Origin of the sequence: uncultured Brachyspira sp. (assembly GCF_944388875.1) — a bacterium.
Lineage (GTDB): Bacteria > Spirochaetota > Brachyspiria > Brachyspirales > Brachyspiraceae > Brachyspira.
This window is the reverse complement of record NZ_CALXKQ010000021.1, coordinates 1-45683: the sequence shown is the minus strand read 5'-3', so window position 1 is coordinate 45683 and position 45683 is coordinate 1. Positions and strand designations below refer to the sequence as shown.

At 26.2% G+C, this 45683-nt stretch carries 40 protein-coding genes; 25 read left to right on the top strand and 15 right to left on the bottom strand.

Annotation, left to right across the window (positions count from 1 at the left end):
• From Q0J69_RS11135 to dnaJ, 7 genes are all read left to right on the top strand, one after another.
• Positions 1-228: ankyrin repeat domain-containing protein (locus Q0J69_RS11135; RefSeq protein WP_297207495.1), on the top strand; the 228-nt coding region annotated here is incomplete at its 5' end.
• Positions 229-287: 59 nt separating this feature from the next.
• On the top strand, positions 288-1238 hold the full coding sequence (locus Q0J69_RS11130; protein ID WP_297207493.1) for an Rpn family recombination-promoting nuclease/putative transposase: 951 nt from the start codon (positions 288-290) through the stop codon (positions 1236-1238).
• A 26-nt stretch (positions 1239-1264) separates the two neighbouring features.
• Positions 1265-2074 carry an ankyrin repeat domain-containing protein gene (locus Q0J69_RS11125; RefSeq protein WP_297207491.1) on the top strand — a complete coding sequence of 270 codons (810 nt, stop codon included), beginning with the start codon at positions 1265-1267 and terminating at the stop codon, positions 2072-2074.
• Between the two features lie 10 nt (positions 2075-2084).
• The gene (locus Q0J69_RS11120; RefSeq protein ID WP_297207489.1) at positions 2085-2891 is read left to right on the top strand and encodes an ankyrin repeat domain-containing protein; all 807 of its coding nucleotides are present in this window, start codon (positions 2085-2087) and stop codon (positions 2889-2891) included.
• Between the two features lie 140 nt (positions 2892-3031).
• On the top strand, positions 3032-3721 hold the full coding sequence (locus tag Q0J69_RS11115; RefSeq protein ID WP_297207487.1) for a YoaK family protein: 690 nt from the start codon (positions 3032-3034) through the stop codon (positions 3719-3721).
• A gap of 28 nt (positions 3722-3749) precedes the next feature.
• Positions 3750-4040 carry a DnaJ domain-containing protein gene (locus tag Q0J69_RS11110; protein WP_297207485.1) on the top strand — a complete coding sequence of 97 codons (291 nt, stop codon included), beginning with the start codon at positions 3750-3752 and terminating at the stop codon, positions 4038-4040.
• Positions 4041-4079: 39 nt separating this feature from the next.
• Positions 4080-5213 carry a molecular chaperone DnaJ gene (gene dnaJ, locus Q0J69_RS11105; RefSeq protein ID WP_297207482.1) on the top strand — a complete coding sequence of 378 codons (1134 nt, stop codon included), beginning with the start codon at positions 4080-4082 and terminating at the stop codon, positions 5211-5213.
• A 4-nt stretch (positions 5214-5217) separates the two neighbouring features.
• On the opposite strand, the gene Q0J69_RS11100 is transcribed toward dnaJ, so the two are convergent.
• A complete protein-coding gene (locus tag Q0J69_RS11100) occupies positions 5218-6306 on the bottom strand; it encodes a glycosyltransferase (protein WP_297207480.1) in 1089 nt (362 codons plus the stop codon).
• Between the two features lie 94 nt (positions 6307-6400).
• Here Q0J69_RS11100 and Q0J69_RS11095 point away from each other — a divergent pair, with 94 nt between their 5' ends.
• Complete coding sequence (locus tag Q0J69_RS11095; protein WP_297207478.1) at positions 6401-9148, top strand: tetratricopeptide repeat protein; 2748 nt, start codon at positions 6401-6403, stop codon at positions 9146-9148.
• Positions 9149-9254: 106 nt separating this feature from the next.
• Here Q0J69_RS11095 and Q0J69_RS11090 read toward each other — a convergent pair whose 3' ends face one another.
• The 3 genes from Q0J69_RS11090 to Q0J69_RS11080 all read right to left on the bottom strand — a co-directional run bounded on the left by Q0J69_RS11090 (position 9255) and on the right by Q0J69_RS11080 (position 11404).
• Positions 9255-10064, bottom strand: coding sequence for a pyridoxamine kinase (locus tag Q0J69_RS11090; protein WP_297207476.1), 810 nt, complete (start codon positions 10062-10064; stop codon positions 9255-9257).
• A gap of 11 nt (positions 10065-10075) precedes the next feature.
• The gene (locus Q0J69_RS11085; RefSeq protein ID WP_297207473.1) at positions 10076-10300 is read right to left on the bottom strand and encodes a hypothetical protein; all 225 of its coding nucleotides are present in this window, start codon (positions 10298-10300) and stop codon (positions 10076-10078) included.
• Positions 10301-10408: 108 nt separating this feature from the next.
• On the bottom strand, positions 10409-11404 hold the full coding sequence (locus tag Q0J69_RS11080) for a hypothetical protein (RefSeq protein WP_297207471.1): 996 nt from the start codon (positions 11402-11404) through the stop codon (positions 10409-10411).
• 425 nt (positions 11405-11829) lie between these two features.
• Between Q0J69_RS11080 and Q0J69_RS11075 the strand changes: the two genes are divergently transcribed.
• The 5 genes from Q0J69_RS11075 to Q0J69_RS11055 all read left to right on the top strand — a co-directional run bounded on the left by Q0J69_RS11075 (position 11830) and on the right by Q0J69_RS11055 (position 17543).
• The gene (locus Q0J69_RS11075; RefSeq protein ID WP_297207469.1) at positions 11830-14469 is read left to right on the top strand and encodes a calcium-translocating P-type ATPase, PMCA-type; all 2640 of its coding nucleotides are present in this window, start codon (positions 11830-11832) and stop codon (positions 14467-14469) included.
• Positions 14470-14567: 98 nt separating this feature from the next.
• Positions 14568-15971, top strand: coding sequence for a tetratricopeptide repeat protein (locus Q0J69_RS11070; protein ID WP_297207466.1), 1404 nt, complete (start codon positions 14568-14570; stop codon positions 15969-15971).
• A gap of 85 nt (positions 15972-16056) precedes the next feature.
• On the top strand, positions 16057-16641 hold the full coding sequence (locus Q0J69_RS11065) for an RlmE family RNA methyltransferase (protein WP_297207464.1): 585 nt from the start codon (positions 16057-16059) through the stop codon (positions 16639-16641).
• A 14-nt stretch (positions 16642-16655) separates the two neighbouring features.
• Positions 16656-17084, top strand: coding sequence for a SoxR reducing system RseC family protein (locus Q0J69_RS11060; protein ID WP_297207462.1), 429 nt, complete (start codon positions 16656-16658; stop codon positions 17082-17084).
• A gap of 9 nt (positions 17085-17093) precedes the next feature.
• Positions 17094-17543: a hypothetical protein gene (locus Q0J69_RS11055; RefSeq protein ID WP_297207459.1), complete on the top strand. Its 450-nt coding sequence runs from the start codon at positions 17094-17096 to the stop codon at positions 17541-17543.
• Between the two features lie 150 nt (positions 17544-17693).
• On the opposite strand, the gene Q0J69_RS11050 is transcribed toward Q0J69_RS11055, so the two are convergent.
• A complete protein-coding gene (locus Q0J69_RS11050; RefSeq protein ID WP_297207456.1) occupies positions 17694-19991 on the bottom strand; it encodes a DUF3536 domain-containing protein in 2298 nt (765 codons plus the stop codon).
• 179 nt (positions 19992-20170) lie between these two features.
• Here Q0J69_RS11050 and Q0J69_RS11045 point away from each other — a divergent pair, with 179 nt between their 5' ends.
• A complete protein-coding gene (locus Q0J69_RS11045; protein WP_297207453.1) occupies positions 20171-21682 on the top strand; it encodes a DUF4836 domain-containing protein in 1512 nt (503 codons plus the stop codon).
• Positions 21679-22401, top strand: a complete 723-nt coding sequence (locus Q0J69_RS11040) for a TlyA family RNA methyltransferase (protein WP_297207450.1) — start codon at positions 21679-21681, stop codon at positions 22399-22401. The genes Q0J69_RS11045 and Q0J69_RS11040 overlap by 4 nt, the downstream gene beginning before the upstream one ends.
• On the opposite strand, the gene Q0J69_RS11035 is transcribed toward Q0J69_RS11040, so the two are convergent.
• The 7 genes from Q0J69_RS11035 to Q0J69_RS11005 form a co-directional block, all read right to left on the bottom strand.
• Entirely contained in the window at positions 22384-23352 is a 969-nt protein-coding gene (locus Q0J69_RS11035) for a cyclic nucleotide-binding domain-containing protein (RefSeq protein WP_297207447.1), read from the bottom strand. The two genes, Q0J69_RS11040 and Q0J69_RS11035, sit on opposite strands and share 18 nt — an antisense overlap.
• A 257-nt stretch (positions 23353-23609) precedes the next feature.
• Positions 23610-24767 (bottom strand): cyclic nucleotide-binding domain-containing protein, encoded by a 1158-nt coding sequence (locus tag Q0J69_RS11030; RefSeq protein ID WP_297207443.1) that lies wholly within the window; start codon positions 24765-24767, stop codon positions 23610-23612.
• Between the two features lie 90 nt (positions 24768-24857).
• Positions 24858-25997 (bottom strand): cyclic nucleotide-binding domain-containing protein, encoded by a 1140-nt coding sequence (locus Q0J69_RS11025; RefSeq protein ID WP_297207440.1) that lies wholly within the window; start codon positions 25995-25997, stop codon positions 24858-24860.
• A gap of 336 nt (positions 25998-26333) precedes the next feature.
• The gene (locus tag Q0J69_RS11020; protein WP_297207438.1) at positions 26334-27521 is read right to left on the bottom strand and encodes a cyclic nucleotide-binding domain-containing protein; all 1188 of its coding nucleotides are present in this window, start codon (positions 27519-27521) and stop codon (positions 26334-26336) included.
• A 10-nt stretch (positions 27522-27531) separates the two neighbouring features.
• Positions 27532-28239, bottom strand: coding sequence for a hypothetical protein (locus Q0J69_RS11015; RefSeq protein ID WP_297207436.1), 708 nt, complete (start codon positions 28237-28239; stop codon positions 27532-27534).
• Positions 28240-28302: 63 nt separating this feature from the next.
• Positions 28303-30120, bottom strand: a complete 1818-nt coding sequence (locus tag Q0J69_RS11010) for a family 10 glycosylhydrolase (RefSeq protein WP_297207433.1) — start codon at positions 30118-30120, stop codon at positions 28303-28305.
• Between the two features lie 167 nt (positions 30121-30287).
• The gene (locus Q0J69_RS11005) at positions 30288-30605 is read right to left on the bottom strand and encodes a thioredoxin family protein (protein WP_297207430.1); all 318 of its coding nucleotides are present in this window, start codon (positions 30603-30605) and stop codon (positions 30288-30290) included.
• Between the two features lie 187 nt (positions 30606-30792).
• On the opposite strand from Q0J69_RS11005, the gene Q0J69_RS11000 reads away from it, so the two are divergent.
• The 6 genes from Q0J69_RS11000 (at position 30793) to Q0J69_RS10975 (ending at position 34762) form a co-directional block, all read left to right on the top strand.
• The gene (locus Q0J69_RS11000; RefSeq protein ID WP_297207427.1) at positions 30793-30990 is read left to right on the top strand and encodes a hypothetical protein; all 198 of its coding nucleotides are present in this window, start codon (positions 30793-30795) and stop codon (positions 30988-30990) included.
• Between the two features lie 243 nt (positions 30991-31233).
• Positions 31234-32451 carry an N-6 DNA methylase gene (locus Q0J69_RS10995; RefSeq protein WP_297207425.1) on the top strand — a complete coding sequence of 406 codons (1218 nt, stop codon included), beginning with the start codon at positions 31234-31236 and terminating at the stop codon, positions 32449-32451.
• 100 nt (positions 32452-32551) lie between these two features.
• On the top strand, positions 32552-32785 hold the full coding sequence (locus tag Q0J69_RS10990; RefSeq protein ID WP_297207423.1) for a BspA family leucine-rich repeat surface protein: 234 nt from the start codon (positions 32552-32554) through the stop codon (positions 32783-32785).
• A 99-nt stretch (positions 32786-32884) separates the two neighbouring features.
• Positions 32885-33037, top strand: a complete 153-nt coding sequence (locus tag Q0J69_RS10985; protein ID WP_297207421.1) for a hypothetical protein — start codon at positions 32885-32887, stop codon at positions 33035-33037.
• 41 nt (positions 33038-33078) lie between these two features.
• A complete protein-coding gene (locus Q0J69_RS10980; protein WP_297207419.1) occupies positions 33079-34128 on the top strand; it encodes an AAA family ATPase in 1050 nt (349 codons plus the stop codon).
• Positions 34121-34762, top strand: a complete 642-nt coding sequence (locus Q0J69_RS10975; RefSeq protein ID WP_297207417.1) for a DUF3226 domain-containing protein — start codon at positions 34121-34123, stop codon at positions 34760-34762. The genes Q0J69_RS10980 and Q0J69_RS10975 overlap by 8 nt, the downstream gene beginning before the upstream one ends.
• Before the next feature lie 24 nt (positions 34763-34786).
• On the opposite strand, the gene Q0J69_RS10970 is transcribed toward Q0J69_RS10975, so the two are convergent.
• Both Q0J69_RS10970 and Q0J69_RS10965 read right to left on the bottom strand, forming a co-directional pair.
• The gene (locus tag Q0J69_RS10970; protein WP_297207415.1) at positions 34787-35686 is read right to left on the bottom strand and encodes a patatin-like phospholipase family protein; all 900 of its coding nucleotides are present in this window, start codon (positions 35684-35686) and stop codon (positions 34787-34789) included.
• Between the two features lie 13 nt (positions 35687-35699).
• Positions 35700-37196: a hypothetical protein gene (locus Q0J69_RS10965; RefSeq protein WP_297207413.1), complete on the bottom strand. Its 1497-nt coding sequence runs from the start codon at positions 37194-37196 to the stop codon at positions 35700-35702.
• Between the two features lie 377 nt (positions 37197-37573).
• Here Q0J69_RS10965 and Q0J69_RS10960 point away from each other — a divergent pair, with 377 nt between their 5' ends.
• Together Q0J69_RS10960 and Q0J69_RS10955 are read left to right on the top strand one after the other, a co-directional pair.
• Complete coding sequence (locus tag Q0J69_RS10960) at positions 37574-39826, top strand: methyl-accepting chemotaxis protein (RefSeq protein WP_297207411.1); 2253 nt, start codon at positions 37574-37576, stop codon at positions 39824-39826.
• A gap of 228 nt (positions 39827-40054) precedes the next feature.
• Positions 40055-42313 (top strand): methyl-accepting chemotaxis protein, encoded by a 2259-nt coding sequence (locus Q0J69_RS10955; RefSeq protein WP_297207410.1) that lies wholly within the window; start codon positions 40055-40057, stop codon positions 42311-42313.
• A gap of 7 nt (positions 42314-42320) precedes the next feature.
• Here the strand turns inward: Q0J69_RS10955 and Q0J69_RS10950 are convergent, their stop codons facing one another.
• Entirely contained in the window at positions 42321-42881 is a 561-nt protein-coding gene (locus Q0J69_RS10950; protein ID WP_297207409.1) for a DUF4416 family protein, read from the bottom strand.
• Positions 42882-42990: 109 nt separating this feature from the next.
• On the opposite strand from Q0J69_RS10950, the gene deoD reads away from it, so the two are divergent.
• On the top strand, positions 42991-43689 hold the full coding sequence (gene deoD / locus Q0J69_RS10945) for a purine-nucleoside phosphorylase (protein ID WP_297207408.1): 699 nt from the start codon (positions 42991-42993) through the stop codon (positions 43687-43689).
• Between the two features lie 744 nt (positions 43690-44433).
• Positions 44434-45474, top strand: a complete 1041-nt coding sequence (aroF, locus tag Q0J69_RS10940) for a 3-deoxy-7-phosphoheptulonate synthase (RefSeq protein ID WP_297207406.1) — start codon at positions 44434-44436, stop codon at positions 45472-45474.
• The last annotated feature ends 209 nt before the right edge of the window (positions 45475-45683 follow it).

Here is a 45683-nt window from a genome sequence, read left to right as displayed (position 1 = left end):
AAATATTTGCTGGATAAATGTGCTGACATAAATGCTAAAGATAATGATGGTAAAACAGCTTTGATGTTGGCTTCATCTAATGGGGATTTGGAAGTAGTAAAACTTTTGATAGATAAAGGAGCTGATGTAAATGCTAAAGATGATTATAATAGAACAGCTTTGATGTTGGCTTCATATAATGGACATTTAGAAGCAGCAGAATTTTTAAAAGCTAATGGTGATAAATAAAAATATATTTAAAATTTTTGTTCTTTGACAATTTACTTTAATACTAGTATAATATTCTTATGAAAGATTTGAAAAAATTAAAAAAAATATTAGATGAACATGTAACTATTAATAATTTAAATAGAATCAATGATCTATTTTTAAGGTATTTATTTTCCTATTCTGGAAATGAAAATATTGCTTTAAATTTTATTAATTCTGTATTTAAAGATTTGGATTTTGAAACTTTTACAAAAATAGAAATACTTAATCCGTTTAATATTTCAGAAAATTACGATGAAAAAGAATCCATTGCACCGAAGGTGGACAGTCGTCTTGATATAAAAGCTACAACAGAAACAGGTATCGTTGTTTTAATAGAAATTCAGGCTAGAGGAAATGAAGATTTTATAAAAAGAGCTTTATATTATTGGGCATATAATTACAGCAGCAGTTTGAACAGAGGTTCTGAATATGAAGAACTAAAAGCTGTTGTTAGTATTAATATTACTAATTTTATTTTATCTGAAGAAGATAAAATTCATACATGTTATTTTTTGAAGGAATTAAATAATAATAAAATTTTAACTGATCATTGTCAGATACATTTTATAGAGCTGCCCAAGTTTAATTTGGAAAATATTTCACAAATTGAAAATTTTGATAAATTAAATAAGGAATTTGTTTCTTGGATAAAATTTTTTAAAGGAGAAGATATGTCTGTTTTAATAAAGGAAAATACAATATTTGAAGAAGTGGAAAAAAAATGTAGCACTTTTGTTAATAATAGTCCTGTAATGGATAAGTATAAAAAAAGAGAGGTAGATGCTTATTTTTTTGAAAAAAGTATTAAATTGGATTTAAAAAAAGCTGAAAAAAAGGGTATAGAAAAAGGTATAGAGAAAGGTATTGAAAAAGGTATCAAAAAAGAAAAATATGTTTTGGCTAAAAATATGAAAAATGAAAATCTTGATATAAATTTAATAAGCAAAATAACTGGTTTAAGTACTGAAGAAATTTTAAAATTGTGATTTTATAATTAGTTATTATTTAGAATATGGAATTATTAGAAGCAGTTAAAAATAATGATTTTGAAAGAGTAAAGTCTTTAATATCATTAGGATATGAGATTAATACAGAAGATGATTATTATAAAACGCCTCTGATGTATGCTTCAGAAAATGGACATTTAGATATAGTAAAATATTTAATAGATAATGGAGCTGATATCAATATAAGGGATTACTATTATAAAACAGCTTTGACTTATGCCTCAAAAAACGGTAATTTTGATATAGTAAAACTGCTTATAGATAAGGGTGCAGAATTAAAATATGACAGATATGCTTTGATGTATTCTTTAGAGAATGGATATTTAGAAATAGTTAAGTATTTATTAGAAAAAGGATATGATGTTTCAAATGACAGACATGCTTTAAGTTCGGCTGCTAAAAATGGTTATTTAGAAATAGTTAAACTGCTCATAGATAAAGGTGCAGAGTTTAAAAATGACAGGCATGCTTTGATGTATGCTTCGGAGAATGGTTATTTGGATATAGTGAAATATTTAATAGAGTTAGGAACTGATGTAAATATGAGAGATTATTCCTACAGAACTGCTTTGCTTTATGCTTCAGGAAGCGGACATTTAGATATAGTAAAGTATTTAATTGATAAAGGAGCTGAAATCAATATAATAGGCGATAAATATGGAATAACAAGTTTGAGTAATGCTGCTAAAAACGGACATTTTGATATAGTGAAATATTTAATAGATAATGGAGCTGATGTAAAAAATGACAGGCATGCTTTAAAAAATGGTTATTTAGAAATAGTTAAATTGTTAAAAGAAAATAGTGCTAAGTAAAAAATTAAAAATGAATATAGAATTATTTGAAGCATCTAAAACTGGGGATTTAGAAAAGATAAAAAAATTGATAGATATAGGATATAATATCAATGATGAAGATAAAGACGGATATACTGCTTTAATTTTATCTTCTTTTAATGGTCATATTGATACTGTTAAATATTTAATAGAAAAAGGAGCTTATATAAATAAAGAAGACAGAGATGGAAGAACTGCTTTGGATTACGGACATTTAGGGGTATTAAAGTTTTTAATAGAAAATGGAGCTTATATTAAAGATAATTATGCTTTGGTTTATTCTTCTTTGAATGGACATTTAGAAGCGGTTAAATATTTAATAGAAAATGGTGCTGATATAAAAGACAGTTATGTTTTGAGTTATGCTTCATTAGGAGGTCATTTAGATATAGTTAAATATTTAATAGATAGAGGAGCTGATGTTATAAATAGTTATGCTTTGATTTCAGCTTCGCAGAATGGAAGTTTAGATATAATAAAATTATTGGTAGAAAAAGGTGCTGACATTAACAGAGAAGATAAAGATAATAGAACAGCTTTAATATATGCTTCTGCAAATGGAAATCTAGATGCAGTTAAATATTTAATAGATAAAGGAGCTGATATTAATAAAGAAAATGCAGATGGAAGAACTGCTTTAATGTATGCTTCTGCAAACGGATATTTATTAGTTGTAAAATATTTAATTGATGAAGGATGCAATATTTATAAGGAGGATATTATTGGCAAAACAGCTTTAAATTATGCTTTAGAAAATTGCAGAACCGAAATAGCTGATCTATTAAAAAATAATTAGTATTAATTTTCTGTTTTTTTGAGAATTTATAGTGATGTTAGTACAATTAAATATTAAAAAATTACAGAAATATAAATTTATATTTCTAAAAATATTATTTTGTGTTATAATATTTGACAATAAAAAATTAAGGTTTTAAAGTGAAGAATAGTTTTATAGCTTTTATAAAAAGAAAAAATGAATCTATACACACAACAGAAACTATATATGTGGCTTCCATGCTTACTTTGGTAGGGGGCTTTGTTGATGCTTATACTTATATTACTAGAGATGGAATATTTGCTTATGCTCAGACTGGAAATATGATATTTTTTGCTATGCATTTGGCAAAGAAAGAATTTGCACTTACAATGCATTATTTGATACCTATTTCAGTTTTTATTATTGGCATTTGGACTGCTTTATATATAAAAAAGATTTTAAACAAAAAGAAATTAATGGAATTAGAATATGTTATTATATTGATGTCTGCTATTATACTTTTTATAGTTGGATTTTTGCATAAAGGTATTTCAAATATTATAGTTGTAAGTGTTATATCATTTATGTCAGCAACTTTGATGATAACTTTTAATAAGGTTGAGGGACTTACTTATGTTACGAATATGTGTACTGGTAATTTGAAATCAGCTTCAGATAATTTATTTAAATTTTTATTTAATAAGGATAAAACAGGTTTAAAAAATGGAATAATATATTTAACTATTCTTTTTTCATTTACTTTTGGAGCTTTTTTGGGGAGTTTTTTTACTAATATGTTTGGCATTAAATCTATATGGATTGCTTCAGGATTATTATTTGTTGTTGAGAGTTTAATGTTTTTTGATTGATTGTTATTATAAATTAAGAAGGATGTTTATGTATAAAGATTATTATAAAATACTTAATGTTAATATATTTTCTAATATTGACAGCATAAAAAAATCTTATAGAGAATTGGCAATGAAGTATCATCCTGATAGGAACTCTGGAGATATATTATCAGAAAAAAAATTTAAAGATATAACAGAGGCTTATGAAATATTATCAGATGAAAAAAAACGTATGGAATATAATTTAAAATATTTGGTTAATAGTAAATATCTAATTGGAGGTTTGGCTATAGCTGGACTGGGGTTAGGTTTAATACTTAGTAAAAGTAAAAAATAAAAAATAATTATAGAGTAAATTTATATGAGGATATAATAAATGGCAGAAAAAAGAGATTATTACGAAGTACTAGGAGTGGCAAAGACTGCTACTAGCGATGAAATAAAAAAAGCATATAGAAAATTGGCTATGCAGTACCATCCTGATAGAAATCCTAATAATAAAGAAGCAGAGGAGAAATTCAAAGAGGCTACGGAAGCCTATGAAATATTGTCTGATGAGAAAAAACGTGCTCAATATGATCAATTTGGGTTTCAGGGTGTTCATAGTGATTTTGCTGATGCTTATGGAAGAGGAGGTTTTGACTTTTCTTCAATGTTTGGCGGAAGTGGTGGTGGTTTTGGAGATTTGGATGATATATTTAGTTCATTTTTCGGAGGCGGTTTCTCAGGCAGAGGATCTAGATCTCAGAGAAGGGGAAATGATTTAAGGCATGATGTAACACTTTCATTAGAGGATGCTGTATTCGGGAAAAAAATGGAAATCAAGTTGGATAAAAAAGATATTTGTGATGTTTGTCATGGTACTGGTGCAGAACCTGGAACTAAAACTCAGACTTGTCCTACTTGCGGAGGAAGCGGTGAAGTTAGAATGGCTCAAGGCTTTTTTAGTGTTAGAAGAACATGCAGCAGATGTAATGGAAGCGGTTCTATAGTAACTACTCCTTGTAAGAACTGCAAAGGTTCTGGTACAGTTAAGAAAAATAAAACTATATCTGTTAATATACCTAAAGGAATCGATGATAATACTCAGCTTAGAATAAGCGGAGAAGGAGAGGCTATTGGAGGAGGTGTTGCTGGAGATTTATATTTATATATACATGTTTCTCCGCATCAGTATTTTTTAAGAGATGGTATAGATTTGATAACTGAGGTTGGTATTAATGTTGTTCAGGCAGCATTGGGTACAGATATTTATATACAGACATTGGATAAAAAGAAAGTTAAGATAAAAATACCAGCAGGTACTAACAGCGGACAGGTATTTAAATTAAAAGGAAGCGGAGCTTCTCATATTAACAGGTCAGGAAGGGGAGATTTATTTGTTGTTGTTAATATTGATGTGCCTGATAAATTATCTGCTGAGGAGAAAAGATTATTTAATGAACTTAAAAAGGTTATGCCTAATAATGATGAGCCTGTTTTAAGAAAGCCTAATAAAAATAATTGGTAATAAATTAATTATTATTGGGTGAATAATTACTTATTAATTCCAATATTTCATTATAGTTTTGATTATGACTGGCTGATGACATAAATACTTCATAAGTTTTTTTGTTTTCAGCCATTTTTTTTATCTTTGATATTATTGAAATTGGATTTTTTGAATTATATATCAATGCATTTTTTCCATCAGCTGCTATTTCAGCGGAAGAGCTTTTTGCATCTATTATAGGTAATGTTTTATAATACCAAGCTGATAATAATTCAGTATAAAATGAATCATTTGTATCATGTATTATTATAGCCTTTGATAATTCTATTTCATTTGCTATATTGGAATCATTATCCTCATCTATAAAATCTACATATTGCTCTATATTCAATTTTTTTATATTATTTATAACATCATTATTATATCCGACGATTTTTAATCTGTATATGTCATCACTTTCTTTTAAATATTGAGCATAAGCAGATGTGCATTTAAATATACTCTCTTCATTATTATAAAAAACTATAATATTTTTTTCTTTTTCTTTATGATTTTTATTATTCAAAAATATATACGGTGAAAAATACGGATATATAATATCTATATTTTTGATATCTTTATGCAAATACAATATTTTTTCTTTTACTTTATTGCTTCCGCATATTATCATATCTATATTTTCTGTATGTTCATAGTCTAATTTTCTAAGAATCTTATCCGTTAGTTTATTTTTTTTTGTATTATCATCATAAAAATATAAATGGTTTTGAAATTTCAAAGCATACCAAATAATTATTGGTATTTTATTTGCTTTTTTATTTATAAGTATATTTTTAATCATAGATGCTATTATATTCATTGGGAAATCAACTGCTATAATAGCATCAGCCTTTTCTGCTGCATTCGCTATATTATTTGCTGATTTTTTTAATAGCAGTTTTGATAAATGCTTTCTTGCTATATATGCTGGAAAGTTTTTTGAAAATGATTTTGAAAATACTGTTACTCTTATCCCTGATTTATAAAAATGCTCTATCATATTTAAAATAAATTGATTTGATTTATTTTTTATATTTCCGATATTTGATATTAAAATAATAATTTCTTTCACTTTTACATACTCTTCTTATTTGTAATTTTTGCCATTATAAGTAAAATATAGTAAACTCAATTCCGATATTGAAACTAATAAATGAGGATTTACTATGAAATTAATAAGAATATTACTTATAATCTTTATACTATATATTTCGGCATATTCTAGAGATATTTTACAATATCATAAAGTAATGTCAGACAGAAATTTAGATATAACTTTAGATAATGTTGCTATAGAAAAAAACAATGGAATAACTTTGAATGAAGAATCCAAATTTATATTAGATAGGGAATTAAATAAGGCTAAAAAATTAATAGATGATGGTAAATTTTTTGATGCTGTGATTTTATGTAATGATTTGGAGAATAGTTATTCAAATTATTATGATATATATTATACAAGAGGTTTGGCATATTATAAGAATTCTGATTTATATTATGCTTCATTGGATTTCGCAAAATTATTAGATTTATATATAGATGCGGATAGTTATGAGAGAGTTTACAGTTTATTAGGTAATTTTTTTGAAACTATAAATGAATATGAACAGACTTTAACAGTTTATGTTAAAGCATATAAAACAACTAATGATCCTAAATGGCTTTTTTTAGCTGGAAATGCTGCTTTAAATAATGGAGATATAAAAAGCGGAAATTATTATTTTGATTTATGTAAAAATTCTGGATACGGTTTAGAAGGCTTAGGAGATATAGATTTAATTAATAATCAATATAATAATGCCATAGCAAATTATAATAGCGTACAATATTCAAATCAGGAAGATATTGCTAGAGTACAAAGTAAGATATCGAATGCCTATATAAAAAAAGAGCTATATAATTGGAATTTAAGTATAGAAGAAAAAAATTACACCAATGCTTTAAATATTTTAAGCAATATATCATCTTATTCGCTTCAGTATCCTGAAATATCAGTTGCTTTAGGCAAAACATATTTTGATATTGGAGATTATAAAACAGCTAAATCTACATTTACAAAATTAATTTCTATGGAGAAAGATTTTGATGAGGCTTATGCAATTTTAGCACAAATATATTTATATGAAAGCAATGAAACAGAAGCTATAAAGATTTTGGAAGAGGGTTTAGAGTATTCATATCATAAACCTAGACTATATGAAACTTTTGCTATTATGCTTTATGATGCGGGATATAGTTATTATCCTGATAAAATAATATCTCAAATAGTTGATATATATGATATTTCTGATGAAAATAAAATTAGTTATTGTAAAAATTTAATATTTAAAAAAGAGTATGATAAGGCTGAAAAATTATTAAAAGAAGTTACTCTATATGAGAGAATTGCAAAAGATTTGATGAAGACTATAGAATATAATAAAGTATTAGATAGAGTTTATGAATTAAAGCTGAAAAATTATTATGTTGATATTATGCAGCTTCTTTCTATGCATACATTTACTGGTGCTGAAGAGCAGCTAAGAATAGGGTATATTGCTGATGCTTATTATCAATTAGGTTCTGTTGATAAGGCTATAGATATATTGAAAGAGGCTTTTAATGCTAATGTAATAAGTATCAATAATGTTTTACTTTTAAGAAAATTATTAGAAATAAGAGCATCAGGAAAAGAAGCATCTCAATATCAAAAAGAAAGAGATTTTATAGATATCAAAGCTACAGAGTATTGGGAAGAGGAATTAAAATTACATACAGAATTAATTACGGACAGAATATTTGAGTTTGTAAGATTTAATGAATATGATGAGGCTTTATCCTATATATCCGATTTAAGAAATAAGAATTATGATGTAGCATATATTAAAAGAATAGAATCTATAACTTATGGTCTTTATGCTGCTTATTTATATGAACATGAACAATATGATAATGCTGATAAAACAGTTTCTTTAGCTGTTAGGAGAAATAGAAATAATTATGATGCCATTGCTATAAGAAATGAGATGGAAATAGATTCATATTTAAAATCAATAGGCAATTATAATGATTTAAATGTTTATTATGAATCATCAGCAACTATGAAAGAAATTTTGAAAATATCTCCTGCTTATATTGATAATAGAATTAAACTTGCGGAGAGCTACATTGCAGAATATAATTTAGAAGGTTTTAACATAATTAATAATATTTGTGATTATATAAATGTTAATGGAGGAAAGGATTTATTATTGGGAAGAATATACAGTAAATCTCATTTATACTCTTATTCAATGATGTGTTATGATAGGGCGTCAAAATATTTAAATGTTAATCCTCTTTATAAAGCAGAAACAGAAATCAATTTAGATAATTATACTATATCTTCTGAAGAGGCTTCTAATTTAGTTAATGAAAATCTTAAATCTGCTAATGCTCTTTATGCGGCATCAAAATTGTATACTAAGATAGGAAATTATGATGAAGCTATGAATGTTATAAATAATGCTATAGCTATTGATAAAAATATTGATTATGTTTATCAAAGAGCATATATAAATGATCTTATGGGGAAAACTAGAGATGCATTGAATACTTATGAATATGTAATAAATATAAAAAAAGACTATGCTGCTGCATATTATAAAGCTGCTATTATTTATTTTGATAATTTTAAAGATGATAAGACTGCTGAAACATTTGCTTTAAATTATTTAAAACTTACTCCTGAAGACTGCAGCGGATATAAATTATTAGGTGATATTTATAAAAGAAGATCAGAAAGTTATATAGATTCAAACAGCAATAATTTACTTAAAAAGGCTTTGGAATATTATAAAAGTTCTTTATTAAAAGCTGTATGGGGAAAAGATTTAGAAACTAGAAATATGCTTCTAAAAGAAATAGAATATATACAAAATAGACTTTTAGAATAAAATATTATACTTGTTTCAAAGCTAATTTTATTTATAATTGTGTGAAATATCAGAAGAAGCTGCATTTAAAATATTATAAAAATTTTGAAATAAGTATATTGATTTTTTAAAGTAAGTTAAGTCTTTTCTCTATGGAAATACCATATAATCTGTCATCATTTTCTCTTACGGATGCTTCTACAGAATCATATATAAATTTTGTAGCCTTTTTTACAGAAGTTTCTATACTATTTCCTTTTAAAATGTATCCAAGAAGTGAAGAGCCGAAAGCATCTCCAGTACCAGGTATGCTTATATTTATTTTAGGATAATAGCTTGTAATTATATTATTATTTTCAAAGCATAAACATCCAATATTATCGTCTTTTGAAACACTGGTAACTATTACAGTTCTAGGACCCATTTTAGAAAGATTGACAGCCATTTCTTTAACTTCCTCTTCATTATATCTTTTAGAAGGGTCCTTATCAAGCAAAACAGATAATTCAGTAATATTAGGAGTTACTATATCAGCATGCTTTATAATGTTTTTCATAGAATTTACATGTTCGCTTGACATTGAAGGATAAAGTTTTCCATTATCCCCAAGTATTGGATCTATTAAAATAGTGCTGATATTAAAATGCTCTATTATATCTATTACAATATCAGGCTGTTTTCCAGAAGCAATCCATCCTACATAAAATGCATCAAATTTTGGATTTCTTAATTTTAATTCTTCTACAATCTTTTCTAATTGTTCTGTTAAATTAAATGCACAGAATGATTCAAAAGCTGTATGATTTGAAAGCAATACGCTTATAAGAGGTGATACTTTTATACCAAAATAGGATAATATAGGGATATTCACGGTAAGGGATGCTTTACCGTAAGAACATAAATCATTTAAAAGAAGTACATTTAAATCTTTTTGCATTTTTTATTCTTTTATTTGAAAATGATAAGTGATTTGCTGTCGGCAAGGACTTTATATCCAGCTATTCTAGCAAAGTATGAAAATTCATCAAGAGAAATATCGTATCTGTCTTCTATTTCTTCCTTTGTAACTTTCATTTTTTTACTTCCAGACAAAAAAGCCTGAAGATCAAAACCAGAATTGCCATACTTTCTCTCAATTTCTTTTTGAAACGGATTTTTTTTAGATCTTCTCATTAATTTCTCCAAAAAGAATTTTACCCTATATAGTATTATTTATAACATATAATCGATTTTTTTTCAATTTATTTTAATAAAAATATTATAAAAGGCAATATTTTATATTTAATTTTTATTTAATGTTAATTGAGTTCCGTCAGGCTGTGTATATGTAACAGTTTGTTTATCGTATGAAAATACAAATTTATATTCTTTTGTAGGGTATCTTGAAGAATATTGATATATAATTAACTTATTTCCAGACATAACAGGGGTGCCGTAACTTACACCAGTTAAAGTAACTTGGGATGATCCCACAGTTAATGTTATGCCTCCGCCTGTATATGTTCCATTATACGGAGTGAATATATCATATCTAGTTAGTTTTTCGTATTGTAATTGATCATTTATCCAAGTATTTCCAAATATTAATTTATCATTATAGAAATGCAGATCTTGTTTGCTTGTAGTTCCTCCGGGCTGTGTGTATGTTATTGTGAGTACATTTCCATTATAATAGTCCTTAGAATATGTTATATTAAAATTTTCATCAATATATACCTGACCTATTGAATCTATAAGAATATAGTATTTTTTGGTATTATCATAATCATAATAGTAATAATTTCCAGTTTCAGCAGCCAAAGCACTTATTGGGCTTCCTAATTTATCACCATATCCATTTTGTGAAGAGTAAGCATCTTTATGAAATATAGCATTTGCAAAAAGATATATATTTCCATCATAACCAAAGTTAAAAGTAAACATTTCATCATTCATTTCATATCCTGCACCTGTGCTGCTGGATTGTCCTTCTATATATATTTGAAGTTTGCTTCCGAATAATGTTCTGACAGCATTAATTTGTGTTCCATATCCGCTATATATATCACTCCCTTCTATTCTATATCTCATATCAAGGCTTCCATCTTCATAAGTTGCATAATAAATTCCATTATGCTGTTCTAAAAATACATTTATAACTGATTGATCTGTTATTGCCACGTCAGGATGTATAAGACTTCCATCCCCTATATCATTAAGTTCATCAGGGTCTGTTATTAAAGCAGTACAGTTTAGTATAATTAACGGAATACATATCATTATAATTTTTTTAATCATTTTTTTGCTCCTAACAGTAATCAGAATTGTTAAATACTATTATCATATAGTAAAATGATACAGCAGCTATGTAAAAAATCAATACATAATGTATATTTTTTTGGAACTATATTATACTTATTATGAATTTTAGTACTTTATTATAATATTTTTATTAAATAAAAATATTTTTTCTTGACATTATTTTTATTATATGTTATTATACATTTAAATTCATAATCAAATACTCATGAGGGAGTAGTTGGCGTATTATTACGCGGCAAAGTCAACATCGCAGCTCTTAAATTAATAGAGTTTGGCAAGCCTTAATTAATGAGACTCAGGTATAAATAAGCTTTTAAAGTATTTCAATGCTTTGATAGTTTATTTATGCATGAGTCTTTTTTTATGCATTTTTTATAAAAATAATTAAATGGAGGTTATTAATGAATAGCTTTTTAGGAACTAAGAATGACATTATAAAAGAACTAAATATTGATCCTAATATAGGTTTAACTGAAGAAGGCAGAAAACTAAGTTTAGAAAAATATGGTTCCAATAGCTTTACGAAGGAAAAAGGAGCTACCTTAATTCAAAAGATATTAGAATCATTAAAAGAACCTATGATGTTAATGCTTATATTTGCTGGTATTATAGCTATAGGCGTAAATACTGTGGCATACTTTAATGGAGGGCATGCTGACTTTTTAGAGTGTTTGGGTATATTCCTAGCAATAAGTTTATCAATTACAATTACAATAGTTATGGAAGGTAAAAGTGCTAAAGCATTTGAAGCATTAAATAGCATCAATGAAGATATCAGAGTAAAAGTTATAAGAGATGGTAATATAGAAATAATCAATCAGAAAGATTTGCTTGTAGGCGATATTGCTTTTATAGAAACAGGAAACAAACTTCCTGCTGACGGAAGATTATTAGAGAGCGTATCCCTTAATATTGATGAATCCGCTTTAACAGGAGAAAGCGAACCAGTAGAAAAAGATGCGGAAGCTGTACTTACAGATGATAAAACTCCAGTAGCTGAAAGAATAAATATGGCTTATTCTGGTTCATTTGTTACTACTGGTAATGGAAAGATGATAGTTACATCTGTAGGCGATGCAACTGAATTTGGTAAAATAGCAAGAGAGCTTTCAAAAACTCAGAAGACTTCTACTCCTTTACAAGAGAAACTTGCTCAGCTTGGTAAAAGAATAGCTATGTTTGGTATAACAGCTGCTGCTATAGTATTTATTATTCAGGTCGTTAATTATATAAGAACTGGAAATGCAAATTTTACTACTATATCAGAGGCTTTTATTACTAGTATAGTTTTGATTGTAGCATCTGTTCCAGAGGGACTTCCTACAATAGTTGCTGTTTCACTTTCTATAAATATTATAAAAATGGCCAGTCAGAATGCATTAGTAAAGAAAATGGTTGCATGCGAAACTATAGGAAGTGTTAATGTTATTTGTTCTGATAAGACTGGAACTTTAACAGAAAATAAAATGACTTTAAATAAATTATTTGCAAATGGTGAATATATAGAGCCAGAAAATATAAAAAATGAAAAAATTATTAAAAACTTTGCTATTAACTCTACAGCAGATGTTGATTATAAAGACGGAATTGCTAAGTTTTTGGGAAACCCAACAGAATGTGCTTTATTAGTTGCTGCAAGTAAATCTGATTATAATTATAAAGAGATAAGAGAGAAATCAAAAATCATATATGAATATCCTTTTTCATCAGATACTAAAAATATGACAACGGTTGCTAAAATAGATAATGAAACTATTGTATTCACTAAGGGAAGCCCTGAAAAAATAATGGCTATGTGCAGTATAAGTGATGATGAGAAAAAAGGAATTGAAGAGGCTATAGAAAAATTCCAAAATGAGGCTAAGCGTGTAATAGCATTTGCTCACAAGATAGTTGATGATAATGTTGATAATATAAGGGAAAAACTTGAAAGCAATATGATATATGACGGATTTGTAGCAATATCTGACCCTGTTAGAAAAGAGGTTTATGATGCTGTTGAGCAGTGCAGAAGTGCTGGAATAAACATAAAAATGCTCACAGGAGATAATATAGTTACAGCAACTGCTATAGCAAGAGAGTTAAAAATACTTAATGAAAGCAGCATAGTTCTTGAGGCAAAAGATATTGATGCTATGGACGATAATACATTAAAACAAAATTTAAGCAAGATATCAGTTATAGCTAGAAGTACTCCTACAGTAAAAATGCGTGTTGTAAATGCCATAAAAGAGATGGGAAATGTTGTTGCTGTTACAGGCGACGGAATCAATGATGCTCCTGCTATTAAGAATGCTGATGTAGGTGTTGCTATGGGTATAACAGGTACTGAAGTATCAAAAGAGGCTAGCGATATAGTACTTCTTGATGACTCTTTTGCTACTATAGTAAAAGCTGTTCAATGGGGACGCGGTATTTATGATAATTTCCAAAGATTTATACAGTTTCAGCTTACAGTTAATTTGGCTTCTGTAGTAGTAGTTCTTATATCTACATTAACAGGATTAAAATCTCCGTTTTCAGCAATACAGTTATTATGGATAAATATTATTATGGACGGACCTCCTGCTATTGCTTTAGGGCTTGAACCTATAAGAGATAACTTGATGAAAAGAATGCCTACAAAAAGAAATGCAAGCATTGTAACTAAAAAAATGATATTCAAAATAGTATTTTCTGCTGTGGTTATGATTATATTATTCATGCTTCAAAGCAAATTAAATATACTTAATGTTTCTGAGGCTGAGCAGTCTACTGTATTATTTGCTATGTTTGTAATGTTCCAAATATTCAATTCTTTTAATAGCAGAGAGCTTGGATTCGACAGTGTATTTAAGTATTTCTTAAATAACAAATTAATGCTTTTGAGTATGGGTATTACTTTTGTATTACAAATATTAGTAACTCAGTATGCTGGAGGATTTTTCAATACTGTTCCTTTAAGTTTTAATACTTGGATTAAAGTTATTGGAATTTCATTAATTATTATATTAGCTGCTGAAATTTTTAAAATTTTTGTTAGATTACTAGTAAGAAGATAAACTATATTTAAATATATATAGAAAAAATTATTTTAACTTATTGAAAATAATTCCGAATTTATATATAGTATATTAAATTAAAAGTTAAAGAATAGGATATGAATTATATTTATATTATAGTATTTTTATGTGTATTCGTTACACTTTTACTTATTGTTAAGAAGTTTCTATTTGGAGCTTTGAATAAAAAAGGTTCAGATATGGAGAAGGTTAATAAATTTTTATCTGAAGGTAAAAATGATTTAGCCTTGCTTAAACTTAAAGACATATTAGCTAAAGATAAAGCTGGAATAAAAAGAGCTAAGCTTCATACTATGATAGGTAATTGCTATGCCAGTATGGAAGAGTATTCTTTTGCTATAGTAGAATACAGACATGCTATAGATGACGGAGACGATTCTCCCGATACTGTATTGGCTTTGGCTAGAGCATTAAATAAAATAGATAGAAAAGGGGAGGCTTTAGCTCAATATCTTCCACTATTAAAATTAGACGAATATAAATTAATAGTATCTACTGAAATTGGTATTATTTATTATGAAAACAGACAATATGATACGGCTATAAAATATTTTAATGAAGCTTTAGATATTCAGTCTAATGATACAGAAGCATTGAAGTATAAGGCTTTTTGTCTTGTTAATATAGGCAATTATAATGATGCTATATCTATAATGAATAATATTTTAAGAAAGAATCAGGAAGATGTTATACTTAATTATAATTTGGGAAGAGCTTATAAAGGCAGAGATGATTATAAAAATGCTATTAAACATTACACTGTTTCTTCAAAAGATAAAGAGTATGCTGTTAAGTCTTTATATGAGATTGGATTATGCTATATAAAATTAGATAATATGGAAATGGCTATAAGCACTTTGGAAAATGCTGTAAACCATGAAAGTTATGATAAAGATTTAAATTTATCTATACTGTATACTTTATCTGAATGCTATGATAAGGTAGGAAATATAAATAAATCTATGGAGATATTAGAAGGCATTATCGTAATAGATTCTAATTATAAGGACGCTAATGAAAAATTAAATACTTATAAAGAATCAAAATACAGTGAGAATATCAAAAAATTCTTTAAATTGGAAGGAGATGAATTTCTTAATTATGCTTTAAAGGTGGTTTCATGTTTGGGACTTATACCTTATTCTGTTAAGATTACTGATAAAAAATATTTGATAGTATTTTCTAAAGAAGGCAAAGGCGTTCATTCTCCTAAAAAGATAGTATATTTCAGAACTTCATACAGCCCTATATTTAATGATGAGCTTGTGCATTTATATGAGTATGCTGCTAATTCTAATATTCCTAACTGTGTTTTGATTACATGTGCTATGGTTAGTCCTGATGCTATTAGATATGCTGCTATGTCAAGAATAGATATAGTTGGAATAAAGAGATTAGAAAATTTGGTTGAAAAGGCTGTTCTTACTAATTTGCCTGTAGGGGTAACTAAGTCAGAAGAGAAACTTGATTGGGTATTATAAACAAATATGATTATTTTTTAATAATTAATTTAACAATAGGTTTTTAATAAATCTATTGTTTTTATTTTAAATAGTGGGCTGTTTAATGAAAAAGGTGCAGGATTTTTATTTTAAGAAAGCTAAAGATGAAAATTATAAGGCTAGAAGTGTATTCAAATTGGAAGAGGCACAGAATAAATTTAAGTTTATAAAATCATCTGATAGGGTATTGGATGTAGGATGTTCTCCTGGTTCTTTTAGTCAGTATATGCTTAATAAAATATTAAAAAGCGGATGCGTGGTAGGAGTTGATATATTAGAAAATTCTTTTTCGCATCAGAGATTTACATTTATATTAGGCGATATAAAAGATATGGATGCTTCTAGTTTTGACAATACGGAATTTGATGTTGTTGTAAGCGATGCCATGCCTAATACAACTTCAGATAAGGAAACTAATCATTTCAGATCAATTTCTTTGTGCAAAGCCATATTTAATTTATCAAAAGATGTATTAAAAAATGGCGGAAATTTTTTCATTAAGGTATTTGACGGCAAGGATTTGCAGATGTTCAAAAAAGAGTTAAGCGAATATTTTGAATCTGTTAATGTATTTAAACCCAAGAGTTCAAGAGATGAGAGCAGGGAAGTTTTTTTATTTTGTAAAAATTTTAAAAAATTGAATAACTAAGGGGGAAAGTTATTATGAAAAGAGAATTTGCTTTGGTTCTAGAAACATATAATAATAATATTGCTAAGGTTGAATTACAAAGAAGTACAAGCTGCGACGGATGTACTATATGTTCTAAGGGTAAGCCTGTTGTGCTTAGAGCTTTTAATAATATAAATGCAAGCAAGGGAGATAGCGTTGTTATAGAGGTTGAGGAGTTAAAAAAAGGTACCAATTTTTTTGTATACATTATACCTTTGTTATGTCTTATAGTTGGATATTTTATAGGAGAATATATTTCAAAGTTTGCTAATATTGAGCATAATTTGGGCCCTATATTTTCTTTTATAGTATTCTTTATATATGTTATACTGGGCATTAGAAGGCTTAAAAAAGAGAATAAAATAATAGCAAATATTATATGCAAAAATGAAGTTATAGAAAATTTTGAAACTAATAAATAAAGGCATAATATGAAAAAAATTATAATAACTATAATTACCATAATTATTTCTGTTACAATAACATATATTATTATATCTAAAAATAAGCCTTATGAAGAGTTTTATGACATAGGAAAAGATTCCATATCTTCTGTTTATAAAATTACTGGATTAAAGATTCATCCTAGAATAGATAAATCTGAAGAAGGTGATATAAAAATATTAACATTTGACAATGTGGATAATGTTTTATTACATAGTGTTAAATATGCTAATTATTTATGGAAAAATGAAGGCTATTATATAACTACTAATTATAATTTTGGAAAAGAGCTGGATGGAAGTGTAGAGCTTGCTAAAAATTCATCTCAGGATGGAAGGGTTATTAGAATAAATGTTGATTGCTATACTAACAATTCATTTACAGTAGTATTAAGCTTGATTAACGGCAGTTTAATAATGAGAAATACTAATGAATAAAATATAATAAATTTGTTTCAAAATACTTGACAATATTATAAATAAAATTTTTATAACTTATTATTTGAGTATATACAGCACCTAAAAAATTGGGCGGTACAACTGTGTGCTTCACAGTTCTAGTAGCCACAATTAAAAATAAAATTAGTTTTAAATATTATCCATATTAAAATTAAGCCAATATCCAAGCTCTTTAAATAGCTTTTTTTCTTCTTCATTAAATTGAAGATTCCCAGATTTATACTTCATAAGTATTTGATAGAATATATTTTCAAAAGTGTTTCTATCTATAGGCATGTCATTTGTAGATAAGAATTTTATATCTCTAAGCAAGTCAAATATAATTTTAGCATTTACGGTATTGTATAATTCATTTAATGCTGTTTTTATATTATCTCCTATTAAACTTGATATTCCGCTGTTGGATATAAATATTCCCGCATTTCTAGCATCTCTTAGATTTTCAGAAACTTCATCATAAGCATCTCTGCCATTATTTATTATTTTTTCTCTAAGTATAGGAGAAGCCATAGCACCCATTATCCTTCTATAGTCATAGTCTGGAGTTATATTATTTAAATTGAAGTATGTAAATAATTTTCTGTATTCTGGGTATATTTGATGCATCAATTCATCGAGCTTTTTAATATCTTCTTCAAATAAACTATCTGCTAACTTATCCCTTATATCCGAAGTTAAATCTTTTAAATACATTGTATAAATAGTACTTTTATCTAAGTTATCATAAACTTCTGATATTTGAATTTGATTTTTAAACTCATGGTTTTCTTTAAGCATATTTACTCTAAAATAAATATCCGCTGCTATATTATCTATCAATATTCCTTCAACATAATTTTTTTCTATTTTTGTTGATTTAATTTCATGTTTAAAAATATTAATATTTATATCTCTGTATTCGCTTGCTATAAGATTAAATATAAAGTGATTTATTACATATAATTTTGTAAATACATCAACTTTAGCTTCTTTTTCATAGAAATATCTTGCCGTATGATGTTCTGGTTTATTGCTTACTGATTTTTCAAGCGTTTCTAAAAATTCCTTATGAGCATCATCAACAAATGTAACATTTTTATCTTTAACAAGCAGTCTGGCATAATGAAATGACTGTTCAGCATACTGCATATTTTTTATAGGTTCAAGCCTTGATACATCTTCAAAAAACCATCCGCATGAAGTATATGAGAATAATGAGTATTTATAAGATTCCATTAAAAATATAAACTCTTTAAATGATATATACTTTCTGCATATTTCATATAAATCTTTTGCATCAAAATCACTATATATAGCACGCACATATTCTTCTCTCAAAGAATTCCTAGTATCATCTGTAAAATCCAAGAAAGTTTTAAATAACTTATCCTGCATTTTTCTTAATATATCAAAAGCATCGCGTAAAGGACCTCTCCAAGATAAATCGCATCCGTCATATCCTCCGCATCCGCAGTTGCTTCTCCACCTTTCAACCCCATGAGAGCAGCTCCAAGATGTACCTCTTCCTCCAGTTCCCTCATGAAGTATAACCTCTTCTATAGGAGGAAACATATTCAAATAATATTCATAATTTATCGGTGTAATTCCGTCATAAACAGCATTTTCTTTAAAATACCTTGCTAAGCACATATCAGCAAAAGGTTCATGGTGTCCATAGCTTTCACCGTCTGTTGCTATATTAACAAGTCTTCTTTCTCCATAAGCATTTCTGATTCTTTCTGCAAGTTTATCGGATGAGGTGAGCAAATGCTGAAATGCTATATCATTTGATATGTAAGGATCATAGAAAAATACAATTATTCTTTTTCCATTATGTCCGTAAAGCCAATAAGGTTTGGAAGTATCTATTTTTCCTCCTGATACATCTAATGTTTGTATATTTTTTACATAATGTGCCTGATATGGAGAGAGTATTGTGAATTTTACTCCGCAGTCGCATAAAGCATCAACAACATCTAAATTAATAGCGGTTTCCGAAAGCCACATTCCGCTGGATTTTCTTCCAAAGTATTTTTCAAAGTTGTAAAGTCCCCATTTAATTTGAACTCTCATATCCTCTTTTTTAGCCAAAGGAAGTATTATATGATTATAAACCTGAGCAATTGCATTACCGTATCCAAGCCTTTGTATGCTTTTTTTATCCGCTTCTAATATACGGTTTAATAAATCTTTTCTAGTTTTAGCTATATAATCTAATAGGGTAGGTCCGAAATTGAAACTTATATATTCATAATTATTGGACATGTCTATAATTCTTCCATAGCCGTCTAATATTCTTGAATAGGCATTAGGACTGTAGCATTCATTTGTTATTCTTTCATTCCAATCATGAGATGGTGCTGCACTTGCTTCCTTTGGAATTTCTCCTAAAAAAGGATTTTCTCTTGGGGGCTGATAGAAATGCCCATGCAGTATTAAGTATCTCATAATGAATATTTCCTAAAACTAAAATCATTATGATTATAAATAATTTATTTATATTTGCAAGAAGTTTTTACATTATACTATAAATATTTTTTTATTTATTAAGTTAATACTTGACTTTTAATTACAGTCTAATATAATATACTAAATAATAATATCAATTTTTAAGGAGTCTCTTGATTATGAAGAGAATAGCATTAATAACATTATCATTTTTATTTATATTAAGTACTCTTATTTATGCTGTAGATAAAAAATATATACCGAATAATGTTGATAGCGTTTTTTCTCTTAATGCAAATACTTTAGCTCAGAAAGCTGAAGTAGATTTGCAAAAGGTGTTAAATAATTTTTTCATGCAGGAATATGCTGATAAATATTTAGAATACAGAGATGATCCTTTTGTTGCTGAAGTAATGACTAATAAATTAAATGAATATATAGATTTTTCAAAAACATCAAGAGTAGTATTTTTTAACGGATATCAGCAAATGTCTATAATAGCAGATGTGAAAGATGTTACTGGTTTAGATAAATTAATGATAAAAATGGCAAGTCAGGAAGATAAGTTGGTATCTGTTGCAGATAATGCCGTTTATAAATATTTAGCTTTAGATGATTATAATTTGATTTCTTGGAATAATGATATATTTACAATTACTATAAAATTAAAAGATAATTATTGGTATAATGAAAAACTTAATAAAGATTATATAACTAATATAGCTAATTATATATTTTTAAATAATACTCCGTTGGAAGATGAAAAATTTAATGCTTTGGAAACAGAAACTAATGATTGCTATGTTTGGGCTAATTTGTCAATATTGGCTGATGATACTTCTGATTTTGCGAGATTTTTATTTGGAAGAAGTTATGATGGTATACCAAGAGATAGTTATAAAGATTCTATATTAACGGCAAAAATAAATTTTAATAACGGAAATGCTGATGTTGTTGTTGATAATTATTCTCCTAATTATCCGTTTAATACTTCTTTATTAAAAAAAGAGCTAGCTGATAATATATATACTTTTGTTAATGGAGAAAACAATTACGGATTTTTATCATTAGCATTTAACAGCAAAGAATTATCAAATCATATTAAAAATATTATGGGGGATATAAATAATCTTCCTATTGTAGAAGAATTTTATACTCTTGAAGAATACGGAATTGATGTTTATAAATTTTTAGAACTTTTTGGAGGAGATGTATTTGTATCCGTATGGGATATGCCTTCTTCTGAAGTTTCTGATTCTCCTGCTGTATTGTTTTCAGCTTCTATAACTGATAATGATTCTGTAAAAACTATATTAGAGGCTTTGTCTGAAGATTCTGCAAATGATGTATATACTATAGACGGATATTTCTGTTATATAAAAGATTCTATTCTTTATATAGTTAATAATCAGGATGTTATTAATTCTATAGTTAATGGAGAAGTTCCTTCCACTCCTTTAAGCAGCGATAAGTTAAATATAGCTAAGGGCAATACTTTATCGTTATATTTTGAATTCAGTCCTGATTTAGATTTATATGGTATAGATGAATATACTGAATCATTAGAATCTGTATATTTTACTTCTAATATTTTAGAAAATAATCATACTCAAATGGTATTAAAGATAAATGCAAGAGATAAAGAGAAAAATGCTCTTACAGTTATTAGATCTTTTATTGATTTAGAATGAGATTAGATGAATATATACATCTAAATGGTTATACAGAAAGCAGGTCTAAAGCACAGGATATAATACTTGCTGGATGCGTATTTGTTAATGGAGTAAAGGTAACATCTAAGGCACATAAAGTAAAGGAGAGCGATAGTATAGATGTTGTTCAAAATAGAAAATATGTATCTAGGGCTGGAGATAAATTAGATAAAGCGTTTTCATGTTTTAATATATCTGTAGAAAATAAAGTATGTTTAGATATAGGTGCATCTACTGGAGGGTTTACAGATTGTCTGCTTTATCATGGTGCTAAAAAAGTTTATGCTTTGGATGTAGGACATAATCAGCTCGTTTATAAACTTAGAAATGACAGCAGGGTAGTATCAATAGAAGATTTTAATGCCAAAGATATTAAAAGAGAAATGTTTAATAATGAGATACCTAATGTTATTGTAAGCGATGTTTCTTTTATTTCAGTGTCTAAAATAGCTCCTATTATATATAAAGAATTATATGATTTAGAGTTTTGGGTTAGTCTAATAAAACCTCAATTTGAAGCTGAAAAAGGAGAGGTATCAAAGGGTGGTATAATTAAGGATGATACTCTTAGGGATAAAATTCTAAATAATGCAGTTTCAAAAATATTAAACTGCGGATTTAAAGAAGTGAACAGAACAGTATCCCCTATAAAAGGTTCAAAGGGTAATATAGAGTATTTATCACATTTTATCATCTAATTTATATGTATTTCTTTGTTTATAAATATCATATTCTTTATAAAATTCCTCTACATTTGTAACTATCAAATATCCGTCAAGAGATACGTTCAATGCTTTTATTTTTCCTAAATCATCTATAATGTCATCATAATATTGAACACCAATCATAGAACATATATCATTTATATTATACGGTAAAGTTATTCTGTCAAAATTTTTGAATAAAAGCTCCATTTTTAGTAATGCTTCTATTATTATTACGAATCTAGTAACTGCATTATTTGATTTAAACGCTCTTATTCTTGATATAGTACTGTATACTCTCATACTCATTATCTTAACAAAATATAATCTCAATGTTCTGTCATTTACAACTAAATCCATTAATTCTTCTTTTTTTGCTAATTGTATAATTGAATCTTTAAGAACAATAGCTGTAGTATATAAAGGTTGATCTTTCAATATAGGTGTGTATCCATTTAAAATATCATTGCTGGATAATATTCTTCTTGTAACTTGTTTTGAATCAAATATATTGTATACGCCTATTTCCCCATTTTTTATTATATATAAATAATCATTGCTCTGAAGCTCTGTATATAAGCAAAATCCCTTTTTATATTTATAGATATTCTCATCTAGTTTTTCAGCACCTTCCAATGGAGTCATAGTTTTTAATATTGTTGAAACTTCTTCTATAGTATCTTCATCTCCATTATTCAATTCTATATATTTTTTATATAGTTTATAAGCTGCATCTTCAAATCCATTATCACTATATATTTTTCCCATTTCTATAATATTTAATTTTTTATTTCTATTACTATTAATGTTTCCATAAGGATTATTTGATTTATATAAGAAATAATAGTATCTATTAAGCCATCTTTCAATATTTATAATAAGATAATTATATATTTTATTTATAAGGCTTTTATCATTAATTTTTTCTATTTCATAAATACTCATTTCCATAACTTCTAGGTCTTATTCTGCTTTTACAGTAGAAAAATATGGTTCATTTAATACAGCATTAAATAATCCTATTATTTCTCCTTCTTTGTATTCTACATTGTAGTTATCAGCAAAATAATTATATACTATTACTCTTCCTTTTTTAATTATAAAAAAGAATATCTAGGCTCCTGACCTTCCACGAATACGGTTGCTGATTTGTTAAATTTTACAGTTTTATAAGTTAACATAATTTTATCCATTTAGCTACATTAATAGTTATTTTTTTGATATTCATAATATTCTCTAAAAAAATTATCTATATTTGTAACATTAATATATTTATTTTTTATTATTTCTATGGAGTTTATTTTTTTAAACTCATTAAGTATATTTTCAGATTCAAGATTTATAGAATTTTTTATATCATCAATAGTATGAGATAATATTATACTGTTTGATTCTTCAAATAATATTTCTATTTTTAAAATGGATGATATAATTATAAATAATTTTAAAGTAATATTTTTTTCTTCCATAGCTCTTATTTTTAATAGAGTATTAACAACTTTTATAGACATCATCTTTATATTATATGTTCTTAATTGTGCATCTTTTATAGTCATTTCTAAAAACTCTTCATTAGTTAATATCTTTACATAAGAGTCTTCCAATGCAATTGATGTTGTTGCTAAAGGTTTATAATCCATATTTGAAGGATATCCGCTTATTATATAATTTTTTGTATACATTTCTCTTATTAAAAGTTTATTATTTAGTATATTATATACTCCGATTTTACCTGACATTATTATATATAGATAATTGCTCTGTCTGTTCTCAGTATATAAACAAGCACCTTTTTTATATAAAAATACATTATCAAGGAATCTAACAGGCTCTCCTATAGGTTTTATTTTTTCTATTTCATTTTTGGCTATTTCTACATCATCCTCATAGGAAAAATCTTCAATGTATTCTTTGTATAATTTGTATGCAGCATCATAAAAGCCGTTATTTTTATATATATCTGCCATTGTTAATAAACTTTCTTTATAGTATAAATCTACCTTATTTTTTACCAAATTTATATAATATCTTGACAGCCATGTCTCAAGTGTCAAACCAAGATAATTATATATTTTTTTTACTAAATCACTATTTTTAAGGTTTCTTATATCAGACATGTGTAATTCTAATACTTCGACATCTTCTACAGCTTCCATATTTACAAAATATGGTTCATTTATAGAAAGATTAACTAAGCCTATTATAATACCGACATTATATTCATTATTATATTTATCAGAATTATTTGAATAAGATATTATTTTTCCTTTTGTTATAATATAAAAGGCATCATTTGGATAATTGCCTTCTTCATATATTAAAGATGATTTCGGAAATTTTAAAGTCTTATAATCATTCATTTTTTTTATTTATAATATTATTTTTGATTATTATAATTACTTTTTGCAAAAATACAACTTTATTTGATATATTTTTTTATTATTTTTAGGCTACCTTATGTAATTTTTATATTCTTCTATATATTTAATAGTGTTACTGATTTCTATACTGTTATCTGTATCATTTAATTTTATATGTTTAATATGTTTAAGTTCATTGCTTATATCGTTTAAATCTGCATCTATATTTAACATATTTTTTATATCATATATTTTATAATCCAGATATATAGATTCTTTTTTATTGAATAATGTTTCTATTTTTATAATTGAATATAATATGATTATTAATTTAGATTTTATATCATTTGTATTTATTGCTTTTATTTTTAATACGGCATTATTAATTTTCATCGATGTCATTTTTATCAAAGTTTTGCTTAGTTCAAAGTTATCTAATAATTCTTCTTTATCTATTATTTCTATTACTGCATCAGATAAAACTATTGCAGTTGTCATCAATGGGGTGTATTCTAATGTTGGTTTATATCCATTAATTATATAATTATCTGAATAAATTATTCTTACTGTCTGCTTTGAATTTAATATACTGTATATTCCAACCTTTCCAGACTTAATTATATATATATGATTACCAGTATTGATTTCCGTATATAAACAGTATCCTTTTTTAAATCTGTATACATTTCCCTCTATATGCTTTGGTTCCTCTTCTGCTTTCATATTTTTAAGTAATTCTTTTACTTTATTAACGTCTTTATTCTCAGGAAATAATTTTATATATTCATTACACATTTTATATCCAGCATCTATGAATCCATTGTTTTTATAAATATTAGACATAATCAATATATCATCTTTATTGTACAGATCTACTTTATTTTTTGCTAATATGATGTAATATTTGCTTAGCCATGTTTCTAGAATAAAATAAAGATACCTGCATATTTTATCTATCAAGTCTTTATTGTTAATATTTAATATGTTATCTATTTTTATTACTTCGGTGTCTTCTACAGCTTCTATTGTTGAAAAATACGGCTCATTTATTATAGATGATATTAAACCTATAATATTTCCTTCTTTATTGTAGTATTTGTATTTTTCATAAAAATTATTATAAGATATTACTTTACCTTTTTTTATTATGTAAAAATAGTCTTCTGAATCTTCTCCTGATTTAAATATTAAATCAGATTTATTAAATTTGATTGTTTCATATTTTTCCATAAAAACCTATTGTTCTATTTTTTATCGCTAGCATTATAATATAAAGAATAATTATGTCAATAATAATTTATCAATTAGAAATTAATACTATTTGTGAATTGATATTATATTAGACTTGTTTAAAAACCAAATTTGTTAATATTTATAGTTTTTTAATTTAATATTCTTTTAATTATATTGGACGCACATGCCCCATCTAAAGTACGCTTCGAGAAGGACTGCATATTTATATATAAAAATAATAATTTATACAACATATAAAGGCATTATTTTTATAATTGATAAATTACAAAATTTTATACATAAATATTGTCAAGTACTTTTGAAATAAGCATATTATTTATTTATATTTGGAGTAGAGTTTCTTTTTCTGTATAATTCATATTCTTCAAAGAATTTCTGCAAATTTGGTATAATTATTTTACCATGTCTTGAAAATATTATTACATTAGTTTTTTTTACTTCGTTTTTTATATAATCTCTGTCTTCTATACCAACCATTGCACATATATCATGTGCTGTATAAGGCAATTCTAGAAAGTCCATATTTTTATTAAATAATAATTCTGTTTTAGCAAATGAATATACCATATTATAAAATTTACCTATCACACTTTTTACGCTTATGCTGTAGCTTTTTACTACGGTATTATATATTCTTCTTGACATTATGTTTACAAGATGATACTCCAATTTTTTATTGCTTAATGCCAATTTAAGAAAATCATCCTTATTTACAGTTTGAACTACGGTATCTTCCAATACAATACATGTTGTAAGTAAAAATTTATTTCCAAGCACTGGTTTATATCCAATTATATTTCCTTGATTGAATATTATTCTTGTTATTAATCTTCCATCAAATACACTGTATACACCAACTTTACCATCTCTTATAACATATATATCAGTATCACTTTCCAATTCAGAAAATATGCAGCTTCCTTTTCTGTATTCATATAGGTTATGATCTATTTGTAAAGGAGACTCTATATTTTCTTTAATTTCCATTTCAGATATTTTTTTATTTATTTCTGTGTGATCATGATTTGGGAATATTTCTATTATTTTTCTATACATATATAATGCCGCCAAAGTATAGCCATTTTCTTCATATATCCTTGCTATTTCTGCAGCATCATTTTCTCTATATGATCCAATATTTAGTGTTTCTGACAGCTTATGAAAATATTTACCAACCCATATTTCCATAAATTTTACTAAATATTTATATATACTCGCTATTATTTTTTCATCTTCAATACTATATATATCCTGAATTTTTATTTCTACTAATTGTACATCGGTAATAGCTATTGAAGTAGAATAATATGGTTCTCCTAATACTGCCGAAACTAATCCAAGTATATCTCCAACAGTAAGTTCAAAATTAGTATTTTCAATAACATAATTTTTATCTATTATAGTTCCTTCTTTTATTATATAAAATACATTTCTTGCATTTTCTCCTGATACAAATACTGTTGAATCTTTTTTAAACTCGATAATATTAAAGTCAATCATATAAAACACCTCAATAGCTATGATTTGTTAATTCAAATATTTTTTTATTCATAGTGTCTTCTACAAGTATAGTATTATTTTCTTTGAAATATGCTTTATAATAAATATCTAAATTATAATTATATTTTTTTAAAATAATATCCCTAATATCTAATAATTGAATAGTATTTATTTTTTTATCGAATATTTCCTTTGAAAAATCAAATAACAAGTATGTAAAGACTCTTTTATAAGCATCATTTTCTGTTTTTGATAGATAAAATATATAGAACAATATTTGGTTATTTGAATATTCAGAGTCTATAAAAACTAATATTCCATTTAAAGAATTATCCATATCATTATAAATTGCTTTATTATTATAAAAATTAAATTCTCTGTTTTTATTATGCAAATCAATTATTGAAAAGCCAGATAAATCTCTATTAAATATAAAATATTCATTATTATCATTATCTTTTATAATTTTAAACATTTTTGAATCATCACTTTTGTAATGATAAACTATAGAATTGTCATCAGTTTTATATAGTGTTCTATCATAACCTATAATATCTTTTTCATGTATATGTCCGAAATATCTTTTATGCTTCATATAATAATCATTATTTAATATAGTTTTCTTTTCTTTTTCAAAATAGTTATCTGAGAATAGTATACCATATTTAATCCAATGATTTTTATAATAATCTGTGTAATAAAAATTTTCTATTAACATATATTAATAGTATATTACTAAGAATTCTATTTGTCAAATATTATATTATTATTTTTTATCAGTTTAATCATTTATTATTATAAGATAATCGCTTTCATTATGTATTCTGTCCAATGCTGTTGCGTAATATATATAAGTATTTTTAGAATTTATTGTTTTATCTTTATATGTTATTTTTGAGTTTGCATTGAAATTGGTTCTTCTAATTTTATCTATTAATTCTATTCCAGATTCTCCTATAGTTTCTCTATATATAGCATAGTATACGGATGTTTTAATAGTAGGGCTATTATATTTATCTGTTATATATTCATTAGGGTCTGTAAATGATATCTCTATACCTCCGAATACTTTTTTTATTGAAGGATTTTCTAATTTTAAAGGTGCTTCTCTCATATCTTTCATTGTATTCATAGTGGGAACTATTGCTTTGAATATATAATTATTTTCTTTCATATATTTTACTGCCTCATTTCCAAAATCTCCACTATCTCTGTCTTTTTTGTACATACTATGCATTGTAAAAAAAGAAGAACCTTTTATATATCCAGCACCTATTTTTCTTATATAATCTATTTGTTCAGATATTAATTCTTTATTTCTCCATGGTTCAATATTAGTTCCGCTTCCCATTTTATATAAAGCATGACCTATATATATATCAGCTGTATTTCCGCTGCTTGATTTTTTTGCTTCATTTACCCACCATTTTACTATAGTATCGAAAGGAACTGTTTTATGATATGAACTCCAATAAACTTGAGGTATTACAGCATCAATATACATTCTATTTATTCCGTCTTTTCTTGCCGCATTTTTTAATGAGGATGTTTTTTCTCCATTAAGAAGCCATAATAGTACATCGGCATGCAAAGCATCAAAATTAGGATTATATGATCTAGTATCGCTCCCATATCTGCTTCCTGCATATTCTGATAATTTTTCCTTGTTTCTCCAAACACCAGCTGGAGATATAGTCCATTTTACATACGGCTTTCTTGATTTTATTTCTCTGTATATTCTGCTTACCAATCTGTTAATATTATCTCTTCTCCAAGCATAAAGTCCATTAACTCCGTAATCATCATAAGAAGTATCTTTTATATTATATCCTAATTTTGAACCATACCTGCTGGCACTTGAAGCATCAGGCCAGTCTTTATATGTTTTTCCCATAGCTGCATTTTGGTAAAAGTAATCATCAAAATGTATTCCATCTATATCATAATTTTCTACTACTTCTATAACTGAGCTTACTATATATTCAGCACTTAAAGGCTCTCCTGGGTCTAAATATAGTCTTTTATCGTACCAATATATTGGCTTTAGATTATTGGATACATAAGTGTGAATAAAATTTTTCTTTGAAAATTGTTCGCTGTATGTTTTATTAGGATCATAAGTTAAAGATATTCTATAAGGATTAAACCAAGCATGAACTTCTAAATTTCTTTTGTGTGCTTCATCTATTATAAACTCAAGCATATCAGTTTTGAAAGGATAATCATCTCTTTCATCGCTTGATTTAGAACCAAAAAAATATCTGGTAGTAGGATTTATTTTTGAAGGAAATATCACTCCTGCATCAGGCTTTACTTGAATGAATACAGCATTAAAATTATTATCATATAATGTATCCAAATGTTTTATAATAAGTTTTTTCTGTTCGGATTCGCTGCCTCCTTTTAAAGGCCAGTCTATATTTGCAACTGTTGAAAGCCATGCAGCTCTAAACTCTCTGTAAAGAGGATTTAAACTTCTATCTTCTTTCATATTTTTTACTAGCATACTTCTTAAATTATCAGGTACTGTTACATTTAAAGTTTTGCATGATGATACTAATATAATAAAAAGTGATATCAATATAATAATTTTCTTCATAATTTTTCTTTGCTTATTATTAATTGCTTTAAGATTATATATTTAATAAACTGAACAGTCAATATATTTTGATTAGTAAGTTTAGATAAGATAGTTTAATTAATAAATTTTAATGAATAATAAAAAAGGGACTTATATAAAGCCCCTTTTAATAAAAATTACTTAAATTATAGCATGCTGTCTACCATAGCTTTAATGTTTTCAATAGTAGCTTCTTCTTTAGTAACTTCTTTAACTTTAGCACCATCTTTATAGATAGCGATAGTTGGAAGACCTAAGATTTTTTCACGAATAGCTAATCTTCTAGCTTTAGAAGTGTTAAAAGAATAGAATGGAACTTTGCCTTCATAGTCTTTAGATAACTCATGAACATGAGGCATTAATGCTTTACAAGGTTCACAAGTATCTCCAAAATAGTCAACTAAGCATAATTCTTTTGAATTTATTACTTTTTCATCAAAATTATCTTTATCTAATTCTTGCATTATAAAACTCCATATATGTATTTTATATTATACATTATATAAAAAATATATAGTTAGTCAAGTAAAAATATGATTTATTTTTTATTTTTATAATAAATAAATAATTATTATTTTTTGATAGTTGCCATATTATACTTGAAAATATTTAATTTTTTGTATATATTAGGCTGATGCTAGTGAAATTTCTATGGATATTCAAAAAATAAAGAATAGCATATTAAAAAGTAAGAAAGGAAGCGAAATTGCGGATAGATTTGAAAGTTCTTTAAAGCGTCATGGCTTTAATAGAATAATGCCTGAAGATATAAATGATATATTTTTATCAGTCAAAAAAATATTTTGCATAATAAGAATGATATTTTTATTGATAATATTTATGATTTAGAATATAAAAACATGGAAAATTGTTTTGTATGTCAGCCGTGGTGTATTTAGGAATTTACAGATTTTTTATTATTTATATATAAAAGGATTATATCTATAGAAATAAAATACATCAATAGTTTTTTATGGACTTTCTGATATTATATTTTTTATTGGCAGGGATGTTATATATAGTGTGTTGATTATTTTTTTAAAGATAAAATAAAAGAAAATATAATAGTGGTTTATATTAAGAGAATTATATATGTTAGAAAACTATACTAAAGAAAGTATTGATTATCTTAAAAATACTGATATAGAAAAGAGAAAGAGGCTAGGGCAGTACTTCACGCCTAAAAATATAAGAGATTTATTACTATCAAAATTAGTTTCCATTTCTGAGAATAAAGATAATGTTACAATACTTGATCCAGCATGCGGAAGCGGAGAGTTTCTTTTATCATGCAATGAATATTTTAATAATCCTAGTCTTTACGGATTTGAAATTGATGATAGTTTAGCAACTATAGCAAAAGAACTTGTGAGTAATGCAAATATAGAATGCATTGATACTTTGAAGATATATACAAATACTAAATATGATTATGTTATAGGCAATCCTCCTTATTTTGAGTTTAAACCAGATAAAGATTTAAAGAAAAAGCATTCTGATATAATAAGCGGAAGAGTTAACATATTTTCTATATTTATAAAAATAGGTTTGGAGCTTTTAGAAGATGGAGGATATTTGGCCTATGTTGTTCCTCCTTCAATGAATAACGGTGCTTTTTTTAAAAAGTTAAGAGAATATATAATAAATAACAGCAGTATAGAATATCTGCATATTGTAGAAGGCTCTGACAATTTTTATATGGCTAATCAAAAGGTTATGCTTTTAATACTAAAAAAAACAAATAATCATAAACAAAAAAAATATATATTTTCTAAAAATGGAATTACAATATTTACAGAGGATAAATCTTTTTTGAATAAGGCTTATAAAGATACATTGAGTTTAAATGAAATAGGGTATGAGGTGAAAACTGGAAGTATTGCTTGGAATAATTATAAAGAGAATCTTACAGATGATAAAAATAATTCTATACCTTTAATATATTCTTCTAATATAGTTGATGGAAAAATAGTTATACCTAATAAAAGAAAACTTCAGTATATAAAAAATATTTCTAAAGACTTAATTATAAGAAATAGAGTAATAGCTGTTAATAGAATAACAGGCTCTAATAAAAATATTAATATAAAAGCAGCTATAGTAAATGAGAAAGAGTTTGTATGTGAGAATCATGTTAACATAATATATCCTCTAAATAATTATGATAAAAACTATTCATTAGAGTATATTTATAATGCATTAAATGATAAAAATAATATAAAGGTATTAAGCCTTATAACTGGAAACACTCAAATATCAAAGACAGAATTGGAAAGACTGCTTCCAATAAAAATTATTGATAAGGTATAAATCTAATGAAATACAAGCCTAAATATAAATTCGGATTATTTTATCATGTTAAATATGAAAATATAAATCTTTCTGATATAGATACTAGATATATAATTGATTGTCATATTTATTTGAAAATAGTAAAAGAAAAAATTTTGATGGTATAGAAATTGGGAATGTATCAAATGTAACTGATATGAGATGCATGTTCAAAAATGCTGAGTATTTCAATGCTGATTTAAGTTCTTGGAATGTGTATAAAGTCAATGATATGCGTGAGATGTTTAGTAATACAAAATATTTTAATGGTGATTTAATTTTTTGGAATATTGATAATGTTAAATACTTTTAATATATTTTTGAAAATGCTGATTCTTTCAAACATACAAAAAGTATTTTAAAATTTTATAATAAATGTAAAAGCAGAAATTATAAAAAGAAACTTCAGTCAATGTTAGAAACTTTTGATATAAAAGAGGTTTATATAGAATTGAAAAATGATAAAGTTTATTGCAAGAAAAATAAAGATTTCATAAAAAAGCTTGAAAATGTTTATTATGATGATATTAAAGATTTAATTTTATTGCAAAAATATAATAATTAGTATATTATTAATAATGATATTTTTAATATTAAGAGGCAGTAATGGAAAATCATTTTGTTAAAAATATATCTTTTGAAAATTTTAAATGTTTTAAAAAGTTAGAATTTGATGGTTTTAAAAGAGTAAATTTGATAGGCGGGCAGAATAATGTAGGAAAAACTTCTTTTATGGAGGGTATTGATCTTACTGTTTGTTCGGATACTACTATTTCTTTTATGTATAAACTAAGAGAAATAATTAAAAATAGACAAAATTCATTATATGATAATTTTGAAATTGATTTTTTTTATAATGATTTTGTATATTTTAATATTATGTCAAATATTAATAATATAAAAATTGAACATATAAATAATAATAACCATATTATAAAAGAAGAATCTTTTTTAGAAGAATTAGATGATGAATTTAAAGATAGTAAAAAATATAATTCATATTTTATATCATCTGTAAATGGAAAAAATGAAAAAATATCTTTAAATTATTTTATTAGAAGAAACTATAGAATAATAACAGAGAATTCTGAATATATTTCAAATTTTGTCCATACATCAAAAATGAGTGAAAGAGATATAGCTATTTTTTATGGTAATCTTGTTAATTTATCTAAAGAAGATTATCTTGATAAATCTTTACAAATATTTGATAATAATATTATTGGATTCAAACAAATAGTTACAAATAGAAATGACATAGTATTGAAATTAAAATTGAGAGATAGAGAACAGCCTATTTTATTATCTTCATTTGGTGAAGGTATTAATAGATATATTGCAATCATTTGTGCAATATGGGCTAGTAAGGACGGATATTTATTTATTGATGAAATAGAAAATGGAATACATTATACAAATTATCCTAAGTTATGGAAATTGATTTTTGATATATCTAAAGAGGCTAATTGTCAGATATTTGCTGCTACTCATTCAAAAGAATGCATAGAGGCTTTTAATAAGGAAAATAAAGATAATGAAGGATCATATTTAGAATTCTATAAAAATCAAAAAACAGGACTTATCAATATAAAAGATAGAGATAATGAGCAGTTAGAATATGCTCTTCTTAATAATGGAGAGTTTAGAGGTGAATAATTTAATAATAGTTGAAAGCAATAATGATAAATTTTTTATAGAAAGATTAATAGAATATTCTAATATTAATAATGTAAACGTTCAATGTATTTGCCAATTTGAATGTTTAGAAGGCATTAATAATCTTAATAAAAAACTTGAAGAAATAAAATTTGACAAATATGATAGAATAGGAGTTATTTTAGATGCTGATAAAGAGGGTATAAATAAGAGAATCGAATTTATAAATGATGCCATAAAAACAGTATGCGATGATGTAAAACTTACTGAAATAAATAAGTTAGAAAAATCTTCTGAACTTGATGTTTATTTTGTATGTTATATTATGAATGTAAACGGATATGGAGAATTAGAAACTGTATTAAAATCAATAAAAAAATCCGATTCTGTTTTTGCTGATTGTTTGGAGAGTTGGAGAGAATGCTTAAAAAATAGTGGAAAAGATATAAGCAGCAAAGATTTTGATAAGTTTTATATAAATAATTATATTAGATTTGATACATGCAGTAAATCAGAACAGAAACAGGCTAGTAAATACTGCAGTTTTGAATCTGCTATGAAAAAAGATATATGGGATTTTGATAATAATGTTTTAGATGAATTAAAACAATTTATATATATATTAAATAATTAGAAGTATAAATATTTAATATATAATTTATTTTTCATCATCATTTATTCTAAGATTATCAATGGCATCATGCAATTTATGTTTTAATTGTTTATTTATTATTTGATTATTAATTTCATCTTCATACATTCTGCTGCTGCTTTCCATTATTTCTATGTGATTTTTTCCCATTTTTGATATTCTTTCTAATAGATTCTTTGCATCATTGTATCCTTCTTCAAGACGCATTCTAGCTCCTTCAAGAGAAAAATCCATAGCACCAGTAAAAAAATCGCCTATATCTTTGCTTGGTATTATTTCATAAACTTTGAAATTTTTATTTTTTTCTATAGCAGCATCTTTATATAAATTTATAACTATTATTTCATCACAGTCTTCATTATATAAAGGTGTTATAGGCAAATTATTTCCATTTAGTATTTCAACCCCTCCGTCTATATAATTTACACCGCCTATATTTTGTCTTCCAAATATTAATGGTATTGCACTTGTAGCCATCATAATTTCTTTTATTTCCTTATGACTTTTTCCATTCAATTTAAAATATTCAATATCTATTTTTTTTAAATTTACAGCAGCAGCATATATTGGATATTCATAATTCGATACAATATCAATATTCAAATACTTTTCAATTATTTCTATTAAGCCCTCTCTTGTAAATATACCATGAGAAGATATAAAATTATTGTTTTTGTCTATCTTCTTTTTTGAAAGTATCTTATCTTCAATTTCATTAGTCCAAATATACTCTGCTATCTCATAATTATTTTGTGCTATTAAGCATGCATTAAGAACACCAACAGAAGCTCCTGAAATTGCAGTTATCATTTCATCAACTCTATATTCTTTTAATGCTTTCCAAACACCTATTTGATAGCTTCCAAGTCCGCCTCCGCCTCCTAATACTAATCCTATCTTTTTCATAAATATAATTCTCCTATATTTTACTTAAATATACTCCCCAAAAATCGTTTATGAACTCTAAATATTCTCTCTTATTTTTATCAGATGTTTTTTCTAACTTCTTTTCTATTTTTTCTTTATATTGTCTTATCTTTTTATATTGATCCTTTAACTTTTGCTTGTATTTATATATTTCCTTATTTGATGAAAATGAATCAAAATATTTATTTAGGTATTTTAATGTATTTTCATAATCCTTTCTTATCAAATATATTTTTGCTATTTCCTTATAACATATAGGAATTTCATATTTTTTTGTTTCATTTATTAATATTCTATACATGCATTCTATTTTTATTTCATGTGCTTTTTTATTTTCTTTTTCTTTAGAGAGTATCATATCGCATTCTATTATAGCTTTTTTGTATTTTTTATCTTTTACATATTTATCAGCTAATTCAATCCTGTCATCAATATTAATTATAACATTGCTTATAGGAAGTTTTGTTTTTTTAGACATCATTTTTAATTCATTCATTATTAGTATAATAAGTTCATAATTATTTATTTCTGAATTATAATTAAAATTAGATACATTTATTCCATATTCATTTATCAAATTTAATTTTATATCAATTATATTATGTTTTTTTATCATTTTTAGTATGGAGTCTGTTATATATTTTTCCTCATTATCTAACTTCTGTATTTTTCTTACACCGCTTAATATAGGTATTATGTATTGAGGTATTTTATTATCAATTGTATTTTCTAACAGTTTATTTATGAAAATTGGTTTTTCTATTAATTTTTTATATATATCTATTATTTTTGTACTTTCTTTTATATTTACATTGAAATCTGTAAGTATTGCTTTTATCATAAAAATATGTTCTTTTGATATTGCATTTTCATTAGTATTTGTACAGCATATTTTAGAAAATAGATCATTGCTTAAACATATAATTTTTTCTATGCTGTCCATATCAGAATATTTTATTCCATCAAATTCAAGTATGCTTGCCGATGCTTTAAATTCTAATAATTGTATTTTTTTCTCTAAAGAGTCTATTCTGTTGGATTCATTATTTATTTTATTTAGTATATAATTAAAAGATTCTCTTACATTTACGCATATCTTTATAAGTTCTTCTTCAATATTTTTTTCTATAGTATTTAATTTGTTATTAATATATATTAAACCTTCATAAGTTATTTTATTTTGTTTGGCTAAATAATCTATCATTTTTAGAGATGCATTTTTTACTATTGCATAATTGTAATCAATTTCGCCTCTTATTTTTCTATTTTGCCCAGTTATAGAATTAAATATATTTTTTAAGAATCCTTGTTTTGCTAGGAACTCGGTTCTTGACATTCCTGCACTTAAAGATGATACAGCCTCTATAGTAAGCTCAGTTAATTTTGCCGAATTATGTCCGTATTCTTTTATATTGTTTAATATGCATTTATCTATTATGTTTTTATCTTTTTCATCTATTTCACTTTCATAAGGTATGGTAAAATCCATGATAACTCCGATTATATAAAATCACATACTATATTATACAGCCTATTTAATTTTAGTACAAATGATTTTAAATTTGATATATTAAACTTTTTTCAAAACTAATTTTATTTATAATTGTGCGGACTAGCCCTGCGAGCACACAGTCATGTCCGCTTTGCAGAGCTAGTCTGCAAAAGAGCAAAAGAACTGCATGTTTATATACTAAAATAATAAGTTATACAACATATAAAGCATTACTTTTATAGTTTATAAATTAAAAAAATTTTATATATAATCTGTCAAGCAGTTTTGAAACAAGTATAATTATTTATATTTGATTTTATTTTAAAATATGATATAATAGATATAAGGGTTAAATTTTATAATAATGGTTTAAAATGAAACTTAATAGTTTGACATTTAAAATACCGCTTATTATGGGACTTTCTATTACATTGTCGATATTTGTAATAACTGTTATAATGTTTCTAATATCATTGAAGTCTGTTGATATAGCGGCTCAAAATGGATTTGAATCAACAGCTGTTGCTTATGAAGGTGCAGCTAATCTATGGATAGAAAATCAAAAATCAATAGTTGATACTTTTTCAACTAATGCTAGTGTTATAAATTATTTGCTGAATCCTACAGCAGATAATACTCTATTAGCAGAAGAGGCTTTAATTAGTTTTAAAAACTATAGAAAGTCATCTTTGTATTTTACCATTTTGGATTCTAATGGGAAAGTTTTATTAGATTCTGAAGGCGGAAGACTTGTAAATTACAATAATGGTTATGATCCAGATTTCAATTTTTATACGGACAATAATAAAAATGAAAAAATGGGCATAACAAAATCTGAAATGACTGGTAAAGCTGTTTATAAAATGTATTCTGATATAGAGGACAGCAGCGGCAATATTATAGGTATTTTATCTTATCATATAGATTGGGCTGATTTTATAAGACATTCTATTTCATCCTATAAACTTGGAGAAACTGGAAATATTATGATAATAGATGAAGATATGAACGTTATTGCTCATAAAGATGAAAATATAATATTCAGTAATTTAGGCAGCTATAAAGTATTTGATGATGTTATAAAATTAGGAAAAGGTATAAAACATTACAGAAGCTCGGAAGATAATAGTTTATATATGATGTATTTCAGCCCTATAATTTATTCGCATTGGTATATAATTGTTACTGTTGCTGAGAGAGAACTTTATGCTCCTGTGAAATTTATGCTCATACTGCCGTTAATAGTAAGTGCTGTTTTAATAGTACTTTCTATAGTTATAGTTTGGATGTTTTCAAGCAGTTTAATAAAACCATTGAATTCTGTTGTTAAAGAGGCTGAATCAATAGCTGATGGAAATCTTACAAATGTAATAATGGATAAATATTTAAAAAGAAAGGATGAAATCGGAGATATATTAAACAGCTTTAATAAGATGAAAATGGTTATAAAAGATATTATTAAAGTTGTAAATTCTAATATATCTCAGACTAAAAGAACAGCATACACTCTTTACTATTCTAACAAGGATTTATCAGACAGAACTTCATCTCAGGCTGTTGATATAAATCAAACAAGCCTTTCTATGAAGAATATATCCTCAGCTATAGAAGAATCAACCAGCAATATAAGGTCTATAAGCGACAGTATGGTAAATGCAAGAAATGATATATCGGATGCAGGTTCTATTATAAATGATACAGCTAAAAATACATCTCTTGTATTTGAATCTAGTAAAAAGATAGGCGATATAATAAAAATCATTGAAGATATAGCATTTCAAACAAATATACTTGCTTTAAATGCGTCAGTGGAAGCAGCACGTGCTGGGGATCATGGAAAGGGCTTTGCCGTTGTAGCTTCTGAAGTTAGGAATTTAGCCCAAAGTACTTCTGAATCAGCAAAAAATATTACTTCTTTAATAGAAGACAGTAATGATAAAATAAAAAAAGCTACAGATTCAGCCAATATGTCCCAAAAGTTATTCTCTGATATAGAAAAGAAGATTGAAAATACAACTTCTATTATGGAAAATATGGTTGATACAATGCATAGGCAGGAAGAGAATGTGCATAAAATAAATGCTTCCATGCTTAATATAGATTCTAAAACTAAGGAAAATGCCCATCTTGTTGATTTGATGAGAACTTCTTCCACAGAATTAGAAAAGCAGACCAATGATTTTTTCAGTGCTATGAGTTTTTTCAAAACAGGGGTTTACCGTATAGACTGGTCTGAGAACTACAATACAAATAATTCCTATATTGATGAACAGCATGCGAATCTCATAAACTTTATTAATGACATATACTCTGCTATATATGAAGACGATTTGGATAGGGTAAAAAATATTTTTAATATGACTTTGGATTATACTAAATATCATTTTTCTGATGAGGAGAAATTTCAGAAAGAGAATTCCGATAAATACAAAAAAATAAGAGAGCATTTTGAACAGCATAGAAATTTTGAATCTTTAGTTGAATCAAAAATTAAAGAACTAAATTCATCAAATGATTGGAAAACTACGGCATCAGATATGGCAGGTATTTTGAGTAAATGGCTTATTCAGCATATTGGTGTATGGGATAAAGAGTTTGTTAAAATTGCTGGTATAAATGATAAATAATATTTTATTTTTTGATTCTATAAAAAATTTTGATTTTTTTAAAAGTTTTGTTATTATTATAGTGTAAAATAAGGAATTTTTATAAATTAAAATTTTATTATTTTTATTTAAATATTTTTTATTTATTGGTTTTTAAAATAGTAATTATTACTTATAAGTTATAATTACTATATTGAAATTATTTTTATAAGTGATATTATTAATAATAATAATATACGGGGATAAAATATGAAAATATATAGTCTAAGGTTTAAGATACCTCTTTTATTTATAACAACAATAGTATTGTCTATATTTTTAAGTATTTCCATTGTATTATTTTTTAGTATGAAATCTATTGATAACGCCGTTAATAATGGCTTTGAGTCTACATCTATTTCATATAAAAATCTTATTACATTATGGCTGGAAGATAATAATTCTTCTATGGGGAATTTTGTTACATCGGATGCATTAACAAATTTTCTTCAGAATCAAGAAGATGATAATTTGAGATTAAGAGCAGAAGAAGCTTTAAAATATTTTAAGACTTCGAGAAGTTCGTTTGTTAATTTTATATTATTAGATTTAAATGGAAGAGCCATAATAGATTCTGAGAATGGTATATTAAATAATGTATCTATGAATGTAAATGATGAAGGATGGAAAAAGTTTGTTTCTTCAGGATATAATTCAGGAGGAGAAGAAAGTATAACTGCATCTGTGGCAACTGGAAATCCTACATACAGAATATGGAGAGGTATAAAAGATGGTACAGGCAGAACCATAGGAATATTGACAGGAAATGTAGACTGGGGAGATTTAATAAATAGATTTATAGTCAATACTAGAATAGGTACAAGCGGAAAAATATCAATTATTGACAGTTCTAAAAAGATTTTGGCTGATCAAGATAAAGCTAAGTTATTAACTACTTCCAATTTAGAAATTTATGATGAAGTTATTAAAAATAAAAATGGAATTACACATTATAAAGCTGAAGATAATCAAAAGTATTTAATGTCTTATTATAATATAGATAGCACAGAGTGGTATATTATAATAACAATGCTTGAGAAAGAGCTCTATTCATCATTATCTGCTACAATTTTATTTTCAGTATTATTTTGTTTAGTTATGATAATAATAGTTACAGCTATCATAGTTTTATTTACTAGAAGATTAACTTCTCCTTTAAAAGAGGCTTTAAGAGTAGCAAACTTGATTTCTAAAGGTGATTTAACTTTTGACATTAATGAAAAATATTTTGGAAGAAAGGATGAGGTAGGAGAGCTTATAAAAAGTTTTGATAATATGAAGAAGTCTATAAGAGATATTATTGATATTGCGAATTCTAATGTTGCTTTAACAAAGAGAACAGCTTATTCTTTATCATATTCCAACAAAGATTTAGCCAGCAGAACATTAAGTCAGGCTAGTGATTTGGAAAAAACTGCTGAGGCTACTGAGGAAATTTCAAGTACAATAAAGAAAACTGCAGACAATGCATCTATAATTAATGATATGATGATAGATGCAAGAAATGCTGTTGAGGAAGCTGGAAGCATTATTGCTGAAACAGCACAAAATACTAGTCAGGCTTTTGAATACAGTCAGAAAATTAGCGGTTTAGTAAAGTTCATTGAAGATATTGCTTTCCAAACTAATATACTTGCTTTGAATGCTTCAGTAGAGGCAGCAAGAGCAGGAGATCAGGGAAGGGGATTTGCAGTCGTTGCTTCCGAAGTTAGAAATTTGGCACAGACAACTCAAAGCTCAGTTAATAATATTACATCTTTCATTTCAGAAAGTAATGAAAAAGTAAAAAAAGCAACTGACTCTGCCAACATGTCAAGAACTTTATTTGCAGATATTGAAAATAAGATAGAAGAAACTACAAGAGTTATTGCTGATATGGCTAATACTACAAGAGAGCAGCTTATAGGTATAGATAGCATAAATAATGCTATGTCTAATATGGATGCTCAAACACAGGGTAATAGTTCATTAGTTTCATCAATGCATGAATCTTCTAAGGAACTTGAACAGCAAATGGAGGATTTATCCAATGCTATGAGTTTCTTTAAAGTGGGTGCTAGAAAATTAGAATGGCTTGATCAATATTATACGCATAATAAAACTATAGACTCACAGCATGTTCAGATTATTGAGTATGCAAACAAAGTTCATACGGCATTATACAATGGTGTTAAAGAAGATGTTGATGAGGCATTTAAAGGTGCTATAAATTACACTAAATACCATTTTGCCGAAGAACAAAAGATTCAGGCTGCTCATAAAGATAAATATCATAAAATTAAAGAGCATTTTGAGGAACATAGAAGATTTGAAAAAGCTATTGATGATCAGTATAAAGCGTTTAAATCCAGCAGTGATTGGCATCAAGTGGCAATTGATTTTGCTGAGCTTTTAGCAAAACTTTTGATAGAACATATTGGTGTATGGGATAAAGAGTTTGTAAAAATTGCTGGAATAAAAGATTCATAATAATATTTTAACTATTCCAATTTGAACCAAATGGAGAGCTTTCTATTAATCTATTATAGAATAGCTCTCTTATTTTATTGAGAAAAGTTTTAGTTTCATTACTTGAATAATCGGCATAAGTCCATTCTAATTCTGTATAGCCTTTTTTCTTTTTGTATATCAAAGTCAAATCTGCAAATACTCCGTCTTTCAAATATATTCTATGTGTGAAATTCTTGTTTGTTACTAGAATAAAATTTTCCAATGTTAGTATGGCAGGGTCTATATTTATTTTTCTGTTATTTTTTTCATCTAAATATTCTTTTTCTATATTGTCAGTAATTTTTTTTACATTGCTTATATAATCTCTATCTATCATATTCTTGAATACTATAAATCTTTTATTAAGAGATTCTCCCATTTCTTCTTTATAGTAAATAGAATGCGAGAATAAATATTCATAACTTATAACTTCTATTTCTCCAAAATTATTTATAAGTTTTTCTACTGCTGAATTATATACTTCAATATTATTATACATTAATGCCGCAACAAGTACAGCCTTTGATTGTTTTAATACTTTACTCATGTTATTATATTACATTATTTTCATTTATATTCAATATCTATATTACTTGATATAAACTATATTATGATTATAATAAAAAATAAAATTTAATATAAAGGAGATTTTTAGTATGGCTACACCTCATATAGGAGCGAATAAGGGAGATATTGCTGAAACAATACTTTTGCCTGGAGATCCTCTTAGAGCTAAATTTATAGCAGAAAATTTTTTAGAAAATGCTGTTCAATATAATTCTATAAGAAATATGTATGGATTTACTGGTACTTATAAAGGAAAAAGAGTTTCTGTACAAGGAACTGGTATGGGAATGCCGTCATGCGGTATTTATTCTTATGAGCTTATACATTTTTATGATTGCAGGAATTTAATACGTATAGGAACAGCTGGGGCATTATCTGATAAACTTCACATAGGTGATTTGGTTATAGGAATGGGGGCATGTACTGATTCTAATTATGCATTTCAATATGAGCTTCCTGGTACTTTTGCTCCTATAGCTAGTTATGAGCTTTTAAAAAATGCTGTTGAAAAGGCTGAGGAAATGAAGATAAATTACCATGTTGGAAATATTGTTTCATCTGATGTATTCTATGGAGCTAATAATTCTACACCTAAATGGGCTAAAATGGGAGTATTGGCTGTTGAAATGGAGGCTGCTGCTTTGTATATGAATGCTGCTTATGCTGGAGTTAATGCTCTTTGTATGGTTACTATTTCAGATTCTTTAGTTACAGGAGAAGCCACAACTGCAGAACAAAGAGAGAAAACTTTTACTAATATGATGGAAGTTGCTTTATCTTTAGCTTAAATAGTAATAATATAAAAAATTAGACTTGTTTTAAAAGTACTTGATAAAAAATTATTAGCTTATTATTTTTATGGCGTATTACATAATATTAATTATTATACAAACAAGATATTTTATGTGTTGTATAAATTATTATTTTTGTATATAAATATGCAGTCTTTTGATTCTTTGTGCCACGCTACAGGCGGACAGCGTCCAAAAGAACTGGGGTTTTGCGTAAGTATGCAGAGCGGTGGGTAAAGCCCCAAAAGATATTAAATCAAAAACTATAAATTAAAAATTTAGTTTTGAAACAAGTTTATTATATATATTATTGTTTTAAACGCACGTTACTTCGATAAAAAACATAAATAGTATTTTTTTATGAATAATATTTAAAATCAAATTTAATTAAACGTGCGTTAATAATTATGCGAATTTAATAAAAACTTGGGTGGGGAATACTTTTCTTTGTTTATAATAAAAAATATAAAATTCTAATTTTTATAAAATACAGGAAATATAAAGGGTGGGGTTTGTATAAAAATAAATATATTATTTGACTTTTTAATTTTTTTATGTATAATTAATGTCTATGAAAGGTATTATTATTCCAAATAATTTCAAAAGCATCTACGCTTATCATTTCTTCTACTATGGCGTTTAAGACGCCAGAGTATCTATTTTATAATTAACGAACAAATACATTTTATTAAAATATTTTTTATTATTTTACAATAATTAATATTCAAGGAGAATTATATTATGATAGTTGTAATGAAACCAAATGCAAAAGAAGAGCATATTAATAACATTATAGAAAGACTTGAAAATGCAGGTCTTGGAATAAATAAGAGTGTGGGGGTAGATTATACAGTAATAGGTATGGTAGGAGATACTTCAAAGATAGACAGAGATTTAATTTCATCTTTACCTGGTGTGTCTAAAGTATTGAAAGTGCAGGAGCCATTTAAAAGAGCAAACAGAGCATTCAAAAAAGAAGACACTGTAGTAGATGTAAGCAGAGTAAAAATAGGTGAGGGTAAACCTACTATTATTGCCGGACCTTGTTCTGTTGAAAGCGAAGAGCAGGTTATTAATATAGCTAAAAGTGTAAAGGCTTCAGGTGCTTCTATACTTAGAGGCGGAGCTTTCAAACCTAGAACTTCCCCTTATGCATTTCAGGGTTTAGCTTTGGATGGACTTAAAATATTAAAACTTGCTAAAGAAGAGGTTGGAATACCTATTGTAAGTGAGATTGTATCTATAAGGCATTTAGAAGATTTTGATAATACCGTTGACATGATTCAGATTGGGGCAAGAAACATGCAGAACTTTGAACTTTTAAAAGAAGTAGGAAAATTAAAAAAGCCTATACTTTTAAAAAGAGGTTTAGCCAATACAATAGAGGAATGGCTTATGAGTGCCGAATATATACTTAATCAAGGCAATGAAAATGTTGTACTATGCGAAAGGGGGATAAGAACATTTGAAACTTATACCAGAAATACTTTTGATGTAAGTGCAATACCTGCTATAAAGCGTTTAAGTCATTTGCCTGTTATAGGAGATCCTTCGCATGCCAGCGGTAAATCATGGATGGCACTTCCTCTCACATTAGCAGCTATTTCTGCAGGTGCTGACGGCATGATTATAGAAGTGCATAATGATCCTGAGCATGCTTTATGTGATGGGGCACAGTCTATAAAACCTGATGTATTTGCGGATATTATAGAATCTGTTAATATGATATCTGATACAGTTTCTAAAATCAGACAAAAATACAACGGAAAAATAATGTTATAGTCAATCATAATAATGGATGAGTATAATTAAGATATTCATCCATTTATTATAATTTTTAAACAAGCCTATTAATATTTGACATATTTATATCACTATGTTATAATTAAAGCATGAATAATATCTTACAAACCGCAAACCGCAAACCGCAAACCGCAAACCGCAAACCGCAAACCGCAAACCGCAAACCGCAAACCGCAAACCGCAAACCG

Bases quoted from the DNA above. Each gene is read 5' to 3' on its own strand.
- Q0J69_RS11130 (WP_297207493.1), top strand. From the start codon at position 288: ATGAAAGATTTGAAAAAATTAAAAAAAATATTAGATGAACATGTAACT.
- Q0J69_RS11125 (WP_297207491.1), top strand. From the start codon at position 1,265: ATGGAATTATTAGAAGCAGTTAAAAATAATGATTTTGAAAGAGTAAAG.
- Q0J69_RS11120 (WP_297207489.1), top strand. From the start codon at position 2,085: ATGAATATAGAATTATTTGAAGCATCTAAAACTGGGGATTTAGAAAAG.
- Q0J69_RS11110 (WP_297207485.1), top strand. From the start codon at position 3,750: ATGTATAAAGATTATTATAAAATACTTAATGTTAATATATTTTCTAAT.
- dnaJ (WP_297207482.1), top strand. From the start codon at position 4,080: ATGGCAGAAAAAAGAGATTATTACGAAGTACTAGGAGTGGCAAAGACT.
- Q0J69_RS11095 (WP_297207478.1), top strand. From the start codon at position 6,401: ATGAAATTAATAAGAATATTACTTATAATCTTTATACTATATATTTCG.
- Q0J69_RS11090 (WP_297207476.1), bottom strand. From the start codon at position 10,064: ATGCAAAAAGATTTAAATGTACTTCTTTTAAATGATTTATGTTCTTAC.
- Q0J69_RS11085 (WP_297207473.1), bottom strand. From the start codon at position 10,300: ATGAGAAGATCTAAAAAAAATCCGTTTCAAAAAGAAATTGAGAGAAAG.
- Q0J69_RS11080 (WP_297207471.1), bottom strand. From the start codon at position 11,404: ATGATTAAAAAAATTATAATGATATGTATTCCGTTAATTATACTAAAC.
- Q0J69_RS11075 (WP_297207469.1), top strand. From the start codon at position 11,830: ATGAATAGCTTTTTAGGAACTAAGAATGACATTATAAAAGAACTAAAT.
- Q0J69_RS11070 (WP_297207466.1), top strand. From the start codon at position 14,568: ATGAATTATATTTATATTATAGTATTTTTATGTGTATTCGTTACACTT.
- Q0J69_RS11065 (WP_297207464.1), top strand. From the start codon at position 16,057: ATGAAAAAGGTGCAGGATTTTTATTTTAAGAAAGCTAAAGATGAAAAT.
- Q0J69_RS11060 (WP_297207462.1), top strand. From the start codon at position 16,656: ATGAAAAGAGAATTTGCTTTGGTTCTAGAAACATATAATAATAATATT.
- Q0J69_RS11055 (WP_297207459.1), top strand. From the start codon at position 17,094: ATGAAAAAAATTATAATAACTATAATTACCATAATTATTTCTGTTACA.
- Q0J69_RS11050 (WP_297207456.1), bottom strand. From the start codon at position 19,991: ATGAGATACTTAATACTGCATGGGCATTTCTATCAGCCCCCAAGAGAA.
- Q0J69_RS11045 (WP_297207453.1), top strand. From the start codon at position 20,171: ATGAAGAGAATAGCATTAATAACATTATCATTTTTATTTATATTAAGT.
- Q0J69_RS11040 (WP_297207450.1), top strand. From the start codon at position 21,679: ATGAGATTAGATGAATATATACATCTAAATGGTTATACAGAAAGCAGG.
- Q0J69_RS11035 (WP_297207447.1), bottom strand. From the start codon at position 23,352: ATGAGTATTTATGAAATAGAAAAAATTAATGATAAAAGCCTTATAAAT.
- Q0J69_RS11030 (WP_297207443.1), bottom strand. From the start codon at position 24,767: ATGAATGATTATAAGACTTTAAAATTTCCGAAATCATCTTTAATATAT.
- Q0J69_RS11025 (WP_297207440.1), bottom strand. From the start codon at position 25,997: ATGGAAAAATATGAAACAATCAAATTTAATAAATCTGATTTAATATTT.
- Q0J69_RS11020 (WP_297207438.1), bottom strand. From the start codon at position 27,521: ATGATTGACTTTAATATTATCGAGTTTAAAAAAGATTCAACAGTATTT.
- Q0J69_RS11015 (WP_297207436.1), bottom strand. From the start codon at position 28,239: ATGTTAATAGAAAATTTTTATTACACAGATTATTATAAAAATCATTGG.
- Q0J69_RS11010 (WP_297207433.1), bottom strand. From the start codon at position 30,120: ATGAAGAAAATTATTATATTGATATCACTTTTTATTATATTAGTATCA.
- Q0J69_RS11005 (WP_297207430.1), bottom strand. From the start codon at position 30,605: ATGCAAGAATTAGATAAAGATAATTTTGATGAAAAAGTAATAAATTCA.
- Q0J69_RS11000 (WP_297207427.1), top strand. From the start codon at position 30,793: ATGGATATTCAAAAAATAAAGAATAGCATATTAAAAAGTAAGAAAGGA.
- Q0J69_RS10995 (WP_297207425.1), top strand. From the start codon at position 31,234: ATGTTAGAAAACTATACTAAAGAAAGTATTGATTATCTTAAAAATACT.
- Q0J69_RS10985 (WP_297207421.1), top strand. From the start codon at position 32,885: ATGTTAGAAACTTTTGATATAAAAGAGGTTTATATAGAATTGAAAAAT.
- Q0J69_RS10980 (WP_297207419.1), top strand. From the start codon at position 33,079: ATGGAAAATCATTTTGTTAAAAATATATCTTTTGAAAATTTTAAATGT.
- Q0J69_RS10970 (WP_297207415.1), bottom strand. From the start codon at position 35,686: ATGAAAAAGATAGGATTAGTATTAGGAGGCGGAGGCGGACTTGGAAGC.
- Q0J69_RS10965 (WP_297207413.1), bottom strand. From the start codon at position 37,196: ATGGATTTTACCATACCTTATGAAAGTGAAATAGATGAAAAAGATAAA.
- Q0J69_RS10960 (WP_297207411.1), top strand. From the start codon at position 37,574: ATGAAACTTAATAGTTTGACATTTAAAATACCGCTTATTATGGGACTT.
- Q0J69_RS10955 (WP_297207410.1), top strand. From the start codon at position 40,055: ATGAAAATATATAGTCTAAGGTTTAAGATACCTCTTTTATTTATAACA.
- Q0J69_RS10950 (WP_297207409.1), bottom strand. From the start codon at position 42,881: ATGAGTAAAGTATTAAAACAATCAAAGGCTGTACTTGTTGCGGCATTA.
- deoD (WP_297207408.1), top strand. From the start codon at position 42,991: ATGGCTACACCTCATATAGGAGCGAATAAGGGAGATATTGCTGAAACA.
- aroF (WP_297207406.1), top strand. From the start codon at position 44,434: ATGATAGTTGTAATGAAACCAAATGCAAAAGAAGAGCATATTAATAAC.